The sequence below is a fragment of the Hungatella hathewayi WAL-18680 genome, assembly GCF_000235505.1.
Taxonomy (GTDB): Bacteria; Bacillota; Clostridia; order Lachnospirales; family Lachnospiraceae; genus Hungatella_A; species Hungatella_A hathewayi_A.
Genome location: NZ_JH379027.1, coordinates 2,809,960 through 2,859,797 on the forward strand (window position 1 = coordinate 2,809,960; position 49,838 = coordinate 2,859,797).

Below are 49,838 nucleotides of genomic sequence, written 5' to 3' on the forward strand. Positions count from 1 at the left end.
AGGAGCTGTACCGGATCTGCGAGCAGCGGGGCGTGGGCATCACCGTGATGAAGGGCTATGCCGGAGGGCGTCTGTTCTCAGCGCAGGCATCCCCATTCGGAGTCGCCCTGACACCGGTCCAGTGTCTTCACTATGCCCTGACAAGACCGGCCGTCGCCAGCGTGATGGCCGGCTACGACACGCCGGAGCATGTGATGGAGGCGGTGGCCTATGAGACGGCATCGGAGGAGGAGAAGGACTACGCCAGCGTCCTGGCAAACGCTCCCCACCACGCCTATTCCGGTCAGTGTACCTACTGCGGCCACTGTGCCCCCTGTCCGTCCGGTATCGATATTGCCATGGTGAACAAGCTGTACGATTTGGCGGCCATGCAGGAGGAGGTCCCGGCAACTGTGCGGGCCCACTACGCCAGTCTTTCCGCCAACGCGGACGACTGCATCGGCTGTCAGGACTGCGAGAGCCGCTGTCCATTCGGCGTGCCGGTGGCGGAGCGGATGGAAAAGGCGAGAAAACTGCTTGGAGAGAAGTGATTGATTCATAACTGGAACATAAACATAAATGGCGGTTGCCACTCAGTGACGGCGCGGAGGAAAGATGATTCCTCCGCGCCGTCTTCCATTTTCGGAAGTAGAATGGTATAATATGGAAAACTGTTTTTCACGCTTTTGTAACACTTGCTGTGATAAAATAAAAAAATTAACTAACGAATGATAATGGATTGAGGGAGCAGCATGACATGGCAGAGCGTAGTATGATGCAGGTAAGCATAAAGGACGGAAGTTTTATACCTGTCATACCGGCAGATGGGGAGCCGGGGAGTTATGAGGAGTGGCGTGCTCATTTTTTTGGCGTGCAGGATATGAATTCGGAGGAATCGGACTGTAGCCAAATCTCATTGGAAGCGCTGAGGAGAATGTCGGAGGAGCAGGATTACCGGGAGCGTGTATTTTTGCTCCGCCGCACAGGCGGCACCTGGTATGAAGTCCGTGTTCTGCCTGGCTGGAAGCCGGAGGAGTGTCTTTTGATGGTCCGGGATGTTCACCATCAGTTCCGAAATTGGGCCAAAAGAAGGCGGATAGAGCTTTATGAGATGGTGCGCAGAAAACTTGCTTTTTTCCGGGAGCAGGGCGCCATATGCGGGATTGTGGTGATAGAACTGGGAAGCGGCAGACATTGCTTCAAGGACCAGCGCAGTAAAAATTTTTTTTCACAGTCGATGTACCAGAGAATGAAAGGCGATTTGAATAATCGAATCCGCAGACTTTCCCTCGGTGAAGGGGAGTACTGTCCGGTGGAGGGCGTTCATGCGGCTACGGACTGTTTCAGCGTGGTGACGGACAACGGTACGGACTGCTGGGTTAGTCTGTTTGGTTACACCATGACCATGGAGTCCGGAAGACGGTATATGTATCTGATCTGGGTCTGCGTTCCGATGATGAGTGGAACGTTGGGAACGGTGAAAGTCAAGGCTGGGACAAACCGCAAACTGACGGAGCTGGTGGAGAGCTATCTGTTTGAGTGGAATATCGAAGATAACCAGATCACGCTGGCCGACAACTGGGATGAGAAATTCAGCGCCGTCGGAAGTGGAAAGAACGGATTTCGCAAGATTGAGCGGTATGTTTTTAAAGATGATATCCCCAAAGTGCGTAAGCTGTTTAACCTGATTCTATCCGGGGATATCGAAGACAACACCATGGTGAGATTTTATATCCGGGACGGGGAGACGGAGAAGGCCGAGTGGTGCAGCATCAGTTTAATCAGTGTTCTCTATGACGGCAGCATTCCCATGTATGTGGTGGGAACGGTCCGGGATTTGAGTTCCAAGCTGAAGATGGTGATGGAAACAACCATGAACAGCCACGGGGTGACAAAGGAGATTGCAGGACGGGCCAGACTGCTGACGGAGCACGTCATCCGTGAGTCGCTGCCGGAATGCAGACATGCCCTGATGGCGGTGAGGATGGATTTTCTCACGAAGAAGGACGGCAATATCGGGATGGAGATGGTCATCTACCAGTACATGGAGTTGGTGACACGGATGATTTATCCGGACGATATTGTGTGGATGGATGAAGAGAATCTGATGCTCTTTCTGCGGGATGTGGGAAATGGATTAAATGCCAGGAAGAAGGCTGAACGAATCTGCCGTGTCCTGGAAAGCAGTGAAAACGGGGAAATGACGGTGGATAGCCGAATCGCCATGTACCCGGATGATGGAAAAGACTTTGACACCCTGATGAAAATGTTGAAATCAGATACGAGTTTAAGCGACGCCAATGTGATACAGACACTGAATGTGGCGGATGTGAGAGACGGTGAAGGGGAACTCTATCATTCGGTGAACTTTATCCCTGATATTCTGGATGAATGGTACCGGACGATAAAAACCAATAATCTGTTGACGAAAGAGATGGAACTCACCAAGGCCCAGCTGATGTTAAGCCAGATTAAACCACATTTCATCTACAATGTGCTGGCCAATATCAAATCTCTGATTTACACGGATGCGGACAAGGCCGCGGATATTGTGGTGGCCTTCACAAAATATCTGCGGGTCCAGTTGAATGCCTTGGGCGAGGATGAACTGGCACAGTTCCCTGAGAGCCTGGATTTTGTCAAAAACTATATCGAGATCGAGAAGAGCCGTTTCCCGGATAAGATTCATGTGGAGTACGATATCCGGTACGAAGACTTCCGACTGCCTCATTTTGTCCTGCAGCCCATTGTGGAAAATGCTATCAAGCATGGAATCTGCAAGCGCGAGACGCCGGGAAATCTTATCATCAGCTCCAGACTCCAGGACAATGTCATCCTGGTGGAGGTCATCGACAATGGTGTCGGCTTCGATACCAGGCATAAGTCCGCAACGGGGAAAGAACACGGCGTGGGGCTTGAAAATGTCAGAATCAGGCTGCGTCATCTGGTGAGGGGAGAACTGCAGATTGAAAGCCGAAACGGCACCGGAACAAGGGTCACTATTAGAATACCAAAATAGAACGAGAATAAAAGGGACGGAAGAAGTATGAAAGTAGTAATCGTTGACGATGAGATTAATATCCTGGAAGACATCAAAAGAAATTTGGCCAGAATCGGGGAACATGAGTGTGTGGGCGCCTTTACTTCATCTTTGGAGGCCCTCAAATTTGTCTACAAAAATCAGGTAGAGCTGGCAATCCTGGACATCGAGATGCCGGGCTTGAACGGGATTGATTTGGCCTCCATGATGAGGGATATCTGGCCTCAGATTCAGTTTATTTTTGTGACAGGATATGATGACTACGCGCTGGCCGCATACCGTCTCCATGCGATGGAGTATATCACCAAGCCTTTTTCCTATTCTGATTTTAACAGAGCCGTCAACCGGGTCGGTCTCTTGGTGGAGCAGCTGAGTGAAGTTTCAGAGAAAAAAGACGATAAAATCATGGTAAGAACTTTTGGAAAATTTGATGTCTACGTTGGAGATTCACCTGTCTTTTTCAAATACAGCAAGTCAAAGGAGCTGTTTGCCTATCTGGTAAATGCAAGAGGAGGCGACGTATCCATGGAGCAGGTGATATCGGTTCTGTGGGAGGAGCGGACCTATGATTCCAAGGTAAAGCAGCTCTACCGGAAGGCGGTGTCGGTTATGCGCAATACGTTCCGGGAAGCTGGCTGTGAGCAGATATGTTCTTATTACAGAAGTTATCTGGCCGCCAGCATGGGGACCTTTGAGTGTGACTATTATCAATTTATGGATGGAAATGAAAAAGTCAGGAAAACCTTTCTGGGCAATTACATGCCGGAATATTCCTGGGCGGAGGAAACGAACGCCATGCTTCAAAATATGCTGGTATAGGGACGCTTAGGCGTCCTTTTTTTTGACTTTTTTTCACACTTTTTTCAAAAAACATGTTGTTTTTCACACTTCTATCACGCTTCGAGAGCAGATGTATAACATAGCAGATGGTATGATGTAGGCACAGTAAGGGAATTAAGAAAAACGAAAGGAAAATATAAGGAGTTTATGGGAGGCTTATCACTGGAATTAATACTGGGATGTCTTGCGGCAGGAGCGGCAGGTATGGTGGTTGGAAAACAGACACCGGCCCTGAGTCTCAGACTCATTGGATATAAAGAATCCAAAAAAGGAAAGCGCTATAAACCTTATGTATTTCCCCGGTGGAGGAGCTGGCTTTACGGCGCCGGACTTGCAGTGGCGTGGGCGATGGCCGCATACTATTACACATCGGCTTATATGGTGATTGTAGCGGCTCTGGCACTGGTGGCACTGGTGATCGTCTATGTGGACAACCGGTACCGGATTATCGCAAATGAAATTACCGTACCGCTGATGGTGTTTGGATTGTTTTTCAATCTGCTTCAAGGTGGGATAAAAGGAGTGGCTGGCAGTCTTTTGGCCGCGGTTTTGGGAACACTGCTCTGTGCAGCGGCGGCTGTTCTGACCAGAAAAAACCAGGCTGTGGGAGCCGGGGATGTCAAACTGATGATGGCGGCAGCTATGGTGACGGGGTTTTATGGATTTGTATATATGATGTTTTTCATGGCTGTGACTATGGGGATTTATTGTGTTGGAGGGTTGCTGCTTAAGAAATTTACCCTGCAAAGCTATTTCCCTATGGGAGGGTTTATCGCACTGGGTATGGTGTTGGCATTTTTTGAAGAACAGTTGATGCCTATTCTGCATCTGCTGATAGGTTGAGAGAAAGAATGGTGGGGCTATGGAAAAGTTGAGGTGGCTGGCAGAGGAAGAAGGCGGACAGGGGATGGTGGAATATGTATTGATTTTTATGTTGGTGGCCGCTATGTCAATAAGTATCTTAACGAAACTTGGATTAAAAGTGGCTGGTTTTTACGCCGAAGCGGAAGCAGAATTTTGAATCAATTGGTAAGGAATAACATTCCTGGCCTTTGAGATAAAAAGAGTACCTATAAAATGAAAATGATAACGTTTAGGAGGATGCACGAATGAAGAAGTTTGAAGAAATGAAGAAATGGCTGGCAGAGGAAGAGAGTGGACAGGGCATGGTAGAGTACGGTTTGATTATTGTACTTATTGCGGTTGTTGTAATAACAGCTTTGACTACTATTGGCACTAGCTTAAAAGGTAAGTTCGAAGAAATTGCAACAGCAGTTAGTAAATAGGACTGTTAGTCCATGATTGATTTGTAGTTTAAATCGATACCACAGAATACCATTTCACAGCACATACACAAACTGTGAGTGACGGAAAAGAGACATTGCAATGTAGGGATTTCATCTCTTTGCGTTGCAATGTTTTTTTTAAAAGACACAAAGTTGATGAAATAAAGAAAGGGCAGAACGATGAAAAAGACGAAATTAATCGCGCTGCTGGCCGCGGTGATTGCCACAATCGCTATTTGGTCCGTGTTAAACCGCCGGACAACTCCGCAGTTTGATGAGGCGGATTACCTGCCGGTCGTTACCGCGAGAATCAACATCTCAGAGGGAACCGTGATTGAGGCGGGCATGCTGGAAGTAAGGCAGGTTCTAAGTACTTATGTGCCTGGAAGCGCCTATACCCAGACGGATGATGTGATTGGAAATGTGGCAAGAGATGAGATTGCCGCTGGCGAGATGGTCACGAGAGGACGGTTCTCCACAACAGAAGGTGGAGGCATCGGGCTGGCCTATCAGATGGAGGACGGAAGACGGGCATTTACTCTGGAGGTGGGAATTGAAGCAGGCGTAGCGGGACTGATTGCGGTGGGAAACAAGGTGGATATCCTTGTGACCGATTTAAATGAGGAGGGACAATTCACCACCGATTATCTGCTTCAGCAGGTTGAGGTGCTGGCTGTGGATTCCCGCTTAAAAAAGTTTGATGCGTCTGATATCATGTATGGAAGCGTCACCCTGTCTGTCACACCGGAGGAAGCGTTGCTGACGGAATCCAGGGTGTATACGGCGAGGACCGTAAACGGCGGTAATCTGCGGCTGACTCTTCGTCCACAGGCGGACGAGTCTATCTCGGAGGCGGAGCCAGTCGTATATCAAGGCGTGACAACCACCGTACCAGTCCCGGAGACGGAAGCGGAACAGGAGTAAGTGAACGATGAATATTAGGACATTACTTGTTGGATTTGACAACGATATGAGAGACCGGCTGTCAGACATGCTTTATCAGTCGGAGATAGAGATAAAAGACCAAATCATGGATATCGCCCGTGGAACCGAAATCATTGACAGGAACAAACCAAACCTGCTTTTGATTCCCGCGCAGATGGACAGGAAACTGTTGATGTTCTGTCAGCAGATCTATATTCTCTATCCGGAAGTAACGATGGTTATGATTTCGGATACGGTGGATACCGGCATTTTCAATTATGCCATGGAAGCGGGAGTGCGCAGAGTAATTGCCCCGCTGCCTTCCGCGGAAGAGTTGATTGGCGCATTAAAGGAACTGTGCATCAGCGAGAGTTCCCGGCATTTTAACCGCTCCGGTGGAAATGCCGGGCTCCCCAAAACGGAAGTCCTGTTTGTGACAGGGGCAAGCGGCGGCATCGGCAAAACCACCCTGGCCGTCAATCTGGCGGTGAAACTGGCCGCCCAGCGGCGCAAAGTGGTGCTTTTGGATTTTCATATGCAGTACGGAGATACCGGCATGTTCCTGGGCATCGAACCGAAGCAGACCGTGGCAGAACTTCTGCAGGAGCAGAAGACCCCCACTCTGGACACGGTCAATTCCTATTTGGAATTCCACCAGTCCGGGCTGAAGGTCCTGTTTGGACCAAAGAGCCCGGAATATGCGGAAACCGTAGGTGGAAAGAATATCGAGAAGATTATCGGGATTTTGAGAAATTATTATGACTATATTGTCATAGACGGCAGTGTTGGCTTTGGCGACGTGAATCTGGCAATTCTGGACATGTGCACCGCCATCCTGCTTGTAGCACAACCGCAGATCAATAATTTAAAAAACACCAAGAAGGCGCTCCTCCTTTATGGAACGTTAAATATGGAGCAGAAAATCCGTCTTATCATGAGGGAAACTCCCTCAAAGACTATTTCCCAAGCTGATGTGGAGCGGGTGCTGGGACGGAAAGTCGATATTTCCCTTCCCTACGATGAAAAGTCCGCGTCCTCGGCCTTAAATCAGGGAAAACCGATCGTTTTGTCCGCGCCAAAAAGTTCTTATACGACTGCCGTTTTCAGGCTCTGCTCCATGATCGAGGGGACGGCCGCTGTGCCGGAGCGGAATAAAAAGAAACAGGCTCCGGCTGGAAAGAAAACGAAAAAGCGAGGGTAAGATATGGGACTTCTGGAACGGCTGGAGCAGGCCAAACTTGTAAAGGCTGCGCAGGATAAGGACGTGCAGCCGGAGAATATCGAGTATTATGATGAATATGAAGAATTTAAAGATAAGATTCATATGGAACTGGTCAAGCGGGCCAATACCCCTCTGGGCGAAGATGAAAAGCCGACGGATATCAGGACCGTCATCAGCCAGCTTGTGGAGGCAGGAGGGGAGGATATTCCCAGAAGCACCAAGCAGAAACTGGTCCAGCAGATTTATGATGAGGCCCAGGGACTGGGACCGTTGGAAAAACTTCTCAGGGATGACACCATCAGTGAGGTCATGGTAAACGGCCCCTATAATGTCTATGTGGAGAGACGGGGACGTCTGGAGCTGACGGATATCAAGCTGAAGGATGACCGCTATGTGCTGGAGCTGATAGGCAAGATTGCAGGTCCTCTGGGGAGAAGATGTGATGAATCCAGCCCGATGCTGGATGCCAGACTACCGGACGGCTCCCGTGTCAACGCGATTATTCCGCCGCTGTCCTTAAAAGGGCCGTCCATTACCATACGTAAGTTTTCCAAAATTCCTCTCCGCGCCGATAATCTGATAGATTTTGGCTCCGCCTCCTTTCAGATGCTTCAATTTCTGGAAGCCTGTGTCAAGGCAAGAGCCAATGTGATTGTCTGTGGTGGTACCGGAAGTGGAAAGACTACACTGCTGAACATTTTGTCAGCCTACATTCCAGATGACGAGCGGATTGTCACCATAGAAGATTCCGCCGAGTTGCAGCTCAGCCAGCGTCACACGCTTACGCTGGAAAGCCGTCCCTCCAATGCCGAAGGCAAAGGAGAAATCACCATCCGGGATTTGGTGAGAAATGCTCTTCGTATGAGACCGGACAGGATTATCGTCGGCGAGTGCCGTTCCGGCGAGACGCTGGATATGCTTCAGGCCATGAATACGGGCCATGACGGCTCCATGACGACAGCCCACGCCAATTCCTCCAGAGATGTGATTTCCAGATTAGAAACCATGGTTTTAATGGCAGGAATGGATCTTCCCATCAGAGCCATCCGGGAGCAGATCGCGTCTGCCTTTGATATCATTGTCAACCAGTCCAGGATGAAGGATGGAAGCAGAAAGATTGTGGAAATTTCCGAGGTCCTCGGCATGGAATCTGACGTGGTGACGCTTCAGACGCTGTACCGTTTTGTCCCGGAGGGATTTGACACTTCAGGGAAGGCGCTTGGCCACTATGAAGCGACGGGAATCCGTCCCAGAGTGATTGGAAAGATGGAAGACCGGGGAATTCACCCCATGGATTCCTGGTTTGCCTAGAGGAGGATTGAGATGGAGATAGCGGTTCTGTCCCTGTTGTTTGGTATCTATGTGTTTGCTCTGTTTTTGTTTTTATCCGGCTTAATTTTCCATGGGGAGCGATATTTGGAAAACCAAATGGAACAGATTTCCCGCATGGGAAAAAGAGGGGTGGAAGAAAAGCAGGGAACGAAGAAAAAGAAAGATAAAAAGACGGAGTCTTTGTTTCATATTAAGGGGTCTCAACAATTACGCAGAGAACTGGAAAGCTCCGGGATACGGATAAGCGTTCAGGAATATCTGGTTATATGGATAAGTGTGATGCTTCTTCCAGCCGCCATGGCTTATTTTGTCACCGGCAAGCTGATTACGTCTCTTATGCTGTTGGTTATTTGTGCATTTCTGCCTCCCATAACGGTAAATATGTTTCGCAAGAAGCGTCTGGATAAATTTTCCGTACAGTTGGGAGACGCGCTGATGACCGTCAGCAACTGTCTGCGAAGCGGTTTTTCCTTCCGACAGGCCATTGAACGGGTCAGCACCGATATGCCGGACCCCATTGCGGAGGAATTTAAACTGGCACTGCTGGAGATGAGTTATGGAGCGCCTATGGAGACTGCGCTTGGCGGCATAGCGGAGCGGATGGAGAACCGGGATATGGAGATGATAAATTCCGCGATCATGGTACAGCAACAGGTAGGCGGTAACTTGTCAGAGGTCATTGATAATGTCTCTACAACCATCAAAGACCGGATACGAATCCGCCAGAGCTTAAAAACGCTGACGGCACAGGGACGGGTATCAGGACTGATTCTCGGCCTTCTTCCGGTTTTTTCCCTGATTGCGCTCACCTTTTTGAATCCGGATTATATGAGTACCTTCTACACTACTGATTTGGGCAGAATCCTGTTACTTGTGTCGGCGGTGATGGAGGGGGCTGGATTTCTTCTTATCAGGAAAATTGTCAATATCAAAGTATAGAATTTGGAAACTACAATCGACAGGGGTGTGAGGTATGATGAAATGGATTGCAGTATTGTGCACAGGGGTCAGTGTTTATAGTATGATAGTCCTTTTATTCGGTGGCAGGGAACAGGTTCTGCAAGAGCAGCTTGATGCCATAGAATCGATGGGGAATGAAAAGAAAATCAGAAATAGAACTTCTAACGGCTTTCTGGCCTCCCGAATGCTTAAGGCAGCTTTTGGAAAACTGCTCTCCATGGTTGGTGCCCTTCTTCCTGTGAGCAGTAAGGATAAACAGCGGATCAGTGTTCTGATGTACCAGAGCGGATTTCATATGAAGCCGGAGGAGTATATCGCATTTCAGCTTCTGGCTATGGGAGGAGGCGCTCTCGCCGGACTATATTTTGGATTTATGACAGGGCGAAGCCTGGGGCTGTGCGCCTTGTTGGGCGTCTACTGTTGTTATGCCTTAGTCCGTTATAGCACTTCGGGAAAAGCAACGAAACGGAAGGAACGGATTGAGCGTCAGTTCCCGGAGATACTGGATTTACTTAGCATCAGCGTGGAAGCCGGTCTTGGGTTTAACCAGGCGATGCAGTATATCACGGAGCAGTGCCAAGGGGACCTGGTCGACGAATTTTCAACCACGGTCCGCGCCATGAGCCTGGGTCAGAGCCGGAGAACGGCGCTGGAGGAAATGGCCTCCCGGTGTGGGATTGATGAGATTCGCACCTTTACAGGTGCCGTGATTCAGGCGGATGAACTAGGGATAGCCTTAAAAAACATCCTGAGTTCCCAAGCCCAGGAGATGCGTAACTTACAGAAAATGAAGACAGAAGAACGTGCTCAGAAAGTGCCGATCAAGATGCTGATTCCGATGGGATTTCTGATATTTCCGGTGATGCTGATTATTATTTTGGGGCCGGCTATCCCCCAACTGATGACAGTTTTTTAAGGGGGAGAGACGATGGGTTACCAAATTCGATATGAAAATGAGAAAGAGACGCTGCTGGAACAGGTGAAACTGGCTGACAATTTTATGAGCCGATTGATAGGACTTATGGGAAGGAAAAGTATTGGTACACAGGAAGGACTTCTCCTCAAGAAAGTATCCTGCATTCACATGTGTTTCATGCGTTTTTCCATATGCGCCGTATACCTGGACAAAAACTTCTGCGTTATTGACAAGGAGACAGTGAAGCCGTGGCGCTGCGGGAAATTCTGCAAGGGAGCGGTCCATGTATTGGAGATGCATGAAAGCCGGTTAAAAGATATACGGCTGTCAGAAAAACTGGTGTTGGAAGACGACGGACGGGAAAGGAGAGCATAGATGGACATGTTTGATAAAATGGGGCAAGAAGAACCTGACAAGACTGATGAACTGGGGGATATCCGCAGACAGTACGAGCAGGCGGAACTTGAAGAGAGCTTAAAAACCGTCCTGTTCGGCGGATATTCCAAAAAGAAGGTCAATGAAATCATCAGCACTTACAAAGAGATGATTGACTGGATGCAGGGCAACTTTGATTATCGTCTCAAGGAATTGAGTGCGGAAAAGGAGAGAGTCTGCAACGAGCGCGTTATCCTTAAAAAACAGCTGAACGAAGAGCTGGAAAAGAATAAAAAGATGGACAGCCTGCTGGAGGACACCGAGTACTGGAAGAGCCAGTATGAAGAACTGATGGCACGATATGAGGCAGCCGACAGAAGTCTCCTCACCACACAGGAAGAGCAGGCGGAACTCCTGCGGCAGTGCAGTGTCACGTCCAAGCGTTTGGAGGAGCTGGAGGCGGAACTGGAAATTCTGAGGAAGCAGAAGCAGTCTGCGCCGCCAAAGCAGCAGGTTGAGCAGGTTGAACAGGCGTCGCCGCAGCCATATGAGCCCGCACCGGCTTCCGGCGGAGATACGGCGCTGATTGCCGCTCTGACAAGGCAGCTGGAGCACCTCACCACCTACTGTGAATCCATGGAAAACCAGCAGAGAAGCCTGGAAGCGCAGATATCCAGCATGAAGAATATCAGCCAGGAACTGGAGAAACTCTCCCTCCAATACGAGGAAAACCAGGCAGAATTAAAGGATGTCCGCAGAAAATATAACAGCGTGAAGAATGAAAACTATTCCCTGAACAGTGAGATGGAATCAACCAGCCAGATTCTGGAAGAAATCCTGGTACAGTTTGAGCAGAGAGAGCAGGAAAACGACCGTCTGCATCAGGAAATCAACGAGTATCAGGAACAGCTAATGGCTGTCAAAAAAGAAAAGCTGGCACAGGACCAGTCCAATCTAACCTACATGGAACGGGCCTATCACGCGGAAAAAGAAATGCAGAAGACCCAGGAAGAACTGCGCAGGACCCAGAAGGAACTGGAAGAACTGCGCAAGGAATACAGTACTCTTGAAAACAGCAAGGTGATTAAAATCCAGAGCGCGGCGGGAATTGAGGAAGTGGATATCCCGGAGAAAGAGAAAATCGATGAGCTGTTGCGGCGTGCATCGGCTGTCACCGGCCGGAGCCAGGAGGTGGAAAAGAGTCCACCGGGAACTGGCACCTTAAGCATTACGAGCGATAAGGAAATTTTATAAACCATACAGAACGGAGGAGAACATGAGCCAGCAAACAGAAGAGTTAAACGGGAATATCTGCAGGAGTGCGGATAAAAGTCTTGAAACATATATGGAAAGTCTTCCTTATGAGACATCGTTCCACCGGGTGGAAGGCCAGTCTGTCAAATGCAGCTTTGGTCTTTTGGGAACCTGCTGCCGGCTCTGCGCCAACGGCCCCTGCCGGATTGTGCCCGGAGGGGAGCGGGGTGTCTGTGGAGCGGATGCCGACACCATTGTGGCGCGCAGCTTCCTGCGGGCGGTAGCCTGCGGTTCCGGCTGTTATATCCATGTGGTTGAAAATGCGGCCAAAAATCTGAAAAAAGCGGCGATCGCCAGAGCAAAATTTTCCAGTCCGGAAGCAGTGAACCGTCTGGCAGGAATGCTGGGAATCGAAAGAAAAGAGGATCTCTATGACACGGCCATAGAGATTGCCGATACCATAAGGGAGGACCTCTATCGTGACTCGGAGGAGGAGATGAGTGGCATCGAGCGTTTAAGTCTTTCGAAGCGGTATGAAACCTGGCGAAAACTGGGAATCCTTCCCGGAGGCGCGAAATCGGAAGTCTTTGATGGCGCCGTCAAGACCTCCACAAACCTATCCAGCGACGCGGTGGACATGTATCTGCACAGCCTGCGCCTTGGCATCTCCACCGGTGTCTACGGGTTGAAACTGACAAACCTGATACATGACATCTTGATTGGTGAGCCGGAAATCCATTTTGCACCTGTGGGATTCCAGGTAATTAACCCCGATTACATCAATATCATGCTGACCGGACACCAGGAGGACTTATTCATCCAGTTTATGAGGGAAGCGGCGTCACCTGCTTCGCGTTCCATCGCCAATGAGGCTGGGGCAAAGGGCTTCCGCGTTGTGGGCTGTACCTGTGTGGGACTGGAGATGCAGCAGAAAAAATCAGTTTACGGCGAAGTATATGCCGGAACGGCAGGTAACAATTTCGCCAGTGAGGCGGTTCTGGCTACGGGGGCCATCGATGGCGTGGTATCTGAATTTAACTGCACCCTTCCCGGAATCGAGACGATTTGCAGCGAACTGGAAATTGAGCAGATCTGTATTGATGATATGGCCAAAAAGAAGGAAGCCGCATTAATTCCGTTCCGTTACGAGACAGCTGATGAGGACGCCAGGATGATCTTAAAAAAAGTGGCGGAGCGCTACCAGCGCCGCAGAAAACGCATCAAAGTCCACCTTCCGGAACATCACGGAAGTGAGCGGAGTCTGGTGGGACTCAGCGAACTGTCTTTAAAGAAATTCCTGGGAGAGACCTGGAAGCCTTTAATCGAACTGATTATCATCGGCAGAATCAAGGGCATTGCCGGAGTCGTGGGCTGCTCCAGCTTAGACGGCGGTCATGACGTTCTGACCCAGCAGCTGGTCAGGGAACTTATCAAGCGGGATATTCTGGTCTTAAGCGCCGGTTGTACCTCCGGCGGGCTGGCAAACTGCGGCTTCATGGAACCGGAGGCGGCAGATATGGCAGGGGATTCCTTAAAGGAGGTATGCCGTTCCCTTGGAATACCGCCCGTTTTAAATTTTGGCTCCTGCCTGGCTATTGGAAGGCTGGAGATGGTGGCGGAGGAACTGGCCGGAGAGTTGAAGATTGATATCTCACAGCTTCCCCTTGTCCTGTCGGCCGCCCAGTGGCTGGAGGAACAGGCTCTGGCAGACGGAGCTTACGGTCTCGCTCTGGGACTAACCCTCCATCTGGGGAAACCGCCGTTTGTGACGGGAAGTCCACTGGCGGTGGAACTGTTTACGAGTCAGATGGAGAGCCTGACAGGAGGACGCCTGATATTGGAACAGGATGGAACTGCTGCCGCCGACCGTCTGGAGGAAGTGATTATCCAGAAGAGAAAAGCTCTGAACATATAGGAGAATAACATGAAGCGTATTATGATAGACGCGTCTCTGTGCACCGGATGCTTAAACTGTACCATGGAATGCATGAACAACCACAGAGATTCAAACATAATTTATGATTTGGATGCAGCCAATCCGGGAAATCCCCCCAGGAACAGGATTTACCAGCGAGACAACCGGTATTTTCCCATATTCTGCCGCAATTGCAGTGAGCCGGACTGTGTGAATGCATGCATGAGCGGGGCCCTTAAGAAAGACGAGGAGAGTGGACTTGTCCTCTATGATGAAACAGTTTGCGCCAAATGCTTCATGTGCGTCATGGCCTGCCGGTATGGCCACCCCAGACCGGCTGCCAGTCTGGACAAAGTGATTCGGTGTGATTTCTGCAGGAATACAAAAGAAAAAGAGCCGCAGTGTGTGAAGGCCTGTCCTGTAAAAGCCATAGAAGTGCAGGAGGTGAATGCATGAACTATGTAATTATTGGAGCCGGCGCCGCAGGGCTTTCGGCGGCGGAAGAGTTAAGAAAGCTGGACCCCGCCGCAGGGATAACCATACTGTCCGCGGAACCGGAAATTTATTCCAGATGTATGCTGCATCAATATCTTGGCGGTGAGCGCAGCCTTTCCTCCATGAGGTTTGTGCCGGAGGATTTCTTCGAGCGGCTGAATATCGATGTCCTTAAGAACTGCCGGGTAACATCCATACAGGAGGCGGAGCACAATGTGGTATTGGAAGATGGTACGCTCATTCCCTATGACAGACTGCTGATTGCAACTGGAGCCACCTATTTTATACCTCCAATTCCAAACTTTCGGGATGCGGAAAATGTCTTCGGCTTCAGAGAGATTGAGGACATAAAACGGATCACCGCTTCATCGGAGAAGCTGGGAGAGTGTGCCGTAATCATCGGCGGAGGCTTAATTGGCCTGGATGCTGCGTACGGCATGATGAGAAGAGGATATCAGGTGACACTGATTGAGAAAGAACCCCGCCTGATGCCGCTCCAGGCTGACGATTATGTGTCGGGGCTGTTGAAGCAGGTATTTGAAGAGGAAGGCTGCCATGTTTTGCTGGGGGCCGAGGTGAAAGATTCTGTGACGGATGAAAACGATATGATAACGAAGGTCGTGCTGGCAGACGGAACCGATATTACCTGTGATTTTGTCGTGGCCGCCGCCAGCGTGAAACCGCAGATGGACTTTTTGGAGGGAACCAGCATTCAGGCGCTGTATATGAATTACCACATTCACACGGTGTTGAGCCGCTTTCTGAAAAAGACAGATATCCATGTCAACAAGGGGCTGGAGGTGGACGCGTACATGCGCACCAATTCCAGTGACATCTATGCGGCAGGCGATGTGACGGGGCTCTCCGCCATATGGCCCGATGCCAGACTCATGGGCCGGTGCGCGGCCAGAAACATGTGTGCCGGAGACACCCACAAGCCTGAACTGTACCAGTTCAAGAATACGGCCAACTTTTACGGGCTGGTGCTGTTCTCGGCAGGTAAGACCGTCGTGGATGAGGAGCGCTATGAGGTGCTGGTGCAGCAGGGGAAAACATCATACCGGAAATTAATCTTGAAGGATGGAATACTGGAAGGCGTTTTGATGACAGGAGATTTGTCCAATGCCGGAGTTTATCTTCACGCCCTGACCCACCGCCTGAATCTGGATGGGATGAGAGGACGCCTCTTCCGTCTGTCCTTTTCCGACTGGTATGGCATCGATGAGGAAAGCGGAGAATACTGCTATACAATGGAGGGCCGTGATTATTCATGAACAAGTTTATAAAAAGATGGCGACGGCTGCTGTCCCGGCGGGAAGAGGGACAGAGCCTTGTGGAATTTGCGTTTGTGTTTCCGGTTCTGCTTATATTCTTCAGCGGGATTGCGGATACGGGGTGGATGATATATAACTACATCAGCCTGGCGGATATGACAGATACGGCAGTCCATGCCAACATTAAGTCAAACCCCAGCGACGCGGAAGATTTTATCAGCCTGTATATTGAAAAATCCTTCCCGGAATTTAATGGCAGCGCTATCCAGCTGTCCGCTGATACCCAGGTAACCCGGTACGACTATTACGACTACGTCTATAAATCCAATAAAAACAAGCACTGGAAAGTGCCTATGTATTATAAAGTACTGAAAACAACCCTCGATATCAATTATCAGGTGGATTACTTAACACCTATGGGGAAATTGATTTTTGGGGATACGGATAATCACATGGATTTAAGCGCTCACAGTTCTGCCGTAAAGGTTCTGGAAAATGATGCTTATAAGCCATAAGAAAGGAGATGGGAACATGAGCGGCAGATGGAAGAAACTAAAAAGAGAGTCTGGCCAGGCTATGGTAGAGTTTGCGCTGGTTCTTCCTATCCTCCTGCTGGCGATTATTGGCTGCATGGAGGTCGCCTGGTATATGACTGCAAAGTACAATCTCAACCAGTACGCAGAGGCCGTGGGACGTAATGTCAAAGGACCGTATATGTTAATCTGGTATCACGATGTTCACCCGAATGACTGGGTAGTGGAAAGTACGGGACGAAAGCCGTCCTGGCTGAGTCCGGAGGAACAGGCGCTCTGGAGTTTTGATGAATATGATGGCTGGTTTGCATTTGCCGATCCGGGACCCGGTGAGACGATTGACCCCTGGTATTATTCTTATGCCTTTGACAGCGAGATACTGTTCAAAAAGCGTTTGCAGGGTCTTGTCACAATGATAGACCCGGATAAGGTCAACTATACCATCCGTGGCGGCTGGTATATCAATGCGGAGGTTCTTCATGTCCCCGGCAAAAAGGCATCGTGGGCGGCACCGAGAGATGGTGAAAAGATAGAGTATTACAGTGCGGATGTGAGAGTGGATATGACATACCGCTATGAACCGCTGACCGTAGTGGGCCAGTGGATGTTCTGTCATGGAACGGATTATCTCACGATGAAGGTGGATGGACGTTATGTCTATAACCTTCCTCCCGGTATCAACACATAGGAGGGCGTATGTTCAAACATTGGTTTAAAACCTGGTTAAAAAAAGAAGAAGGAAATGCAATGATAATGGGAGCTTTTGGAATCATCCTTCTTCTCATGTTTATGGGAATTATGGTGGATATGGGGCTGTATTTTACCAGCTACCGAAGACTCAGCGCAGTTACCAAGTATTCCTCGGAGGAAATCCAGCAGATGCTTCCATATTATTCCTTTGCAAACGACTATGAGTCGGCTTTTCGGACGGAGTTTAATAAGAATCTCTACGAATACGGATATACCCTGGACAATGTAGACCGAAGCACAATCACCAGAATCAACACTTCCCGGCTGGGAAATCCCATCATTTCCGTCGAGATGGACGTGGCCCTCCATGACACGTATCAATGCATCTTCCTTCCGATCATCGGAATTTCGGAGCTCCCGGTTAACGCCAGCAGGAAAACCGCCCAATCCTACGGTATTGAAAAGCGGTACACAGCGGGGATGCCTGTCGAACTGTGGACAGGGGGAGTGGAGCTGGACGATTAGATTGTTTTTGTATGTCGTATCATTTCCTCAAAAATATTTTTTATTTACTGTCACAAGCAGACTGAAAATTTGTCTAATAAAGAGAGTAATAAAAATAAATATCAGGAGGATAGAATATGATTACGCCAATGACAAAAACACTGGAGACGGAACTACTTTGGTCCGAGGAGGAACTTACCAAAAAAAGTAAAATGAAAAACGAGGGGGCCGGTCTTTTGCTCCTGGGAATCGGAATACTTGCTGCGGGAGTCTGCAATCATCTGCTGCTCCAAATCATATATGAAAGCAGGATAATTTGGAGCGCAGTCACCATATGCTGTGTACTTTTGGGCATTGTCCTGGCATGGTTTGGGATAAAGCTGATTAACAAAGTTGGCGCTTCCGTTGCAGAGGAAACTGCCAAGGACAGTGGTTACACCGCAAAGGAGATTTTGGAGTGCTATCAGGAGAGCCGCCAGCCAAGTACCTTATTGCTGTCCCTGTCCTCCAGCCCTTCCAAAGAAAAAGACTTTATGGAAGTTGGTTTTTTGACTAAGAACTGGCTGAAACTGCCAAAGAATATTTTTTGTGGTATTATGCGGATATCGGATGTGGCGGCGATTTGGTATGAAGAGACAGCGCTTCCTGGCTATGACCCTGGAATTTTCGTTGTGAAAAGTGATGGGAAGTTGCGGTATGTCAAGTGTAAGTCCGATGCAGGCAGAGAAATCGTTGATGCGATAACCGCCAGAAATTCTAAAAGTATCACGATACGGAAGTTTATGTTTGATGGGAATGAGTATGACGCCTTTCAAAGTCCACAGAAAACAGCGGATATTTATCGAATCACTCAGTACGAAAGGTAACCCATCATTCCACTCATTGACAAGCCGTCTGTTTTATCATACAATAGAACCAGTAATCGAATGCGAATGGCCGACACCATTCGCATTTGCCCGTTTTAAGGGACATGAACAGATTTATTCATCTTGTGGATAGGAGGCGAGTCTATGGATGATTCTTACCGGCTTTTGGCAGTTGATGATGAACCTGATATTCTTCGAACGAACCGCAGGTACTTAGAGGCACGGGGGTATCGCGTGGACACGGCCGTCTGCGCGGCCGATGCGCTGGAACTGTTGAAAAACCAGAAGTATGACGCCATTCTTCTGGATGTGCTGCTTCCGGATATGAATGGGTTTGCGCTCTGTGAGGCGGTCCGGGCGCTTACCTCGGCGCCTATCCTGTTTCTCAGCTGCATGGATGGGGAGGAGGATAAGATTAAGGGGCTGATGGCAGGCGGCGAGGACTACATCACCAAACCGTACAGCTTAAAGGAACTGGCAGCGCGGGTGTACGCCCAGGTGCGCCGTGGGTCCATGAAACGGTTTGTCATCGACCATCAGAACCGGCTTTTGCAGATTGATAACCAGATTATCCCTCTTTCCCAGAAAGAGTTTGAGTTGTTTTTGTTCCTGATGGACCATTCCGGGCAGATTCTGCCGGCGGCAGAGCTGTATCAGGAAGTCTGGCGTACGGGAAAGCCTGACAGCGCCAATACCGTGGCGGTACATATCACAAGGCTGCGCCATAAATTGGAGGATGCCGGGTCCGTGATTGGCCGGATTGAGACAGTGCGGGGAGAAGGATACCGCTTTATCCCCAAATTGGAAGCGAGGGCAACCATATGAAACGATTTCTGGTCATCTTTTTTCTGATTCTGGCGTTGTGTACCGGGATGTTTTTCAGTATGTCGGTGTCTTCTGTATCGGAGGGACCGGAGGCGGTGAATGGGGTTCTGGATTTTCGCGGGACTGACTTTACTTCCTCTGTGTATCATCTGAACGGCCAGTGGGAATTTTACTACGACTGTCTCTACACACCGGAGGATTTCAGACAGGGAGTGCCGACAGGCGGGGAGTTTCTTACATTGCCCAATTCCTGGAATGTGAACGGGTATCCGGCACTCGGCCATGCCACGTTCCGGCTGTTGATTCAGGCGGAGCCCGGAGAACATTATCTGCTCTTTATTCCGGAGATTATCTCGTCGGCGGTGATTTGGAGCAATGGTACGGAGCTTTACCGGGCCGGTGTGGTGGGGGATTCCGCCGCCAATACGGTTACCGGTGTGCGCAATGAGCTTTTGGCGGTTTCCCCGGAAGACGGAGTGATAGAGCTGGTCGTTCAGACGGCCAATTATCATCTGACCGGCAGCGGACTTTTTTATCCGATGATGTTTGGACGCGATACGGTCATGCTGCATCATTTTGTCTGGCAGCGGACAGCAGCGGCCGCCGCTATGGGAGGAATTCTGCTGATTGGGGTGTATCACCTGTTTTTGTATCTGTTCCGCCGTCTGGAACGCCTGTATCTGATTTTCAGTGTCACCTGTCTTGTGACGGTGCTGCGGCTGGTGATGGAGACAAACTCCATGGTACAGTATTTCTTCCGGGATGGACTGACATTTCTCCTGAACCGGGTTTACCTTCTGCTGTTTGCGTTCCACTCCATCTGTATCTGCCTGTTTATGCTGGAGGCATTTTCCCTCCAGTTAAGCCGTCGCCTCCGCCGGGTGGTAATGGCCTGCTTTCTCCTGCCTGTGCTGGGCGTGTTTCTCCTGCCAAATACGGCGGCGGTGGCCTGTCTGTTCCTGGCTCTGATTCCAAACGGCCTGGCTGCGGTGCTTGCTCTGCGAAGCGGCAAAATTGGAAGAGACCCTTACCGGCTGCTGTATTTGTTCAGCCTGATTCTTTTTATCGTCTACGCCCCGCTGACGAAGACGGTATTGGAGGCGAAGCTGTATATCCCTGGTGTGGTATCCAACCTTTTTCTGATTCTCAGCCAGTGCGTCATGCTTTCCCGCAGCTATGCGGACGCCCATGAACAGGTGGAACGGGTCAATGAAAATCTGGAGCGGCTGGTGGAGGAGCGGACCGCACAGCTGAACAATACAAACCGGCAGCTGGCCGCCTCCCAGGACGCCCTGCGTGAGATGATTGGCAACATTTCCCATGATTTAAAGACCCCTCTGACGGTGCTTAACAACTATTTGGAGCTGTTGGGGGATGATTCCATCGCATCCAATGAGCAGGAGCGGGCGGAGTATATCGGGATTGCCTACCACAAAAACCTGGACCTCCAGCGGCTCATCCACAACCTGTTTGAGGTCACCCGCATGGAAAGTGGAACGGTGATGTATCATCCGGAATGGGTGCAGGGGAGTCATCTTATGGAGGAAGTGGAGAGGAAATACGCGAATTTAATTTGTGACAGAGAGCTTTCCTTTTCCGTTCATGTGGACGACACCGTGGACCTTAAGATAGACAGGCACAAAATCTGGAGCGTGCTGGACAACTTAATCTATAATGCACTGCGCCATACGCCAAAAGGCGGAAGCATTTCTCTCTGCCTGCGGGGAAATGGAGAGCAGGCGGTACTTACCGTGAGCGATACCGGGGAGGGCATTAGTGCGGAGCATCTGCCCCATATCTTTGAGCGCTTCTACAAAGTATCGCCGGACCGTGGGGAAAAGGACGGCTCCAGCGGGCTGGGGCTGTATATCGTGAAAACCACCATGGAAGCTATGGGCGGAACCGTGGAGGTGGAAAGTACGCTGGGAGAGGGAACGGTGTTTACTTTGACACTTCCTGCGCGTATCCAGTCGTCGGATGAAAAGTGACCGGATTTCAGAAAATTTTGTTGAGTTTTCACCTTTTATCTGGTAATATAGAGATATAACTGATAATGGAAATGCGAACATGGATTAAACATGTTCGCATTTCGTCGTTTAAGGGAAGATGAACAGATTTGTTCATCTCCGTGATGTCAAATTTAACAATATAAGGAGGGTAATATGAAAAGGAAATATAAACAGGTAATATCCACCCTGATGGCTGTTTTGCTGATTAGTACCCAGCCCGCTGTGATGGCATGGGCAGACAGTGTGGTGCCGGCAGACCACTTATTGGAGGGTGACGAGAATACGGGAAAGAAGACCCGATATGCCACGCCTGCGGATGCGGACCAGAAGGATGAGGACGCTCTCAAGCCTGACGACACGCCGAAGGGCGATGAAATACCCTCAGTTGAAATCCCCTCCACTGAAATCCCTTCCCACAAAAACCTGACAGATGGAAAAGGGCCGGAAAACGAAAACTCTGGAAACACTGAGAAAGTAGTAATTCGATGGGAGTTCGTGGATGACGACAACTTAAGCGGGGGCGAACTGTCTCTCATTGGCGTCAGCCCAGAGAACAGGGCGGATTTTGACACGGTTGTCTCCATGCTGCCGGATAAGTTGAGAGTAGAGATTGAGGAGACGGGTGAAGTGACCCTTCCCATAATCGGCTGGACCTGTCAGGAGTATCATCAGGACGAGGATGAGGAATGGCCGTTTACCGGCGAATATGAGTTTATCGCAGAGCTGCCAGAAGGTTATGTCTGTGAGCCGCCCATATCCGTGCTGGTGACATTGGGCGGTGCCATGGTAAATACCATCAACGACAGATTTACTGTGGACGGTTTGAGGTATAAGGAACTGGGACCCGACACGGTTCAGCTCATAGGGTATGATGGAGCAAAACCGACTGGGTTACTGGTTATTCCAGAACATGTGCGAAAGCCTTCCAATGACAGGGAGTACCAGGTAATCAGCATTGGGTTCGAGGCATTCCTTGACTGTTCCGGCCTGACGGGAGATTTGGTGATTCCGGATACAGTGACCGAGATTGGAAACAATGCTTTTAAGGGATGCCATTTTACAGGAGAACTGACCCTCTCGGATTCATTGGTTACAATAGGGGAATACGCATTCAATGATTGCGGATTTACAGGTCAGCTGGACCTGCCGCAAACACTCACTCGCATTGGGCTTAGTGCATTTGCAGAAACTACATTTTCCGGACAGTTGATTTTGCCGGAGAAATTGAACTATATTGGTATATATGCATTTGCGGACTGTAACTTTACAGGAGATTTAATCATTCCGGAAGGAATGACCAATACCGGATATGGTGCATTTGAGGGTAATAGTTTTACCGGGACACTGACTCTGCCAAAAAAATTGAAGGAAATAAACAGAGAGAGTTTTTTCTTTGTGGATTTACAGGTGAATTGAATATCCCGGATACCGTTACTGATATCGGTAGCTATGCTTTTTCTGAATGCGGATTTACTGGTGGGCTGGTTTTGCCAGATGGATTGACAAGTATTGGCTCCTATGCATTTAAAGACTGCAGCGAACTTACGGGCAGGCTGAGTATCCCGGATGAAATTACCAGCATCGGGGATAACCCGTTCACAGGCACTGGTTTCGAAGGTTTTGACACCACGAAGCAGGAGATAGCCGACCTGCTTTATGCTTCAGGTGTTGACAAGAACAAAATTAAGGTTGGAAATCAGCCCTATCAGCCGGCGTCTTCACCCCAGGAATTCAGTGAAGGGGATATGGACTTTCAAGTGATTGGAAATAACACGGTGAAAGTAACTGACTATCGCGGGAATTCTAACACGGACATTGTTATTCCGGACACGGTTACGGACCGGGTATCAGGAAAGACGTATACGGTAACCCATATTGGTAGTTATGCATTTGGGTCCAAAAATATTACAGGTTCGCTTTATCTTCCGAATACATTGGTAAGCATCGAAGATTCCGCTTTTATGCTTAATAGGTTTACAGGTATTCTCTCTCTTCCGGAGTCACTGAACACAATCGGAGGCGCTGCATTTTATGACAATAATTTTACTGGTGATTTAACCATCCCTGAGAACGTGTCCCATATTGGGGCCAGTGCTTTTGAGTCGGCAGGTTTTACTGGCAATTTGATTATTAAATGTAAGCTGACATATCTGAAAGACCAGGCATTTTCTAACTGTGGCTTCACCGGTACCCTGTCTCTTCCGGATACATTGACAGCGATTGGGGGATATACGTTCAAAAACTGCGGTTTTACGGGAAGTCTGCAGCTTCCGGCAGGAATAACATCTATCGGGGAATCCAGCTTTTTCGGCTGCAACAGCTTTACCGGCGAACTTTATCTTCCGAAACCAGTAACCGAAATTGGGGAAAAAGCATTTTACGGCTGCAGCAGTCTGAACTCAGCTCACCTTGGCTCGAACCTGCAAAAGCTGGGTATACAGGCATTTCCGGAGTCACTGCCTCTTTCTACGGACTCTCCACGGGTTCAGCTTCTTATCAATACTTATCTGAATCAGAATGCCATAGCCGACACCTCCTGGAATGGGAAAGAGGATGTGCCGGACGGAGCAGTCGCCACGGTAAAGCAGGACACGACAATCACCGGAGACAGACGGATTGGCACGGAGGCGGTTATCACGGTTCCGAGCGGGGGTATTCTGACGGTGGATGGAAACCTGGTAGTGGATGGAATGATATCTGTGGAAGGCACTCTGGTAATCAATGGTTCACTCTCAGGTTCCGGCACCTTAATCATCGGAGTGAACGGCAGGGTAGTGGGCGATACTTCCGGCATCCGCGTGGTGTATGTAAGCCGTGGCTCATCGGGAAATAATAGCGGCAGCAGTTCCACAGTAAATTCCAATATCCTCCTTGGGACCTGGGAGCGGACGGAGGACGGAATCTGGAAATTCCGCCAGACAAGAGGTACCTACGCGGCAAACCGCTGGGGGATAGTAGACGGCCTGTGGTACTATTTTGACCGGGAAGGACGGATGCTCACTGGCTGGCAGTTTATCAACAATCAGTGGTATTATCTGTGCCGGGAAGAAGATATTAAGACCAAAACCAATCTAAAAGAGGGGGCAATGGCAACCGGCTGGCACTTTGACCCTGTATACCAGGCATGGTTTTACCTGGATACAAGCGGCGCCATGGCAGTCGGCCAGAAAATGATTGATGGGAAACAATACTATTTCAATCCGGAACCAGATGGAACACGAGGAGCTATGCAGCAGTAGGCGGAAATCCAAAGGCAGAGGAAAACGCCAAGTCGATAAATTAATATATTTGAACAAAACAGAGGGGGAATTCCATGAAAAGAAACCACAAACGGGTGATTTCCACATTATTAATTATGTTGCTGATTAGTACCCAGCCAGCTGTGATGGCATGGGCCGACAGCGTGGTGCCGGCAGACCACTTATTGGAGGGTGACGAGAATACGGGAAAGAAAACCGGATATGCCACGCCTACGGATGCAGACCAGAAGGATGAGGACGCTCTCAAGCCTGATGATACGCCGAAGGGCGATGAAATACCCTCCACTGAAATACCTTCCACGGAAATTCCTTCCCACGAAAACCTGACAGATGAAAAAGGACCGGAAAACGAAAACTCTGGGAAAACTGAGAAAGTAGTAATTCGATGGGAGTTCGTAGATGATGACAACTTAAGCGGGGGCGAGCTATCTCTGATTGGTGTAAGCCCGGAGAACAGGGCGGATTTTGACACGGTTGTCTCCATGCTGCCGGAACAGGTGAGAGCGGAGATTGAGGAGGCGGGTAAAGTGACGCTTCCCATAACTGACTGGAGCTGTCCGGAGTATCAGCAGGACAAGGATGGGGAATGGCCGTTTACCGGCAAATATGAGTTTATCGCAGAGCTGCCAGAAGGTTATGTCTGTGAGTCGCCCATATCCGTGCTGGTGACACTTGGCGGGGCTATGGTAAATACCATCAACGACAGGTTTACCGTGGACGGTCTGAAGTATAAGGAGCTGGGGCCAGATACAGTTCAACTCATGGGATATGATGGAGCAAAACCAGTAGGGACACTGATTATCCCAGATAAGGTGCGAAAGCCTTCAAACGGCAGGGAGTACCAGGTAATTAATATTTCGAACGGCGCATTTCAGGACTGTTCCGGCCTGACGGGAGATTTAGTGATTCCGGATACGGTGACCAAGATTGGAAACCGTGCATTCTCTAAATGCGGATTTACAGGTCAACTGGTCCTGCCGCAAACGTTAGTTCGTATTGAGCACGACACATTTGCAGGAACTGCGTTTTCCGGTCAGCTGATTTTGCCGGAGAAATTGAATTATATTGGTGTCTATGCATTTCTCGACTGTAACTTTACGGGAGACTTGATAATTCCGGACGAAGTAACCGATGTCGGGTATGGTGCATTTGAGGGTAACAATTTTACAGGGACGCTGATTCTGCCAAAAAAACTGAAGACAATAGACAGAGAGGGTTTTACTCTGTGTGGATTTACAGGTGAATTGAACATCCCGGATACTGTTACCGATATCGGTATGTTTGCTTTTTATAAGTGCGGATTTACCGGGGATCTTATTTTGCCAGATGGATTAACAAGTATTGGCACCTCTGCATTTGAGGGATGTAGTGAATTTACGGGCAGGCTGAGTATCCCGGATGGAATTACCAGCATTGGGAAGGATGCGTTCAAAAACACTAGTTTTGATGGTTTTGATACCACGAATCAGGAGATAGCCAACCTGCTTTATGCTTCAGGTGTTGACAAGGACAAAATTAAGGTTGGAGATCAGCCCTATCAGCCCTCCCAGCCACCTAAAGCTCCAGGTTTCCAAGTCGGGGATATGGACTATCAAATAATAGGAAGTGACACGGTGGCGTTAACCGGCTATCACGGAAACTCTGATACGGACATTATTATTCCGGACATGGTTACAGACATAGTATCAGGAAGAACGTATCCAGTAACCCATATTGGTTCTGATGCATTCTGGAAAAAGGCCATAACAGGTTCGCTTCACCTTCCGAATACATTGATAAGCATCGAAGAAGGCGCTTTTGCAGAAAATAAGTTTACAGGCAGTCTCCTTCTTCCAGAGTCACTGGTAAGCATTGGAGTTGGCGCATTTTATGATAGTGGTTTTACTGGTGACTTAACCATCCCTGCGAACGTGTCCTATATTGGACCCAGTTCTTTTGAAAAGGCAGGCTTTACTGGCGATTTGACTATAGAAGGTAAGCTGACAAAGTTGGAAGGCTACGAATTTATCGGATGTGGCTTCACCGGCGCGTTGGTTCTTCCGGATACATTGACCAGTATTGGGGATTTAACGTTCCAGGACTGTGGTTTTACAGGGAGTTTGCAGCTGCCGAAATTGGTAACCGAAATTGGCGAAAAGGCATTTTACGGCTGCGACAGTCTGGATTCGGTTTATCTTGGTCCGAATCTTCAAAAGCTGGGCGCACAGGCGTTTCCGGAGTCGCTGCCTCTGTCCACCGACTCGCCACGGGTTCAGCTTCTTATCAATACTTATCTGAATCAGGATGCCATAGCCGATACCTCCTGGGATGGGAAAGAGGATGTGCCAGACGGAGCAGTCGTCACCATAAAGCAGGACACGACAGTCACCGGAGACAGGCGGATTGGCACGGAGGCGGTTATTACCATTCCAAGTGGGGTTATTTTGACTGTGGATGGAAACCTGACCGTTGATGGAAACCTGGTAGTGGATGGAACGATATCTGTGGAAGGCACTCTGAGCATCAATGGTTCACTTTCCGGCTCCAGCACCTTAATCGTCAGAGTAAACGGCAGGATAGTGGGCGATACTTCCGGCATCCGCGTGGTGTATGTAAGTCATGGCTCATCGGGAAATAGCAGCAGTTCCACAGTAAATCCCGACATCCTCATTGGAACCTGGGAGCGGACGGAAGATGGTATCTGGAAATTCCACCAAGCAAGAGGTACCTACGCGGTAAACCGCTGGGGGATAGTCGACGGTCTGTGGTACTATTTTGACAAGGAAGGCCGGATGCTCACTGGCTGGCAGTATATCAACAATCAGTGGTATTATCTGTGCCGGGAGGAAGATAGTAAGACCAACACTGGCTTAAAAGAAGGGGCTATGGCAACCGGCTGGCATTTTGACCCCGTATACCAGGCATGGTTTTACCTGGATACAAGCGGCGCCATGGCAGTCGGCGAGAAGGTGATTGACGGGAAACAATACTATTTCAACCCGGAATCTGACGGAACAAGAGGAGCCATGCAGCAGTAGAAGGAACTCCAAATGCAGAGGAAAACATCAAATCGACAAATCAATATATTCGAACAAAACGGAGGGGTAATGCTATGAAAAGAAACCGCAAACGGGTGATTTCCACATTGTTAATTGCTTTACTGATTAGTACCCAGCCAGCTGTGATGGCATGGGCAGACAGTATGGCGCCGGCAGACCACTTATTGGAGGATGACGAGAATACGGGAACGAAAACCGGATATGCCACTCCTGCGGATGCGGACCAGAAGGATGAGGACGCTCCCAAGCCTGATGATGCGCCGAAGGGCGATGAAATACCCTCCACTGAAATCCCTTCCAATGAAAACCTGACAGATGGAAAAGGGCCGGAAAACGAAAACTCTGGGAACACTGAGAAAGTAGTAATTCGATGGGAGTTCGTGGATGATGACAACTTAAGCGGGGGCGAACTGTCTCTGATTGGTGTCAGCCCGGAGAACAGGGCAGATTTTGACACGGTTGTCTCTATGCTTCCGGAACAGGTGAGAGCGGAGAGTGAGGAGGCAGGTGAAGTGACCCTTCCCATAACCCGTTGGAACTGTCAGGATTATCATCAGGACGAGGATGGGGAATGGCCGTTTACCGGCGAATATGAGTTTATCGCAGAGCTGCCGGAAGGTTATGTCTGTGAGCCATCCATATCCGTGCTGGTGACACTTGGCGGAGCCATGGTAAATACGATTAACGACAGGTTTACCGTGGACGGTCTGAAGTATAAAGAGCTGGGGCCCGACACGGTACAACTCATGGGATACGATGGGGCAAAGCCAGAGGGGACACTGATTATCCCGGACAAGGTGCGAAAGCCTTCCAACGGCAGAGAGTACCAGATAGTCAGTATTTTCAGCAATGCGTTCCGGGACTGCTCCGGTCTGACGGGAGATTTGGTGATTCCGGATATGGTGACTGAGATTGGAGTCAGTGCTTTTGAGGGATGCCATTTTACAGGAGAACTGACACTCCCGGATTCGTTGGTAACAATTGAGGAAAACGCATTCCTTAAAAACGAATTTACAGGCCAGCTGGTCCTGCCGGCGAAATTGAACTATATTAGTAAAAATGCATTTTACCAGTGTAACTTTACGGGAGACTTAATCATTCCGGACGGAGTGACCATTATCGAAATTGGTGCTAGTTTGGGTATAACAACTTTACGAGGGACACTGACTCTGACCAAAAAAATTAGAAGGGAATAGGCAGAGTGAGTTTTTATAAGTCTGGATTTACGGGTGAATTGAACATTCCGGATACCGTTACCTATATCAACAACGATGCTTTTTCAGGGTGCGGATTTACCGGTGAGCTGGATTTGCCAGATGGATTAACAACTATTGGCGGCCATGCATTTGAAAACTGCAGTAAACTTACGGGCAGGCTGAGTATCCCGGATGAAATTACCATCATCGAGAATAGCGCATTCAACAACACTGGTTTCGACGGTTTTGACACCACGAAGCAGGAGATAGCCAACCTGCTTTATGCTTCAGGTGTTGACGAGAACAAAATCAAGGTTGGAAACCAGCCTTATCAGCCCTCTCAGACGCCCTCAGCACCAGGTTTCCAAGTTGGAGATATGGAGTATCAAATAATTGGAAGTGACACGGTGAAGTTAACCGGCTATCATGGAAACTCTGATACGGACATTTCTATTCCGGACACAGTTCGAGTATCAGGAACGACGTATTCCGTAACCCAGATTGGTTCTTATGTATTCTATGACAAGGCGATAACAGGTTCGCTTCACCTCCCGAATACACTGGTAAGCATTGAAGGAAAAAAGGCATTTGTCGGGAATGCTTTTACCGGTGACTTAACCATCCCCGCGGGCGTGACCCATATTGAACTCGGTTCTTTTGAAGATGCAGGTTTTACTGGCAATTTGACCATAGAAGGGAGGCTGACAAGGCTGGAAATCGTCACATTTGGCAGATGTGGCTTCACCGGTACCCTGTCTCTTCCGGATACATTGACATATATTGGGGAAGATGCGTTCCGGGGCTGCGGTTTTACAGGGCATTTGCAGCTTCCAAAACAGGTAACTGAAATTGGCAAAAGGGCATTTTACGGCTGTGACAGTCTGGACTCGGCTCATCTTGGTCCGAATCTGCAAAAGCTGTGGCCACAGGCATTTCCGGAGGAGCTGCCTCTGTCCACCGACTCTCCACGGGTTCAGCTTCTCATCAATGCTTATCTGAATCAGGATGCCATAGCCGACACCTCCTGGGATGGGAATGAGGATGTACCGGACGGGGCTCTCGCCGCTGTAAAACAAGACACGACAGTCACCGGAGACAGGCAGATTGGCACGGAGGCGGTTATCACCGTTCCAAGTGGGGTTATTCTGACTGTGGATGGAAACCTGGTAGTAAACGGAACGATATCTGTGGAAGGCACTCTGATCATCAATGGTTCACTTACCGGCTCCGGTACCTTAATCGTCGGGGTAAACGGCAGGGTAGTAGGCGATACTTCCGGCATCCGCGTGGTGTATGTAAGCCGTGGCTCATCGGGAAACAGCGGCAGTTCCGCAGTCAATCCTGACATTCTCATTGGGAACTGGGAGCGGACGGAGGACGGTATCTGGAAATTCCGCCAGGCAAGAGGCACCTACGCGGCAAACCGCTGGGGGATAGTCGACGGCCTGTGGTACTATTTTGACCGGGAAGGCCGGATGCTCACTGGCTGGCAGTTTATCAACAATCAGTGGTATTATCTGTGCCGGGAAGAAGATATTAAGACCAAAACCAATCTAAAAGAGGGAGCAATGGCGACAGGCTGGCATTTTGACCCCATATATCAGGCATGGTTTTACCTGGATACAAGCGGCGCCATGGCAGTCGGCCAGAAAGTGATTGACGGGAAACAATACTATTTCAATCCGGAACCTGACGGAACAAGAGGAGCCATGCAGCAGTAGAAGAAACTCCAAAGGCAGAGGAAAACGTCAACTCGATAAATTAATATATTTGAACAAAACGGAGGGGGAATTCCATGAAAAGAAACCACAAACGGGTGATTTCCACATTATTAATTATGTTGCTGATTAGTACCCAGCCCGCTGTGATGGCATGGGCGGACAGTGTGGTGCCGGCAGACCACTTATTGGGGGATGACGAGAATACGGGAAAGAAAACCGGATATGCCACGCCTACGGATGCGGACCAGAAGGATGAGGACGCTCCCAAACCTGATGATGCGCCGAAGGGCGATGAAATACCCTCCACTGAAATCCCTTCCAACAAAAACCTGACAGATGGAAAAGGGCCGGAAAACGAAAACTCTGGAAACACTGAGAAAGTAGTAATTCGATGGGAGTTCGTGGATGACGACAACTTAATCGAGGGCGAACTATCTCTCATTGGCGTCAGCCCAGAGAACAGGGCTGATTTCGACACGGTTGTCTCCATGCTGCCGGAACAGGTAAGAGTGGAGCTTGAGGAGACTGGTGAAGTGACCCTTCCCATAATCGGCTGGAGCTGTCCGGAGTATCAGCAGGACGAGGATGAAGAATGGCCGTTTACCGGCGAATATGAGTTTATCGCAGAGCTGCCGGAAGGTTATGTCTGTGAGCCGCCCATATCCGTGCTGGTGACACTTGGCGGAGCTATGGTAAATACTATCAACGACAGGTTTACCATAGACGGTCTGAACTATAAGGAGCTTGGACCCGACACGGTACAGCTCATAGGATATGATGGGGCGCCAGTTGGGACACTGGTTATCCCGGACAAAGTGCGAAAGCCTTCCAACGGCAGGGAATACCAGGTAGCCAGCATTGGGCACTATGCATTTCTGGACTGTTCTGGCCTGACGGGAGATTTAGTGATTCCGGATACGGTGACCGAGATTGGAGACATGGCTTTTTCGGGATGCCATTTTACAGGAGAACTGACCCTCTCGGATTCATTGGTTACAATAGGGGAATACACATTCTTTGAGTGTGGATTTACAGGCCAGCTGGTCCTGCCACAAACACTTACTCGCATTGGGGAGAGAGCATTTACATACACTACTTTTTCCGGACAGCTGATTTTGCCGGAGAAATTGAACTATATTGGCGAGCTTGCATTTTACCACTGTAACTTTACAGGAGACTTGATCATACCGGACGGAGTGACCATTATCAATTATGATACATTTTCTGGTAACAGCTTTACGGGGACACTGACTCTGCCAAATAAATTGAAGGAAATAGGCAACGAGAGTTTTTTTGAGTGCGGATTTACCGGTGAGCTGGTTTTGCCAGATGGATTAACGAGTATTGGCATCTCTGCATTTAAAGATTGCAGTAAACTTACAGGCAGGCTGAGTATCCCGGATGGAATTACCAGCATTGAGCAGCATGCGTTCTATAACACTGGTTTCACCAGTTTTGACACCACGAAGCAGGAGATAGCCGACCTGCTTTATGCCTCAGGTGGTGTACAAGCAAGTAAAATTATGGTTGAAGGCCAGCCTTATCAGTTACACATTCAGCCGGCTCCAGAGCCAGATTTCCCAGTTGGGAATATGACATATCGAAAAATTGGAAGTGACACGGTAGAGTTAACCGGCTATGAAGGAAATTCTGATATGGACATTATTATTCCAGACACAGTTACAGACCAATTATCAGGAATGACGTATTCAGTAACCCGCATTGGTTCTAGCGCGTTCTATGGAAAGGCGATAACAGGTTCGCTTCATCTCCCAAATACACTGGTAAGTATCGGAGATAGAGCATTTAAAAAGAATCGTTTTACCGGTGATTTAACCATCCCTGTGAGTGTGTCGCATATGGGGACCGGAGCTTTTGATTCGGCAGGTTTTACTGGAGATTTGACCATAGAAGGGAAGCTGACAAAATTAGAAGACTATGTATTTTTCAAATGTGGTTTCACCGGTGCCTTGTCTCTTCCGGATACATTGACATATGTCGGGTATGCTGTGTTCAAGGATTGCGGTTTTACTGGAAGTTTGCAGCTTCCGGCGGGAATAACTTACATCGATGCTGCCAGCTTTTATAACTGCAGCAGCTTTACCGGCACACTTCAACTTCCGGTGGGGGTAAATTACATCGGATATAACAGCTTTTTTGATTGCAGTGGCTTTACCGGCGCCCTTCAGCTTCCAAAACCGATAACTGAAATTGGTGAAATGGCATTTTACGGCTGTGACGGTCTGGATTCGGCTCATCTTGGTCCGAATGTGCAAAAGCTGGGCGCACAGGTGTTTCCGGAGTCACTGCCTCTTTCTACGGACTCTCCACGGGTTCAGCTTCTTATCAATACTTATCTGAATCAGAATGCCATAGCCGATACCTCCTGGGATGGGAATGAGGATGTGCCGGATGGGGCTGTTGCCACGGTAAAGCAGGACATGACAATCGCCGGAGACAGGCGGATTGGCACGGAGGCGGTTATTACCGTTCCAAGTGGGGTTATTCTGACTGTGGATGGAAACCTGGTAGTAAACGGAACGATATCCGTGGAAGGCACTATGATTATCAATGGTTCAATCTCAGGCCCCGGCACTTTAATCATCGGAGTAAACGGCAGGGTAGTAGGCGATACTTCCGGCATCCGCGTGGTGTATGTACGCCGTGGCTCATCGGGAACCAGCGGCAGTTCCGCAGTCAATCCTGACATTCTCATTGGGAACTGGGAGCGGACGGAGGATGGAATCTGGAAATTCCGCCAGACAAGAGGTACCTACGCGGCAAACCGCTGGGGGATAGTCGACGGCCTGTGGTACTATTTTGACCAGGAAGGCCGGATGCTCACTGGCTGGCAGTATATCAACAATCAGTGGTATTATCTGTGCCGGGAAGAAGATATTAAGACCAAAACCAATCTAAAAGAGGGAGCAATGGCGACAGGCTGGCACTTTGACCTCGTATACCAGGCATGGTTTTATCTGGATACAAACGGCGCCATGGCGGTCGGCGAGAAGGTGATTGACGGGAAACAATACTATTTCAACCCGGAATCTGACGGAACAAGAGGAGCCATGCAGCAGTAGAAGGAACTCCAAATGCAGAGGAAAACGTCAAATGGACAAACCAATATATTCGAATACAACGGAGGGGTAATGCCATGAAAAGAAACCGCAAACGGGTGATTTCCACATTATTAATTATTTTGCTGATTAGTACCCAGCCAGCTGTGATGGCATGGGCCGACAGCGTGGTGCCGGCAGACCACTTATTGGGGGATGACGAGAATACGGGAAAGAAAACCGGATATGCTACGCCTACGGATGCGGACCAGAAGGATGAGGACGCTCTCAAGCCTGACGATACGCAGAAGGGCGATGAAATACCCTCCACTGAAATTCCTTCCACGGAAATTCCTTCCCACGAAAACCTGACAGATGGAAAAGGGCCGGAAAACGAAAACTCTGGGAACACTGAGAAAGTAGTAATTCGATGGGAATTCGTGGATGACGACAACTTAAGCGGGGGCGAATTGTCTCTGATTGGTGTCAGCCCGGAGAACAGGGCTGATTTCGACACGGTTGTCTCCATGCTGCCGGAACAGGTGAGAGTGGAGAGTGAGGAGGCAGGTGAAGTGACCCTTCCCATAACCCGTTGGAACTGTCAGGATTATCATCAGGACGAGTATGGGGAGTGGCCGTTTACCGGCGAATATGAGTTTATCGCAGAGCTGCCGGAAGGTTATGTCTGTGAGCCGCCCATATCCGTGCTGGTGACACTGGGCGGAGCCATGGTAAATACGATTAACGACAGATTTACTGTGGACGGTCTAAAGTATAAAGAACTGGGTCCCGACACGGTGCAGCTCATGGGATATGATGGGGAAAAGCCAGTGGGGACACTGGTGATCCCGGGCAAGGTGCGAAAGCCTTCCAACGGCAGGGAATACCAGGTAGCCAGCATTGGGAGCAATGCATTTCTGGACTGTTCCGCTCTGACGGGAGATTTAGTGATTCCGGATACAGTGACCGAGATTGGAGACGGCGCTTTTGAGGGATGCCATTTTACAGGAGAACTGACCCTCTCGCATTCATTGGTTACAATAGGGGAAGACGCATTCTATGAATGTGGATTTACAGGCCAGCTGGTCCTGCCACAAACACTTACTCGCATTGGGGGTGGTGCATTTACGAACACTACATTTTCCGGACAGTTGATTTTGCCGGAGAAATTAAACTATATTGGCTGGTTTGCATTTTACCACTGTAACTTTACAGGAGACTTGATCATACCGGACGGAGTGACCATTATCGATTCTTATACATTTTCTGGTAACAGCTTTACGGGGACATTGACTCTGCCAAACAAATTGAAGGAAATAGGCAGAGAGAGTTTTTTAAAGTGCGGATTTACAGGTAAACTGGTTTTGCCAGATGGATTAACGAGTATAGGCCCCTATGCATTTTCGGACTGCAGTAAACTTACGGGCAGGTTGATTATCCCGGATGAAATTTCCAGCATTGGGGATTATGCGTTCGATCACACTGGTTTCGACGGTTTTGACACCACGAAGCAGGAGATAGCCGACCTGCTTTATGCTTCAGGTGTTGTCGAAAGCAAAATCAAGGTTGGAAATCAGCCTTATCACCACATTCAGCCGCCCTCAGTTTCAGGTTTCCAAGACGGGGATATGGAGTATCAAGTGATTGGAAGTGACACGGTGGCGTTAACCGGCTATAACGGAAACTCTGATACGGACATTTCTATTCCGGACACAGTTACGAACCGAGGAGTGACGTATTCCGTAACCCAGATCGGTTCTTCGGCGTTTTATAACAAGGCGATAACAGGTTCGCTTCATCTCCCGAATATACTGGTAAGCATTGGCGATAAGGCTTTTTCATATAATAAGTTTTCAGGTACGCTCTCTCTCCCGAATACACTGGTAAGCATTGGAGAGAACGCATTTCATGAGAATTGTTTTACCGGTGATTTAACCATCCCTGTGAGCGTGTCTTATATGGGACTCGGAGCTTTTGATTCGGCAGGTTTTACTGGAGATTTGACCATAGAAGGGAAGCTGACAAAATTAGAAGACTACGTATTTTTCGAATGTGGCTTTACCGGTGCCTTGTCTCTTCCGGATACATTGACATATATCGGGGGTGCTGTGTTCAGGGATTGCAGTTTTACTGGAAGTTTGCAGCTTCCGGCGGGAATAAATTACATCGAAGATTCCAGTTTTTTTAACTGCAGCGGCTTTACCGGCGCACTTCAGCTTCCGGCGGGGGTAACTTACATCGGAGATTACAGTTTTTTTAAGTGTAGCGGCTTTACCGGTGCACTTCAGCTTCCGGCGGGGGTAACTTACATCGGAGGTTACAGCTTTTTTAACTGCAGAGGCTTTACCGGCGCACTTCAGCTTCCAAAACCGATAACTGAAATTGGTGAAATGGCATTTTATGGCTGTGACGGTCTGGATTCGGCTCATCTTGGTCCGAATGTGCAAAAACTGGGCGCACAGGCATTTTCGGAGGCGCTGCCTCTGTCCACCGACTCGCCACGGGTTCAGCTTCTTATCAATACTTATCTGAATCAGGATGCCATAGCCGATACCTCCTGGGATGGGAAAGAGGATGTGCCAGACGGAGCAGTCGCCACCATAAAGCAGGACACGACAGTCACCGGAGACAGGCGGATTGGCACGGAGGCGGTTATTACCATTCCAAGTGGGGTTATTCTGACTGTGGATGGAAACCTGACCGTTGATGGAAACCTGGTAGTGGATGGAACGATATCTGTGGAAGGCACTCTGAGCATCAATGGTTCACTTTCCGGCTCCAGCACCTTAATCGTCGGAGTAAATGGCAGGGTAGTGGGCGATACTTCCGGCATCCATGTCGTGTATTTAAACCGTGGTTCGACGGGAAATAATAGCAGCAGTTCCACAGTAAATCCCGACATCCTCATTGGAACCTGGGAGCGGACGGAAGATGGAATCTGGAAATTCCGCCAGGCAAGAGGCACCTACGCGGCGAACCGCTGGGGGATGGTCGACGGCCTGTGGTACTATTTTGACAAGGAAGGCCGGATGCTCACCGGCTGGCAGTATATCAACAATCAGTGGTATTATCTGTGCCGGGAGGAGGATAGTAAGACCAAAACTGGCTTAAAAGAAGGAGCGATGGCGACGGGCTGGCACTTTGACCCCATATACCAGGCATGGTTTTACCTGGATACAAGCGGGGCTATGGCAGTCGGCCAGAAAGTGATTGACGGGAAACAATACTATTTCAACCCGGATTCTGATGGAACAAGAGGCGCATTAAAATCGTAGGAGGAGACTTTATGAAAAAAATGAAGAGTTTGACAGCCGGGAAACCGTCCCAATTGACAATTGCCCAGAATCGCTATGAAAAGATTCGTATCGGAGTTGACCCGAAATACGACCCGGAATATGACCCAGAATACGACCCGGAATATGATACGGAATATGAACTGGCTTTGAAGGGGAAATGTTTATGTGGCTGCGGTGACATTGCCATTAGTGACGTTTGGAATCAGGAGGCGTACCGGTTTTTGAAGCAGGATTATCCCGATAATTTTGATCATCCCAATGAACGCTTTGCAGCCGTACATCCCAGCCTCTGGAGCAATGGGAGGAATAACCAGATAAATGGGATATTCGAAGTAATAAAAGATAGTATTTATCAGGTGCGCGGATACGATATGGCTAACATCTCTTTTGTGAGGACCAGGAACGGCTGGCTGGTCCTGGACACATTGATGAGCGAGGAGTGCACCTATGCCGCTCTGGAACTGGCTGAGGATTATTTTTCAAAATTGGGGGCAGCATTTAAACTTCAGGGGAATATCAAGGGGATCATTATCAGCCATTCCCATGTGGACCATTTCGGAGGTGTGAAGGCGGTCTGCAGTTATAACCTGGCTGGCAGCACGGATTTGAACGGGAGTTACTCCTATGAGGAGCTGACTAAAAATTGCCCCATTTATGCGCCATCCGGTTTTACCGAGGCGTCCGTGTCGGAAAATGCCTATGCAGGCAATGCAATGGGCCGGCGGGCATCCTACCAGTATGGAAGCTTTGTGAAACCGGATAAGGAGCATCCGGATGCGGAAGAAAACTGGAGGAGGAGTATCAGCATCGGAATTGGCCAGGGACAGTCAACAGGCAAGGTCGGATTTTTAAAGCCCACAAATATCATTGACGAAAACACACCTCCTATCACGATAGACGGTCTTGAGATTGATTGTCAGCTTACTCCGGGAACTGAGGCGCCATCGGAGATGAATCATTATTTTCCTCGCTACAAAGCACTGTGGATGGCTGAAAACTGCGCCGGCACCCTGCACAATCTTTACACGTTGAGGGGCGCCCAGGTGAGAGACGGCAACGCCTGGGCAAAATATCTGGTGGAGACGGCAGAGAGGTATGGCGATAAGGCGGAAGTAATTTTCCAGGCGCATAACTGGCCGCATTGGAAGAATGAAACGGGGACCTTATCGCTCAAGGATTTCCTGCTGGAAACAGCTTCCATCTATAAGTTTATCAACGACCAGACTCTGCTTTACCTAAATCAGGGTTTTAAAATGGAGGAAGCGGCACAGAAGCTGCGTCTGCCCTATGCCCTGGAACACAACTGGAACTTAAAACCTTATTACGGGACACCGTCTCATGACGCCAAAGCGGTCTATCAAAAGTATCTGGGATGGTACGATGCCAATCCCATCCATCTAAACCCTCTGTCGCCGGAGGAGCGGGCCAAGGCGATGGCGGGCTACCTCACACGTTCCCTGAACGGAGAGAGTCTTAAGGATAGTCTTGAGCATGATTTAGATGAGGGAAAATACAGGACGGTGGCCGATTTTGCATATCAGATGTATCTGGCCGGCGGCGCCGGTGACTGTAACGCCGGGCATGCAAAGGATTTGTGTGCGGAGGCGCTACGGCAATTGGCGTACACCTCGGAGTCGGGACCATGGAGAAACTGCTATCTCGCAGGCGCGTGGGAGCTGGAACAAGGGAAAGAGCGGATACATGCCAGCATGGGGACGGATTTGATTTCCAATATGGAACCTTATATGCTACTTGACTATATTGGCATTCTCTATGACGGTGACAAGAGTGTGGAATATGATGAGCTGGGTCATCACCGGAACGATATGGAGTTTATCATGGATATTACCGAAGGTAACAAAATGACCCGCTTCCATATCTATATCCGCAATGGTGCAATCTTATATTATCAATACAAACCAGAGGAACTGTCGAAACCGCTTCCAGGAGAGATTTGCCATTTTTCTCTCGGCAAAGAAGAGCTGATTCAACTGCTGGCCCCTCCGTCGATTGGACAAAAGACTCTGGATGAAAGAATACAGGCTTTGAAGGTGGAGAATTCAGGAAAAAGCTTTTTAAACCTGATTTTTTACAATCTGGTAAATCTAAAAAATGACCGTTTTCAGACTTTTGACATCGTGACTCCCCATGACCGGGAATTCCTTACCGAGAGTGAAAAAAAGGTGGATTTACGGGAAGAGACGAAGGCTTGTATCCGTATGCTGGAGGGGCATCTAAAGAGCATCGCAGACTTTGGAGATTACGATTTGCTTGCATTTGATGAGCAGGGAATGAATGAATGGCTGGAAACAGATGGATTTCACAGTATTCTGGTTAAGGAGGCACAAGTCGTTGAAGACACGAACTTTTTTGCCCCAGCTCCGGTTACTAAAAGCAAAGACTGGCAGAATAATCTGGGGATTGGTCCCGATGGTTTCTTTTGTAAATATGAGTATATACAGGTGTTGGAAAGCTGTTATCGTTTTCTGGCGGAACCTTTTCTCATGGGAGCAGACCATGTACATAAAGACGACCGTTTTACGGAAAAAACCATGTACTTGAAAAAGGCAATTCTTCTTCTGGAACCTTATTTAAACCGTTATCGTCAGAATTTTCGTTATGATGTGATCATTGAAAATGACCAAATGAGACTGCAGGGTAATGATGCAAAAGCATGGGACGAATTAAAGGGCAAGATTTTTTTCCGACTTCGACTCACGATTCTTTCATGAGATACCTCAACTACCGAAGGACGGCATTGTATATGGGCGTCAGCTTGCTTACACGCTGTATCTGCTGTACCAGGAATTATATTGTCAGTATGTGGATGGCGGGGTTCCTGTTCCTGAGAAGGAGAGAACGGCGGTAATAAAGGAATATCGAAAACCACATTACAAAAAGGAGGAATAATGCCATGAAACGAAACCACAAACGGGCGATTTCCGCAATGTTAATTGTATTACTGATTAGTACCCAGCCCGCTGTGATGGCATGGGCAGACAGTGTGGCGCCGACAGACCACTTCTTGGAGGATGACGGGAATACGGGAACGAAGACCGGATATGCCACGCCTGCGGATGCGGACCAGAAGGATGAGGATGCTTTCAAGCCTGACAGCACGCCAAAGGGCGATGAAATGCCTTCCCATGAAATACACTCCAAGGAAAACCTGACAGATGGAAAACAGCCTGAAAACGAAATCTCTGAAAAAACGGTACTTCAATGGGAGTTCGTGGATGATGATTATCTGGACGGAGGCGAACTGTCCCTGATTGGCGTAAGCCCGGAGAACAGGGCGGATTTCGACACGGTTATCTCCATGCTGCCGGAACAGGTGAGAGTGGAGATTGAGGAGACTGGTGAAGTGACTCTTCCCATAATCGACTGGAGCTGTCAGGAGTATCAGAAGGACGAGGATGGGGAGTGGCCGTTTACCGGTGAATATGAGTTTATCGCAGAGCTGCCGGAAGGTTATGTCTGTGAGCCCCCCATATCCGTGCTGGTGACACTTGGCGGGGCTATGGTAAATACCATCAATGACAGATTTACTGTAGATGGACTGAAATATAAGGAGCTGGGTCCCGACACGGTTCAACTCATGGGATATGATGGAGTAACGCCAGTTGGGACACTGGTTATCCCGGACAAAGTGCGAAAGCCTTCCAATGGCAGGGAATACCAGGTAGCCAGCATTGGGCACAATGCATTTCCGAATTGTTCCGGTCTGACGGGAGATTTAGTGATTCCGGATACGGTGACCGAGATTGGAGACAGCGCTTTTAGAGGATGCCATTTTACAGGAGAACTGACCCTCTCGGATTCATTGGTTACAATAGGGGAAGACGCATTCTATGAATGTGGATTTACAGGCCAGCTGGTCCTGCCGCAAACACTTACTCGCATTGGGGATTATGCATTTGAAAACACTACATTTTCCGGACAGTTGATTTTGCCGGAGAACTTGAACTATATTGGTACGGCTGCATTTTACCTCTGTAACTTTACGGGAGACTTGATTATACCGGACGGAGTGACCATTATCGATTATGGTGCATTTTATGGTAACAGCTTTACGGGGACACTGACTCTGCCAAAAAAATTAAAGGGAATAAGCAGCGAGAGTTTTTGTAGGTCAGGATTTACGGGTGAATTGAACATCCCGGATACCGTTACCGATATCGGCGAGTCTGCTTTTGCTGGGTGCGGATTTACCGGTGAGTTGATTTTGCCAGATGGATTAACAAATATTGGCCCCTATGCATTTATGGACTGCAGTAAACTTACGGGCAGGTTGAGTATCCCGGATGAAATTACCAGCATTGGGGATGATGCGTTCGATAACACTGGTTTCGACGGTTTTGACACCGCGAAACAGGAGATAGCCGACCTGCTTTATGCTTCAGGTGTTGACATGAACAAAATCAAGGTTGGAAATCAGTCCTACCAGCCGGCGTTTTCACCCCAGAAATTCACTGAAGGGGGTATGGAGTATCAAGTGATTGGAAGTGACACGGTGGCGTTAACCGGCTATAACGGAAACTCTGATACGGATATTTCTATTCCAGACAAAGTTACGAACCGATTATCAGGAACGACGTATTTCGTAACCCACATTGGTTCTGAAGCGTTCTATAACAAGGCGATAACAGGTTCGCTTCATCTCCCAAATACACTGGTAAGCATCGGAGATAGCGCATTTTATAAGAATCGTTTTACCGGTGATTTAACCATCCCTGCGAATGTGTCGCATATGGGGTCCGGAGCTTTTGAGTTTGCAGGTTTTACTGGAGATTTGACCATAGAAGGGAAGCTGACAAAATTAGAAGACTACGAATTTTTCGAATGTGGCTTCACCGGTGCCTTGTCTCTTCCGGATACGTTGACATATATCGGGGTTGCTGTGTTCAGGGATTGCGGTTTTACTGGAAGTTTGCAGCTTCCGGCAGGAATAACTTACATCGATGCTTCCAGCTTTTTTAATTGCAACAGTTTTACCGGTACACTTCAGCTTCCGGCGGGGGTAAATTACATTGGAGATTACGGTTTTTTTAACTGCAGCGGCTTTACCGGCGTACTAAAACTTCCAAAACCGATAACTGAAATTGGTGAACTGGCATTTTTCGGCTGTGACGGTCTGGATTCGGCTCATCTTGGCCCGAATGTGCAAAAGCTGGGCGCAGAGGCGTTTCCGGAATCACTGCCTCTGTCTACTGACACTCCCAGGGTTCAGCTTCTTATCAATACTTATTTGAATCAGGATGTCATAGCCGACACCTCCTGGGATGGAATGGAGGATGTACCGGATGGGGCTGTCGCCACGGTAAAACAGGACACGACAGTCACCGGAGACAGGCGGATTGGCACGGAGGCGGTTATCACGGTTCCGAGCGGGGTTATTCTGACGGTGGATGGAAACCTGGTAGTGGATGGAACGATATTTGTGGATGGCACTCTAATTATCAATGGCTCTCTTTCCGGCTCCGGCACCTTAATCATCGGAGCAAACGGCAGAGTAGTGGGCGATACTTCCGGTATCCATGTCGTGTTTTTAAACCGTGGTTCGTCGGGAAATAATAGCGGCAGCAGTTCCACAGTGAATCCCAACCTCCTCATTGGAACCTGGGAGCGGACGGAAGATGGTATCTGGAAATTCCGCCAGGCAAGAGGCACCTACGCGGCAAACCGCTGGGGGATAGTCGACGGCCTGTGGTACTATTTTGACAAGGATGGCCGGATGCTCACTGGCTGGCAGTTTATCAACAACCAGTGGTATTATCTGTGCCGGGAAGAAGATATTAAAACCAAGACCGGCTTAAAAGAAGGAGCAATGGCGACAGGCTGGCATTTTGACCCCGTATACCAGGCATGGTTTTACCTGGATACAAGCGGCGCCATGGCAGTCGGACAGAAGATGATTGACGGGAAACAATACTATTTTAACCCGGAACCAGATGGAACAAGAGGCGCGTTGCAGCAATAGGAGGATATCCAAATGCAGAAGAAAACAACAAATCAAATTATTTCCATAGTATTCATTGTTTTTCTGATGAGTACCCAGCCCGCTGTGATGGCATGGGCAGACAGCGTGGCGCCGGCAGACCTCTTCTTGGAGGATGACGGGAATACGGGGAAGAAGACCGGATATGCCACGCCTACGGATGCGGACCAGAAGGATGAGGATGTTCTTGAGCCTGATGACATGTCGAAGGACAAAATTTTTGAGAAGGTAGTGGTTCAATGGGAGTTTGTGGATGATGACAACTTAAGCGGAGGCGAACTGTCTCTGATTGGCGTGAGCCCGGAGAACCGGGCGGATTTCGACACGGTTGTCTCCATGCTGCCGGAACAGGTGAGAGCGGAGATTGAGATGGCGGGTGAAGTGACGCTTCCCATAACTGACTGGAGTTGTCCGAAGTATCAGAAGGACGAGGATGGGGAGTGGCCGTTTACCGGTGAATATGAGTTTATCGCAGAGCTGCCGGAAGGTTATGTCTGCGAGCCGCCCATATCCGTCCTGGTGACATTGGGCGGAGCCATGGTCAATACCATCAATGACAGATTTACCGTGGACGGTCTGAACTATAAGGAGCTGGGGCCAGACACGGTTCAGCTCATCGGGTATGATGGAGCAAAGCCGACCGGGACACTGGTTATCCCGGATCATGTGCGTAAGCCTTCCAATGGCAGAGAGTACCAGATAGTCAGCATTGGGAGCGAGGCATTCCTGGGCTGTTCCGGTCTGACGGGAGAACTGCAGATTCCGGATGCGGTGACAAGCATTGGGAATTTCGCATTTTTTAACACCAGCTTTACAGGAACGCTTATCTTACCGGACCAGCTGGTGCTCATTGGAAACAGTGTATTTAGCAATTGTTCTTTTACAGGTGATTTGACGATACCGGAGGGAGTGGCTTCCATTGGCTCCCGTGCATTTTATAATGCTGGCTTTACGTGGAAGCTGACTCTGCCAGAAGGATTGACGAAAATAGAAAGCGGGACATTTACAAATTGTGGATTTACTGGAGAGTTAAAGATACCTGATACAGTTACGTTTATTGATAAACAAGCTTTTGAAAATTGCGGTTTTACCGGTCAATTGCTGTTCCCCGATGGGGTGACTGGGATTTCTGACCGTGCATTTTACGGATGCGGCAGCTTTACGGGCAGACTAAGTCTCTCGGATAAGGTATCTGTCATTGGGAACGATGCGTTTTATGGAACTAATTTTGAGGGGTTTGACACGACAGCTCTTTTAACAGCTAACCTCCTTTATGATTCAGGTATTCCAGAGAATATGATTCAGCTTGTCAATTCCCCTTATCAATATAAAGGTGTCAAATTTCTCGACGGTAATATGGAATATTATGACTTGACTAATTCCAAATGTCGGCTTACCTCTTATTATGGAAACATAAGGGATGATATTTCAATTCCTGCTCTAGCTAAAAATCCATTAGAGTCTCGGTTTCTGGTATCGGAAATTGGCTCCAATGTGTTCAAAGGCAAGAATATTACAGGCACACTCCAACTTTCTTCTGGACTGGAATCCATTGAAGATGGGGCTTTTTCCGGAAACTCTTTTGCTGGCAATCTCACCATTCCGGAGAGCGTATCTCATATTGGAAGTGCCGCTTTCGAGCATGCAGGTTTTACTGGCACCCTCACGCTTCCAAACACGTTAACTTCCATAGAGGAACAAACATTTTACGGCTGTGGTTTTAAAAGTCTGGACCTTCCTGAAGGACTAACCTCCATAGGCACCGCCAGTTTTGGCCACTGCACTAGTGTTAGCGGCGTGCTTTATCTTCCGGAATCGGTAACTGAAATCGGTGATTCTGCATTTTACGGCTGCGACAGCCTGGAGGCAGTACATCTTGGGCGTAATGTGAAAAAGCTGGGAAGGAAGGCGTTTCCTGAGTCGACGCCGCTCTACACCGACTCTCCCCAGGTCCAGCTTCTCATCAATACCTACCTGAACCGGAATACCATAGCTGACACTTCCTGGAATGGGGGAGAGGATGTACCGGACGGGGCGATCGCTTCCTTAAAGCAGGATGTGGTGGTTACCGGTGATAAGCGAATCGGCACGGAGGCGGTCATCACGGTTCCGGACGGAAGGAACCTGACGGTAGATGGAAATCTGACACTGGATGGAACGCTGGTGATTCATGGTTCGATTTCCGGCACCGGCACCATCTATGTCGGAAAGAATGGCAAAATAACAGGCGATACCTCCGGCGTCCATGTGGTGTATCCAAGCCTCCCGCCAGGAGGGGATAATGACAATAATAATAGCAGTTCTAACAGCAGTGGCAGCAGCAGCTCCGCAGTCAATCCCAACCTCCTCATTGGGACCTGGGAGCGGACGGAGGACGGAATCTGGAAATTCCGCCAGGCAAGAGGTACCTACGCAGCGAACCGCTGGGGGATAGTTGATGGCCTGTGGTACTATTTTGACAAGGAAGGCCGGATGCTCACCGGCTGGCAGTTTATCAACAACCAGTGGTATTATCTGTGCCGGGAAGAAGATATTAAAACCAAGACCGGCTTAAAAGAAGGAGCGATGGCGACAGGCTGGCATTTTGACCCCGTATACCAGGCATGGTTTTACCTGGATACAAGCGGCGCCATGGCAGTCGGACAGAAGATGATTGACGGGAAACAATACTATTTCAACCCGGAATCTGACGGAACAAGAGGCGCGCTGCAGCCATAGGTCTGTGGCCTGGCACCTGCAGGCAGCTGAAAGAACCAACAGAACCAATTGAGTAACAAACCGATAGCCGGCAAACCGTGAGTGACGATTCACAGGTTTACCGGCTATCGGTTATTCCCCCGTCCGTCCTATATCTCCATCACCTGTGAATGATGGAGAGTTCTGCCGAATAGTGTTGCTTAATATTGTGAAATGCCTTATAATTATGGATTGTGGTACACAAATAAAAATACAGTGCATCCAGCACAATTATAAGGAAAAAACATGAGAAAATTAGCATTACCTGATGAAATACTATTGAGCATTCAACAGCCCGCCCGCTATATCGGCGGCGAGGTAAATACGGTGAATAAGGACCTCTCCCAGGTGGAGATACGATTCGCCATGTGTTTCCCTGACGTGTACGAGATTGGCATGTCCCATCTGGGCATCCAGATTCTCTACGACATGTTTAACCGCAGGGAGGATATCTGGTGCGAGCGGGTGTATTCTCCGTGGACGGACTTGGATAAAATCATGCGGGAGGAGAAGATTCCACTGTTTGCGCTGGAATCCCAGGACCCGGTTAAGGACTTTGATTTTCTGGGCATTACCCTGCAGTATGAGATGAGTTACACCAACATTTTGCAGATTCTGGACTTAAGCCAGATTCCGCTTCACGCTTCCGGGCGCTCGGAGTCGGACCCCATCGTCATCGGCGGCGGTCCCTGCGCCTACAATCCGGAGCCACTGGCGGAGTTCTTTGACATCTTCTACATCGGCGAGGGGGAGACCTCCTACTATGAACTGATGGACCGGTATAAGGAAAACAAGAAACAGGGCGGCAGCAGACTGTCGTTCCTGGAGATGGCGGCGGAGATTCCCGGCATCTATGTTCCGGCCTTCTATGATGTGACCTACAAGGAGGACGGCACCATCGAAAGCTTCCTCCCCAACAATCCCCACGCCAAACCTGTCATCGAGAAGGTAGTGGTGAAGGAGATGGACACGGTCTATTACATCGAAAAGCCAATCGTCCCGTTTATCAAGGTGACCCAGGACCGGGTGGTGCTGGAGATTCAGCGTGGCTGTATCCGGGGCTGCCGGTTCTGTCAGGCTGGAAATGTATACCGGCCCCTGCGGGAACACGGCCTGGATTACTTGAAGGACTATGCCTATAAAATGTTAAAGAGCACGGGACACGAGGAGATTTCCTTAAGTTCCTTAAGCTCCAGCGATTATACCCAGCTGGAGGGACTGGTCAACTTCCTGATTGATGAATTCAAGGGAAAGGGCGTCAACATTTCCCTGCCATCCCTGCGGATTGACGCCTTTTCTCTGGATGTCATGAGCAAGGTTCAGGATGTGAAGAAGAGCAGTCTCACCTTTGCGCCGGAGGCCGGCTCCCAGAGACTGCGGGATGTAATCAACAAGGGCCTGACGGAGGAAGTGATTTTACAGGGGGCCGCCGAGGCGTTTAAGGGCGGTTGGAACCGGGTGAAACTCTACTTTATGCTTGGACTTCCCACGGAGACGGTGGAGGACATGGAGGGCATCGCCCTGCTGTCGGAGAAGGTGGCCGAGGAGTACTACGAGATTCCCAAGGACCAGCGAAACGGCCGGGTTCAGGTGGTGGCCAGCTCCTCCTTCTTTGTTCCCAAGCCATTTACCCCCTTCCAGTGGGCCAGAATGTGCACCAAGGAGGAATTTCTGGAGCGGGCCTACATTGTGAAGGACAAGTTCCGGGAGATGAAGAACTTTAAGAGTTTGAAATACAACTACCACGAGGCGGATTTGACCGTGCTGGAGGGCGTGCTGGCCAGAGGCGACCGGCGGACCGGGGCGTTGATTGAGGAGACCTACCGCCAGGGAGCGCTGTTTGAGTCCTGGTCGGAGAATTTCAATAACCAGCTGTGGATGGACGCCTTTGAGACCTGCGGCATTGACCCGGATTTTTACACGGTGCGGGAGCGGAGTCTGGACGAGATCTTCCCCTGGGACTTCATCGACGCGGGCGTGACGAAGGAATTTTTAAAGAGAGAGTGGCTGCAGGCCATCGACGAGAAGGTGACGCCAAACTGCCGTCAGCGCTGCTCGGCCTGCGGAGCCAGAAAATATGAGGGAGGTGTCTGCTATGAAGGTAAGAATTAAGTTTACCAAGCATGGGGCCATGAAGTTTATCGGACACCTGGATATCATGCGCTACTTCCAGAAGGCCATGCGCCGGGCGGATGTGGATATCAAATACAGCGAGGGCTTCAGCCCCCACCAGGTCATGTCCTTTGCGGCGCCTCTCGGCGTCGGACTGACCAGCAACGGGGAGTATATGGACATCGAAGTCAACTCCATGAAGGATTCCAAAACCATGGTGCATCAGTTAAATGAAGTGATGGTGGAAGGAATTGAAGTGTTAAGCTGCCGCCGGCTGGAAGACACGGCGAAGAACGCCATGTCCATGGTGGCGGCCGCCGACTATACCGTGAGATTCCGGGACAGAGCCAGACCGGACGATATGGATGCCTTTTTTGAGGAGCTGATATCATTTTATGGACGGGAATCCATCGTCATCACGAAGAAAACCAAGCGGGGAGAGCGGGAAGTGGATTTAAAACCGCTCATCTATGACCTTCACCGGGAGGGTGATGCCATCTTCCTGCAGCTGTCCACCGGAAGTTCTGACAACATCAAGCCGGAGCTGGTGCTGGAAGCATTTTACAGCGGGAAGGGGCAGACGTTTTCAGAACTGGATATTCAGATTCAGCGGGAGGAGGTCTACGGCAATACCGGGGATGAGGAACACCGGGTGCTGACGCCGCTGGAGGATTTTGGAGAGGACATTGAATAAATTTATTATCACCAGATGGGAAGGGCGGGTGCTGACGGCCCTTATCAACGAGGAGGGCGTCTTCCAGCTGGGGCTGGAGGATGACGGGGAGAAGTCCCTGCTCAACAACATCTATATAGGAAAAGTGAAAAATGTGGTGAAAAATATCGGAGCCGCCTTTGTGGAGCTGGGAAACGGCCAGATGGCCTATTACAGCCTGACGGAAAACACCCGCCACCACTACACGAAGCCCCACGGAAACGGGCCGCTTCACGCCGGGGATGAGATTATCGTCCAGGTGTCCAAGGATGCCGTCAAGACCAAAGACCCGGTAATCAGCAGTAACTTAAATTTCACTGGCCGGTACTCGGTGCTGACGGCGGGCAAGGACGTGCTTGGCTTCTCCGCCAAAATCGCGGACCAGGAATGGAAGCAGGAGATGAAAGCACGGATAGCCCCGGAGCTGGAGGATGGCTGCGGCATTATCGTGCGCACCAATGCCTACGGGGCGGACGCTGGGGAGATACTGGCGGAAATCCGGGAACTGAAGACCTGTTATAAGACCGTCATGGCGGCGGGAACCTACCGGACCTGTTACAGCCTTCTCTACGAGGCGGCACCGTCCTATGTGGGAAGTCTGAGGGACGCCAGAAACGGCAGCATTGACGAGATTATCACCGATGACGACGAGATTTGCCAGACACTTAGCGTTTATCTGGGGAAGGAACAGCCGGAGGATTTGGGGAAATTGACGCTCTATCAGGACAGTATGGTCTCCCTCCTAAAGCTGTACAGCCTGGAAAAGGCTCTGGAGGAGGCGTCCGGCAGACGGGTGTGGCTGAAATCCGGAGGTTATCTGGTGATTGAGCCAACGGAAGCATTGACGGTGGTGGATGTGAACACCGGCAAATATACGGGAAAGAAAAATCCCCGGGAAACAATACTCAAAATCAATCTGGAAGCGGCCAGAGAGACGGCCAGGCAGATGCGGCTTCGCAATTTATCCGGCATTATCATCATCGATTTTATCGATATGACGGAGGAGGAAGATCGGAAACTGCTGATGGACAGCCTGACCCAGTGGTGCCAGAAGGATCCGGTGAAGACCACCGTGGTGGATATCACCAAATTAAATCTTGTAGAAGTAACCCGCAAGAAACAGCGCAGACCGCTGCATGAAATTATGGGGGATAACAAAAGGAGATTAATGTGAGATGAAGATTATCATCGTAGGCTGCGGGAAAGTCGGCTCTTCCCTGGCAGAACAGCTGTATATGGAAGGACATGAGATTACGCTGATTGACAGGGACGCCGATGTGCTTGGCGCCATCACCAACAGCATTGACGTGATGGGCATGGTGGGCAACGGAGCCGTTTACAAGGTACAGATGGAGGCCGGAATTGAGGACACGGATCTGCTGATTGCCACCACCAATTCCGACGAGCTCAACATGCTGTGCTGTCTGATCGCCAAGAAGGCGGGTAACTGCCAGACGATCGCCAGAATCCG

Annotated in this window: 36 protein-coding genes; all 36 read left to right on the forward strand. The window is 49.4% G+C overall.

The genetic code is table 11. The annotated features are described in order from the left end of the window. On the forward strand, window positions 1–530 hold a 530-nt coding region (locus HMPREF9473_RS12610; protein WP_006780502.1), incomplete at its 5' end, for a 4Fe-4S dicluster domain-containing protein. Window positions 531–736: 206 nt separating this feature from the next. After that, window positions 737–2,998 carry a sensor histidine kinase gene (locus tag HMPREF9473_RS26205; RefSeq protein WP_006780503.1) on the forward strand — a complete coding sequence of 754 codons (2,262 nt, stop codon included), beginning with the start codon at window positions 737–739 and terminating at the stop codon, window positions 2,996–2,998. A gap of 27 nt (window positions 2,999–3,025) precedes the next feature. Further along, window positions 3,026–3,838, forward strand: coding sequence for a response regulator (locus HMPREF9473_RS12620; protein WP_006780504.1), 813 nt, complete (start codon window positions 3,026–3,028; stop codon window positions 3,836–3,838). Window positions 3,839–4,006: 168 nt separating this feature from the next. Next, complete coding sequence (locus HMPREF9473_RS12625) at window positions 4,007–4,702, forward strand: prepilin peptidase (protein ID WP_006780505.1); 696 nt, start codon at window positions 4,007–4,009, stop codon at window positions 4,700–4,702. Window positions 4,703–4,721: 19 nt separating this feature from the next. Next, the gene (locus HMPREF9473_RS27130; RefSeq protein ID WP_006780506.1) at window positions 4,722–4,880 is read left to right on the forward strand and encodes a hypothetical protein; all 159 of its coding nucleotides are present in this window, start codon (window positions 4,722–4,724) and stop codon (window positions 4,878–4,880) included. Between the two features lie 88 nt (window positions 4,881–4,968). Beyond that, window positions 4,969–5,145 (forward strand): Flp family type IVb pilin, encoded by a 177-nt coding sequence (locus HMPREF9473_RS12630; RefSeq protein WP_006780507.1) that lies wholly within the window; start codon window positions 4,969–4,971, stop codon window positions 5,143–5,145. 180 nt (window positions 5,146–5,325) lie between these two features. Continuing rightward, a complete protein-coding gene (cpaB, locus tag HMPREF9473_RS12635; RefSeq protein WP_006780508.1) occupies window positions 5,326–6,069 on the forward strand; it encodes a Flp pilus assembly protein CpaB in 744 nt (247 codons plus the stop codon). A 7-nt stretch (window positions 6,070–6,076) separates the two neighbouring features. Further along, window positions 6,077–7,270: an AAA family ATPase gene (locus HMPREF9473_RS12640; RefSeq protein WP_006780509.1), complete on the forward strand. Its 1,194-nt coding sequence runs from the start codon at window positions 6,077–6,079 to the stop codon at window positions 7,268–7,270. 3 nt (window positions 7,271–7,273) lie between these two features. Beyond that, complete coding sequence (locus tag HMPREF9473_RS12645; protein WP_006780510.1) at window positions 7,274–8,602, forward strand: CpaF family protein; 1,329 nt, start codon at window positions 7,274–7,276, stop codon at window positions 8,600–8,602. Window positions 8,603–8,614: 12 nt separating this feature from the next. After that, complete coding sequence (locus tag HMPREF9473_RS12650; protein ID WP_006780511.1) at window positions 8,615–9,562, forward strand: type II secretion system F family protein; 948 nt, start codon at window positions 8,615–8,617, stop codon at window positions 9,560–9,562. A 148-nt stretch (window positions 9,563–9,710) separates the two neighbouring features. Continuing rightward, on the forward strand, window positions 9,711–10,499 hold the full coding sequence (locus HMPREF9473_RS26210) for a type II secretion system F family protein (protein WP_187388706.1): 789 nt from the start codon (window positions 9,711–9,713) through the stop codon (window positions 10,497–10,499). Window positions 10,500–10,511: 12 nt separating this feature from the next. Next, window positions 10,512–10,874, forward strand: a complete 363-nt coding sequence (locus tag HMPREF9473_RS12660; protein ID WP_006780513.1) for a DUF192 domain-containing protein — start codon at window positions 10,512–10,514, stop codon at window positions 10,872–10,874. Then, the gene (locus HMPREF9473_RS12665; protein WP_006780514.1) at window positions 10,875–12,128 is read left to right on the forward strand and encodes a hypothetical protein; all 1,254 of its coding nucleotides are present in this window, start codon (window positions 10,875–10,877) and stop codon (window positions 12,126–12,128) included. Between the two features lie 22 nt (window positions 12,129–12,150). Then, on the forward strand, window positions 12,151–14,043 hold the full coding sequence (cooS, locus tag HMPREF9473_RS12670; RefSeq protein ID WP_006780515.1) for an anaerobic carbon-monoxide dehydrogenase catalytic subunit: 1,893 nt from the start codon (window positions 12,151–12,153) through the stop codon (window positions 14,041–14,043). Between the two features lie 9 nt (window positions 14,044–14,052). Beyond that, the gene (locus HMPREF9473_RS12675; RefSeq protein ID WP_006780516.1) at window positions 14,053–14,499 is read left to right on the forward strand and encodes a 4Fe-4S dicluster domain-containing protein; all 447 of its coding nucleotides are present in this window, start codon (window positions 14,053–14,055) and stop codon (window positions 14,497–14,499) included. Beyond that, window positions 14,496–15,812 (forward strand): NAD(P)/FAD-dependent oxidoreductase, encoded by a 1,317-nt coding sequence (locus HMPREF9473_RS12680; RefSeq protein WP_006780517.1) that lies wholly within the window; start codon window positions 14,496–14,498, stop codon window positions 15,810–15,812. Before HMPREF9473_RS12675 ends, HMPREF9473_RS12680 begins: the two co-directional genes overlap by 4 nt. Then, a complete protein-coding gene (locus HMPREF9473_RS12685) occupies window positions 15,809–16,327 on the forward strand; it encodes a TadE/TadG family type IV pilus assembly protein (protein WP_006780518.1) in 519 nt (172 codons plus the stop codon). The genes HMPREF9473_RS12680 and HMPREF9473_RS12685 overlap by 4 nt, the downstream gene beginning before the upstream one ends. Before the next feature lie 16 nt (window positions 16,328–16,343). After that, window positions 16,344–17,033 carry a TadE family protein gene (locus HMPREF9473_RS12690; protein ID WP_006780519.1) on the forward strand — a complete coding sequence of 230 codons (690 nt, stop codon included), beginning with the start codon at window positions 16,344–16,346 and terminating at the stop codon, window positions 17,031–17,033. 8 nt (window positions 17,034–17,041) lie between these two features. Beyond that, the gene (locus tag HMPREF9473_RS12695) at window positions 17,042–17,560 is read left to right on the forward strand and encodes a TadE/TadG family type IV pilus assembly protein (protein ID WP_034858377.1); all 519 of its coding nucleotides are present in this window, start codon (window positions 17,042–17,044) and stop codon (window positions 17,558–17,560) included. A 116-nt stretch (window positions 17,561–17,676) separates the two neighbouring features. Then, on the forward strand, window positions 17,677–18,405 hold the full coding sequence (locus tag HMPREF9473_RS12700; RefSeq protein WP_006780521.1) for a hypothetical protein: 729 nt from the start codon (window positions 17,677–17,679) through the stop codon (window positions 18,403–18,405). Between the two features lie 144 nt (window positions 18,406–18,549). Beyond that, entirely contained in the window at window positions 18,550–19,230 is a 681-nt protein-coding gene (locus HMPREF9473_RS12705; RefSeq protein WP_006780522.1) for a response regulator transcription factor, read from the forward strand. Continuing rightward, window positions 19,227–21,218: a sensor histidine kinase gene (locus HMPREF9473_RS12710; protein WP_006780523.1), complete on the forward strand. Its 1,992-nt coding sequence runs from the start codon at window positions 19,227–19,229 to the stop codon at window positions 21,216–21,218. The genes HMPREF9473_RS12705 and HMPREF9473_RS12710 overlap by 4 nt, the downstream gene beginning before the upstream one ends. Before the next feature lie 174 nt (window positions 21,219–21,392). Next, window positions 21,393–22,655: a leucine-rich repeat domain-containing protein gene (locus tag HMPREF9473_RS28160; protein WP_006780524.1), complete on the forward strand. Its 1,263-nt coding sequence runs from the start codon at window positions 21,393–21,395 to the stop codon at window positions 22,653–22,655. Beyond that, the gene (locus HMPREF9473_RS28165) at window positions 22,652–24,478 is read left to right on the forward strand and encodes a leucine-rich repeat protein (RefSeq protein ID WP_006780525.1); all 1,827 of its coding nucleotides are present in this window, start codon (window positions 22,652–22,654) and stop codon (window positions 24,476–24,478) included. Before HMPREF9473_RS28160 ends, HMPREF9473_RS28165 begins: the two co-directional genes overlap by 4 nt. Window positions 24,479–24,552: 74 nt before the next feature. Then, complete coding sequence (locus HMPREF9473_RS12725) at window positions 24,553–27,516, forward strand: leucine-rich repeat protein (RefSeq protein WP_006780526.1); 2,964 nt, start codon at window positions 24,553–24,555, stop codon at window positions 27,514–27,516. A 74-nt stretch (window positions 27,517–27,590) separates the two neighbouring features. After that, window positions 27,591–28,733, forward strand: coding sequence for a leucine-rich repeat domain-containing protein (locus tag HMPREF9473_RS28170; protein ID WP_006780527.1), 1,143 nt, complete (start codon window positions 27,591–27,593; stop codon window positions 28,731–28,733). A gap of 5 nt (window positions 28,734–28,738) precedes the next feature. Beyond that, window positions 28,739–30,454: a leucine-rich repeat protein gene (locus HMPREF9473_RS28175; protein WP_006780528.1), complete on the forward strand. Its 1,716-nt coding sequence runs from the start codon at window positions 28,739–28,741 to the stop codon at window positions 30,452–30,454. 74 nt (window positions 30,455–30,528) lie between these two features. Next, window positions 30,529–33,537, forward strand: coding sequence for a leucine-rich repeat protein (locus HMPREF9473_RS12740; protein ID WP_006780529.1), 3,009 nt, complete (start codon window positions 30,529–30,531; stop codon window positions 33,535–33,537). A gap of 74 nt (window positions 33,538–33,611) precedes the next feature. Next, window positions 33,612–36,788: a leucine-rich repeat protein gene (locus HMPREF9473_RS12745; protein WP_006780530.1), complete on the forward strand. Its 3,177-nt coding sequence runs from the start codon at window positions 33,612–33,614 to the stop codon at window positions 36,786–36,788. An 11-nt stretch (window positions 36,789–36,799) separates the two neighbouring features. Continuing rightward, window positions 36,800–39,541, forward strand: a complete 2,742-nt coding sequence (locus tag HMPREF9473_RS12750) for an alkyl/aryl-sulfatase (protein WP_006780531.1) — start codon at window positions 36,800–36,802, stop codon at window positions 39,539–39,541. Window positions 39,542–39,723: 182 nt separating this feature from the next. Beyond that, a complete protein-coding gene (locus HMPREF9473_RS12755; RefSeq protein ID WP_006780532.1) occupies window positions 39,724–42,789 on the forward strand; it encodes a leucine-rich repeat protein in 3,066 nt (1,021 codons plus the stop codon). 12 nt (window positions 42,790–42,801) lie between these two features. Continuing rightward, complete coding sequence (locus HMPREF9473_RS12760) at window positions 42,802–45,525, forward strand: leucine-rich repeat protein (RefSeq protein ID WP_006780533.1); 2,724 nt, start codon at window positions 42,802–42,804, stop codon at window positions 45,523–45,525. Between the two features lie 264 nt (window positions 45,526–45,789). After that, on the forward strand, window positions 45,790–47,655 hold the full coding sequence (locus HMPREF9473_RS12765) for a TIGR03960 family B12-binding radical SAM protein (protein ID WP_006780534.1): 1,866 nt from the start codon (window positions 45,790–45,792) through the stop codon (window positions 47,653–47,655). After that, entirely contained in the window at window positions 47,639–48,349 is a 711-nt protein-coding gene (locus HMPREF9473_RS12770; protein WP_006780535.1) for a TIGR03936 family radical SAM-associated protein, read from the forward strand. The genes HMPREF9473_RS12765 and HMPREF9473_RS12770 overlap by 17 nt, the downstream gene beginning before the upstream one ends. Continuing rightward, entirely contained in the window at window positions 48,342–49,541 is a 1,200-nt protein-coding gene (locus HMPREF9473_RS12775; protein ID WP_006780536.1) for a ribonuclease E/G, read from the forward strand. Before HMPREF9473_RS12770 ends, HMPREF9473_RS12775 begins: the two co-directional genes overlap by 8 nt. Before the next feature lies 1 nt (window position 49,542). Next, window positions 49,543–49,838: NAD-binding protein (locus HMPREF9473_RS12780; RefSeq protein WP_006780537.1), on the forward strand; the 296-nt coding region annotated here is incomplete at its 3' end.

Bases quoted from the DNA above. Each gene is read 5' to 3' on its own strand.
- HMPREF9473_RS12710 (WP_006780523.1), top strand. From the start codon at position 19,227: ATGAAACGATTTCTGGTCATCTTTTTTCTGATTCTGGCGTTGTGTACC.
- HMPREF9473_RS12770 (WP_006780535.1), top strand. From the start codon at position 47,639: ATGAAGGTAAGAATTAAGTTTACCAAGCATGGGGCCATGAAGTTTATC.
- cpaB (WP_006780508.1), top strand. From the start codon at position 5,326: ATGAAAAAGACGAAATTAATCGCGCTGCTGGCCGCGGTGATTGCCACA.
- HMPREF9473_RS12625 (WP_006780505.1), top strand. From the start codon at position 4,007: ATGGGAGGCTTATCACTGGAATTAATACTGGGATGTCTTGCGGCAGGA.
- HMPREF9473_RS12745 (WP_006780530.1), top strand. From the start codon at position 33,612: ATGAAAAGAAACCGCAAACGGGTGATTTCCACATTATTAATTATTTTG.
- HMPREF9473_RS12685 (WP_006780518.1), top strand. From the start codon at position 15,809: ATGAACAAGTTTATAAAAAGATGGCGACGGCTGCTGTCCCGGCGGGAA.
- HMPREF9473_RS12705 (WP_006780522.1), top strand. From the start codon at position 18,550: ATGGATGATTCTTACCGGCTTTTGGCAGTTGATGATGAACCTGATATT.
- HMPREF9473_RS27130 (WP_006780506.1), top strand. From the start codon at position 4,722: ATGGAAAAGTTGAGGTGGCTGGCAGAGGAAGAAGGCGGACAGGGGATG.
- HMPREF9473_RS12725 (WP_006780526.1), top strand. From the start codon at position 24,553: ATGAAAAGAAACCACAAACGGGTGATTTCCACATTATTAATTATGTTG.
- HMPREF9473_RS12760 (WP_006780533.1), top strand. From the start codon at position 42,802: ATGCAGAAGAAAACAACAAATCAAATTATTTCCATAGTATTCATTGTT.
- HMPREF9473_RS12675 (WP_006780516.1), top strand. From the start codon at position 14,053: ATGAAGCGTATTATGATAGACGCGTCTCTGTGCACCGGATGCTTAAAC.
- cooS (WP_006780515.1), top strand. From the start codon at position 12,151: ATGAGCCAGCAAACAGAAGAGTTAAACGGGAATATCTGCAGGAGTGCG.
- HMPREF9473_RS12630 (WP_006780507.1), top strand. From the start codon at position 4,969: ATGAAGAAGTTTGAAGAAATGAAGAAATGGCTGGCAGAGGAAGAGAGT.
- HMPREF9473_RS28170 (WP_006780527.1), top strand. From the start codon at position 27,591: ATGAAAAGAAACCGCAAACGGGTGATTTCCACATTGTTAATTGCTTTA.
- HMPREF9473_RS12665 (WP_006780514.1), top strand. From the start codon at position 10,875: ATGGACATGTTTGATAAAATGGGGCAAGAAGAACCTGACAAGACTGAT.
- HMPREF9473_RS26205 (WP_006780503.1), top strand. From the start codon at position 737: ATGGCAGAGCGTAGTATGATGCAGGTAAGCATAAAGGACGGAAGTTTT.
- HMPREF9473_RS12755 (WP_006780532.1), top strand. From the start codon at position 39,724: ATGAAACGAAACCACAAACGGGCGATTTCCGCAATGTTAATTGTATTA.
- HMPREF9473_RS12650 (WP_006780511.1), top strand. From the start codon at position 8,615: ATGGAGATAGCGGTTCTGTCCCTGTTGTTTGGTATCTATGTGTTTGCT.
- HMPREF9473_RS12740 (WP_006780529.1), top strand. From the start codon at position 30,529: ATGAAAAGAAACCACAAACGGGTGATTTCCACATTATTAATTATGTTG.
- HMPREF9473_RS12645 (WP_006780510.1), top strand. From the start codon at position 7,274: ATGGGACTTCTGGAACGGCTGGAGCAGGCCAAACTTGTAAAGGCTGCG.
- HMPREF9473_RS12695 (WP_034858377.1), top strand. From the start codon at position 17,042: ATGTTCAAACATTGGTTTAAAACCTGGTTAAAAAAAGAAGAAGGAAAT.
- HMPREF9473_RS12680 (WP_006780517.1), top strand. From the start codon at position 14,496: ATGAACTATGTAATTATTGGAGCCGGCGCCGCAGGGCTTTCGGCGGCG.
- HMPREF9473_RS26210 (WP_187388706.1), top strand. From the start codon at position 9,711: ATGGGGAATGAAAAGAAAATCAGAAATAGAACTTCTAACGGCTTTCTG.
- HMPREF9473_RS28160 (WP_006780524.1), top strand. From the start codon at position 21,393: ATGAAAAGGAAATATAAACAGGTAATATCCACCCTGATGGCTGTTTTG.
- HMPREF9473_RS12690 (WP_006780519.1), top strand. From the start codon at position 16,344: ATGAGCGGCAGATGGAAGAAACTAAAAAGAGAGTCTGGCCAGGCTATG.
- HMPREF9473_RS12750 (WP_006780531.1), top strand. From the start codon at position 36,800: ATGAAAAAAATGAAGAGTTTGACAGCCGGGAAACCGTCCCAATTGACA.
- HMPREF9473_RS12700 (WP_006780521.1), top strand. From the start codon at position 17,677: ATGATTACGCCAATGACAAAAACACTGGAGACGGAACTACTTTGGTCC.
- HMPREF9473_RS12765 (WP_006780534.1), top strand. From the start codon at position 45,790: ATGAGAAAATTAGCATTACCTGATGAAATACTATTGAGCATTCAACAG.
- HMPREF9473_RS12620 (WP_006780504.1), top strand. From the start codon at position 3,026: ATGAAAGTAGTAATCGTTGACGATGAGATTAATATCCTGGAAGACATC.
- HMPREF9473_RS12640 (WP_006780509.1), top strand. From the start codon at position 6,077: ATGAATATTAGGACATTACTTGTTGGATTTGACAACGATATGAGAGAC.
- HMPREF9473_RS12660 (WP_006780513.1), top strand. From the start codon at position 10,512: ATGGGTTACCAAATTCGATATGAAAATGAGAAAGAGACGCTGCTGGAA.